Raw genomic sequence first — 44300 nt, 5'->3', positions numbered from 1 at the left:
CGTAACGCTTTGCCATGCGGGCCTCCAGCCAATCATGGCGGCAATCTACCCGCACCGACTTTTCGTACAAAACCTAGCGCCGATATCGCCGAGTACAAGAAGATGCTACAGAACATTCAATAAGTCCTGAGCCACGCAGCGCAATGAACCGCATTGCGCAATGCTTGCCGCAGGATTCGACGACTTCATGTTTCCGCGAAATTTCCAAACCCCTTAAATACGGGCGCTTTTCTATTAGCAATAATTCGTACAAGAAACGTCTTACAACCTCAGACCACTTTTCCTTTTTGACCTTCTTTTGAAGGACGCATAGTCTTCATCCGTGCACGCAGCCCTGACTAATAACAGCTGTTAGCGCACACGCATCAGACAACTCACTCAATCATTAAAGGACTAATGATTATGTCTCTTACTTCTCGCAGTATTGCGAATGATGCCGCCCGTGATCCGGCGTTGCTGTTCAGTTCATCGGTCGGAGAAGATACTCCCAACACCCGCGACACTGGCTTGGTATTGACCAAAGACCAGATAAAAAATCTCAAACGCTACGAAGTTGCCGGCCTGGCATTACCCACTCAACTCAACGACGTCGTCGCCTATCTGGGCTATCGAACTGGCGCGGGTCGAGGGCTGGAAGCCGCCGATTTTCAAAAGACATTCAGCCTTATTCACGACCATGCCAGCCTGTGGAACCCGCTGCGCACTGATCTGCTGACCGTCGGCGACAAGCTGGTCGTGTTCGCCGGCGCCATGCAGGTGTACGGCGCCAGCATGCAGGAAGTGTTCGATGACATGCGTAGCCTCGGGCTGATCGACAGGTATGACATCCAAACCCTCGAGGACCTGCGTCGGGTCGAGAAGGAATTGGGGATCAAGTTTCCCAGCATCGAAAAAGCAGATCGCGACGACCTGGGCTATTACCTGGACCAACTGCGCGAAAAGGTCCTGGAGCAGGAAGCCGAAGCCCAAAGCATCAAAACGCGTCTGGATGAGTTCGGCAAACAGCTCGCCAACCGCGTTCTGCCAGAGGTCAAGCAAAAGGCGGCGCTCATCAATAACAACACCGTGAGCGACGAGATCAAAGTTATTCAGGCCAGAATCGATCAGCGCGCTCTGGAGATCGAAGAAAAGAACAAAGAATATAAAGAGCTGGTTAAACAGGCAATCACTGGTATTACCGTCAACCTGATTCTGGTCATTTATTCCAGCGTTCAGGCCGAAAACATCCGCAAGGAACGCAACAAATTACGCGACGCGCAAGAAGCTGATATCAGGCGGATGAATCAGAAGAACCGTATTCTGGCTTCATTGGCCCGTGTTCGCACCGATCTTCAGGATCTCGACCTCATCGTCGTAGACGCCGACCTGGCAACACAGAATCTCAGGACCGTGTGGAACAAGTTAAAGACGTTCATTTCCGAGTCCAGTGCTGAAGTCAAAAAAATCAATGATGCACTTTCCATGCGTCGTCTTCGCACGCAAATAAATCTGGTCGTCGAGCCCTGGAAAACCATTGAAGTCGATGCTTATAAATTACTGAACGTATTTGCCGAGGCCGATCGCGAATACAGAGAAGAGTACGGAGTTTAATATGAATAACATTGCCCACTTTCCCGGTTTCGTCGATTACCCGAAACTTGATGTCACTGCACTGCGCCAGGCGGCCAGCGGCGCAAGTAACGCCACGATAGAACTCAAAAATCTGTTCATTCAAACCCAGTATTTGCCGACACTGTACAATCGTGTGATCGATGTAGACAGCGCTATTCGCAGTGCTCACTACAAAATGCGCGATGTTATCCAGACATTGGATATTTCCATAGGTATAAAACTGAACGTGTTGAGGCAATATCAGGCAGAGCTTGAAAGTGCCCACCGTTCAGAAGTGGAGGAGATCCTGGAAGACATCAACGTTAAAGTCGCAGAAATCATCGACGCTGTGAACAAAAACAATGCGGTACTCAATCGGATGTTGGCGCCCATGAAACAAGCCGTGGACCGCGCCTCTACCGAGGGTTTTCTGGCGCAGTTGTCAGCCGATCAGGAACGCCTGCCCCTGGAGATCGACGCGATCAAGGAGCGGCAGCAAACCCTGGAACAAAAACGCAAGGCCCTGACCGAAGCAATGGCGTTGATTGAGAACAAGGGCTTCGCCCAATTGGGCAAGGACACCATTCTCAGTGCCCAGGAACTGGCGAAACTGGGGATCGCAGGCCCAGAAGTGGCAATAGTCGAAAAAGGTATTGAACTGGCGCATGAGGCCCTGGAAAAGCTCGAAAACGCGACCAATTACTTCAATTTAATAGAGGCGCGAAACAAGATTCGCAAACAGATCAATGACTTGATCACGCTTGTGAACGACAAGAATTCCGAGCTGCGCCTGAGCCAATTGCGCAGTCGCCTGATCCAGGCCTGCCATCAGTTCGATGAACACCGCGAGGCTTACATCGGTGAGTTCATGAAACTGATCCTCGGCAAGCAGTCTTTTCTGGACGTTTATCGCGCCGTCGATGTTCAAGATCAAGACTCCGTGCGCCAGTTCGCAGTAGACGCATTGGCACTGATCGGATACTTGAAGGCCGCTGTCTGATCGCCCCTCTCTGGCCTGACGTCGCAGCGCTGCTGCGGCGTCAGGTTTTACCATTGAGGAAACAGGCATACATCAGATGAACACGCTCCTTATTACTCAATCCCAATTCAACGAAATCGACGACTGCATGCGCTATATGGAAAACGCCTTCGCGGATGTCGGACGCTTCACTGAGGCGCTCGGCATACATCGGCAATCCGGCATCGTGCTGCCCGTAGCAGCAACTCAAGCAGGCGCCGCGCAAGCCAGAATATGGCGCTCAAAGATCAACCCGCACCTATCAATCGATATTCGCGCCCAACTTGAGGAAACAGCGGCCTTCTGCAACGAGATGGTTCGTCGACTTTCGGCATTATCGCGGGCTGAGAAGAAAGGCCCTGTATCCGACTTGAGCAACGTAGCCGTACCACCCGGCCCGCCGCCGCGGTACGCGACTTCGCCCATCACCAACTGCCAGCAGTTATTGAGGTATCACCAGCAATGGGTGTGGCCGTGGGTCGAAGTGCTCAAGACTTCTCAATCCGGATCCGACGATCGCCAGGCCATTCATGACTCCCTGCCCCGCGTGATGGACTTCATGTCGTCCCATCTGCTTGTCGCAACCACCAGAAGGCCACGGCCGGCAGGCTTGAGAAGCGCACGCAAACAGCACGAAACGGTAGGCCGACACTACACGCGGGGCCTGGGGGGAACGGCGAACTTCCTGGCCCAGCATCGACGGATCATGGCGTTACTTGGCCAAGCCAGCCACCACTACAGCCAGCTTGAAAAGGCGCAATCAATGGCCAGGTTCGAAACCGAAATGACGTTAGTGGCCAACGATCTGAACCGAGGTTTGAGCGTCTGGCAGCAGTTTCTGGCGCTTGGCGCGCGCAAATGAACCGGTTTCGCCAACACCAATAAAAAAGCCCGCGATCACGCGCGGGCTTTTTCATCACAGCAACGTTTAGATGTAGAACGATTTCAGCGGCGGAAAGCCATTGAACTCTACTGCGCTATAGCTGGTGGTGTATGCGCCGGTGGACAGCCAGTACAAGCGGTCACCGATGGCCAGGTTCAGCGGCAGGCCGTACTTGTAGTTCTCGTACATGATGTCGGCGCTGTCGCAGGTCGGACCGGCGATCACGACCTCTTCGACCTCACCTTTCTTCTCGGTCCAGATCGGGAACTTGATCGCTTCGTCCATGGTTTCGATCAGGCCGGAGAACTTGCCCACGTCGGTGTAGACCCAACGCTCGACAGCGGTACGGGATTTGCGCGCCACCAACACCACTTCGCTGACCAGAATGCCGGCGTTGGCGATCAGAGAACGGCCCGGCTCCAGAATGATTTCCGGCAGGTCATCGCCAAAGTCTTCCTTGAGGAAGCGGATGATTTCTTCGGCGTAGGTTTCCAGGCTGTTGGTGCGGGTGATGTAGTTGGCCGGGAAGCCACCGCCCATGTTGATCAGCTTGAGTTCGATGCCGTCTTCTTCTTTCAGGCGCTCGAAAATCACCTTCACTTTGGCGATCGCCGCATCCCACACGCTGATGTCACGCTGTTGCGAGCCGACGTGGAAGGAAATGCCGTAAGGCACCAGACCCAGGTCACGAGCCAGGATCAGAAGGTCCATGGCCATGTCTGTCTGGCAGCCGAACTTGCGCGACAGAGGCCAGTCGGCCGTGGTCGAGCCTTCGGTGAGGATACGCACGTAGACTTTCGAACCCGGTGCGGCCTTGGCGATGTTGCGCAGGTCGGCTTCGGAATCGGTCGCGTACAGACGCACGCCCTTCTCGTAGAAGTAGCGAATGTCCCTGGATTTCTTGATGGTGTTGCCGTAGCTGATGCGATCCGGGCCAACGCCCTGATTCATCACTTTGTCCAGTTCATAGATAGAGGCGATGTCGAAGTTCGAGCCTTTATCCTTGAGCAGGTCAATGATTTCGACAGCCGGATTGGCCTTGACGGCGTAGTACACCTTGGCGAATTCGAAACCGCTGCGCAGGTCGTCATAGGCTTTGCTGATCATCGCGGTGTCGATGAGTACGAACGGGGTTTCTTGCTTGTCTGCAAACGCCTTCATCTTATCGAAGGTGCTGCGCTCGAAATAGTCTTCGACCTGGATCGACATGCGGGGACTCCTGTTGGCAAACGGTAAAGATCAATGGGTGCGAGCCTCTGAGCTCATGAACGTCCTCCGTATCCCCACTTTGGTTCGCCTACTTCCCAAGGCTGTTCGCCGAAAGCAAAAAGGCCATGGGAGGTGGGTTCCCTTGGCCTTGCTGTCTCGTCGTCAGTACTTGAGCCGGATGGATCGTTTCCAGCATGGACGTTCGGCGCGAACTGTAGGACCTGAGGGGCTCGAGATCAACAAAAAATGTCGCGTTTTCGCCCGTTTTTGCCAGACGGGCAGGTGCGCTCGTTCAATCACCCTGTAGTAACCGACCGATGTGACAGCGCGATGTTCCCCCACAGTGAGTGATGTGCTGCTTCTGCACGAAGGGTGAGGGCCTTGGCGTGCCAGCGATCTGCCCGGATCACGCCCGACCGAAGCGACAGGAGAAATACGACGTATCTGACATAACCACGCCGCATGATTTTACTGTCGCTTCGCGCCAGATCGCCTGCAAGCAAGGCTCCTACGGCCTTCGGCCAGAATCACAAGCCTCAGCCAGCCGCCTGCTCCGCCACCTCAGCCGGTGAAACAATGCTGGTCTTCTTTCCACGCGACTGCCCCGAACTCAGGTACGCGGCAATCGACTCCTGAGTCACCTCACCCAGGAACACGTTCTCGGCATCGAGCACCGGCAACCAGGCGCGGTTGAACTCATACATGCGCGACAGCAGGATGCGCAGGTGTTCGTCGTAGGCCGCGGTGGCGTTGAATGGTCTCAGATATTGCTCGCAGGTGCCGCTCTGACGGTGCAGGTCGCGGCGGCGGACGTAACCCATGGCCTTGTTGTCGCCGTCTGTGACGACGACGTAGCGACGGTCGTTTTCATCCATGATTTCCAGCGCGTCGGCCACCGGGGTTTCCGGGCTGACGGACGGCGCGTTGTCAGCGGCGTCTTCGGCCTTGACCAGCAGCAGGCGCTTGAGCGTGCTGTCCTGGCCAACAAAGTTGCTGACGAAGTCGTCTGCCGGGTGCGCCAACAGTGTGTCCGGGTGATCGATCTGCAGCAGTTTGCCAGCGCGGAAAATGGCGATCTTGTCGCCCAGTTTGATGGCTTCGTCGATGTCGTGGCTGACCATGATCACGGTCTTGTTCAACGCGCGCTGCATTTCGAAAAACTCGTTCTGGATCATCTCGCGGTTGATCGGGTCCACTGCGCCGAATGGTTCGTCCATCAGCAGCAACGGGGCGTCAGCCGCCAGTGCGCGGATCACGCCGATGCGCTGTTGCTGACCACCGGACAATTCACGCGGATAGCGATGCAGGTATTGCTTGGGCTCAAGCTTGATCATGCTCATCAGCTCGCGGGCGCGGTCGTGGCATTTCTGTTTGTCCCAGCCGAGCAGCTTGGGCACGACGACGATGTTTTCCTCGATGGTCATGTTGGGGAACAGGCCGATCTGCTGGATCACATAGCCGATGTTACGGCGCAAGGTCACTTCATCCAGGCTGGTGGTGTCTTCGCCATTGATCAGCACCTTTCCGGAGGTCGGCATGATCAGGCGGTTGATCATTTTCAGCGTGGTGCTTTTGCCGCAGCCGGACGGGCCGAGAAATACGCAGATCTCACCCTCGTTAACGGTCAGGCTCACTGAATCGACGGCCTTCACTTCTTTGCCGTTGCTTTGGAAAGTCTTGGTGAGGTTTTGAAGTTCGATCATTTGAGCAATCCTTTTGGAGTCAGCGAGCGTTGCAGCCATTGCAGAAGCAGGTCGGCGAAGATGGCCAGAATGCTGACCAGTACGGCACCGACGATTAGCATCGACATGTCGCTGCGGCTGATGGAAGCGAGGATGAGTACGCCGAGGCCGCCGGCGCCGATGGTGGCGGCGATGGTCATGACGCCGATGTTCATGACCACGGCCGTGCGCACGCCGGCGAGGATCACTGGCACGGCAATCGGCAGTTCGACCATGCGCAAGCGCTGGCCGAAGGTCATGCCGATGCCTTTGGCGGCTTCGCGAATGCCGGGTTCGACGCCGGTCAGTGCGAGGTAGGTGTTGCGCATGATCGGCAGCAGCGAATAAAGGAACACGGCGGTGATCGCCGGCATCGGCCCAAGGCCTTGGCCGAACTTGGAGTAGAACGGCAGCAGCAGGCCGAACAAGGCGATCGAAGGGATGGTCAGCAACACGGTCGCGCTGGCTTGCAAGGGGCCGGCGAGGGCCGGAAAGCGAGTCATGAACACACCCAGCGGCACGCCCACCAGAATTGCCAGCGAAACCGCGATGCCGACCAGCGTGATGTGTTGCAGGGTCAGGTGAAACACCTGATTCCAGTCCAGATGGGAGAAAGCGCTCCAGAAGCTCATAGTTTCTCCTCTTGTTTTTCTACCGGCGTCTGCTTGATCGGTACGCTTTCGGCCGAAGGATTGATCGGATGGGTGCGCAGGAAATCTGCCGCCACCACGGTAGGACTTTCGTGATCGACGTCGACTCGCGCGTTCAGCGTGATCATCGTCTGATCATCCAGCAGCGCGGCCAGCGGCTTGAGTTGCTCGGCCAGTTGCGGATGCTTGTCCAGGTACTCTTTGCGGACCACGGGCGCTGCGGTGTAGTCCGGGAAGTAGTGCTTGTCGTCGGCCAGCACTTTGAGTTTGAAAGCGTTCAGACGGCCATCGGTGGTGTAGACCAATCCCGCGAAGACCTGTCCGTTGTGCAGTGCGGTGTAGACCAGGCCCGCGTCCATCTGACGAGTGTTTTCACGGCTCAGGTTCATGTCGTAGTGCTTGACCATGCCCACCAGCCCGTCGGAACGGTTGGCGAACTCGGTATCGAGCGCGACGATATGACCCTCCTTGGCCTCATCCTTGAGCAAGGTTGTCAGTTCGGAGACGTTGTTGATCTGCGGGTACTGCTGCGCGATCTTATCGGGCAACGCCAGGGCGTAGGTGTTGTTGAACTTCGATGGCGAGAGCCAGACCAGGCCCTTTTTCGCATCCAGTTCCTTGACCCGCTGATACGTCTGCTCGCTGTCGAGTTTTTCGTCGACGTGGTTGTAGGCCACCAACGAAACGCCGGTGTATTCCCAGAGCATGTCCAGCTGGCCGGATTCCTGCGCACTGCGCGCCAGGTTACTGCCCAGGCCGCCGGTGATCTGGACCTGATAGCCCTTGTCGCGCAGGTATTGGGCGGTCAGTTCGGCGAGGACGGTCTGTTCGGTGAAGACCCGCGCGCCAATGCGCAAGACAGGCATTTCGGCCGCCTGGACGAGTCCTGCCAGCAGCAGGCCAGCGCCCACTATTAATGTGCATAACTTCTTCATTCGTATTCCTTTCATCAGCGCGGCGCTTTATCGAGCAAGGCCACGTTCCAGCCAGATACGACTCGCCAGGGTCACGGCGCCATCGAGCAACAGGGCCAGCAATGCCGTACACGCGGCACCCAGCACCAGTTGCGGCTGATTGTTCAGGGCGATGCCGGGGAAGATCAGGCTGCCAAGGCTGTTGGCACCGATCAGGAAAGCCAGCGGCGCGGTGCCGACGTTGATCGCCAGCGCTACCCGCACACCGCCGATGATGATCGGCACGGCATTGGGCAGCTCGACGCGCCACAACACCTGACGCGGTGTCATGCCGATGCCGGTGGCAGCTTCCTTGAGTGAGCCCTGAACGTTTTTCAGGCCTTCATAGGTGTTGCGCACGATGGGCAGCAACGAGGCGAGGAACAGCGCGAAGATGGCAGGTCCGCTGCCGATACCCAGGACGCCCAGGGCAATGGCCAGAACTGCAAGAGGAGGAACGGTGTTACCGATGTTGAAGATCTGCATGAAGCGTTCGGCGCGGCCAACCATGCTCGGTCGGCTAAGCACAATGCCAGTCGGGATTCCGACCACCAGTGCCGCCAGCATCGATGCCAGCACAAGCAGCACATGCGCTTGCAGGTAAAACAGCAGATCGTCCTGATACTGCCTGAGTGTGTCGATGCCGATCCAATGGACCAGCAGGGCCAGAAGTGCGATGACAATCACACCTCCCAATAGCCCCTTGCCATAGCGATTAGCCACGGGCGGACTCCTTATTTCAGTCGGCGAACGCCTCGCTGTGACTGGCCTTTTCAGGCAGCCAGCGAACGTGCGCGAAGAGCAGCGGGTGGGTCGCCGGAAAGGGTGAAACCTCGGCGAAAACACGAGCCATGAGCGCAGCTTCGTCAAGCTAACTTGCTGATTTTGCGACCCTTGGCTTGTTGAGTAGCTTCTTGTGCAGCCAGGGAATGGACGTCTCCATAACCGCAAAGGTTCCCACGTGAGATGCTATTTGGCCACCCCTGATCGACTGAACGGTTCGGATATTGCGTTCGTTTGGGCTATAATCGCCGCCCTTTTTTTGAATCACCTCTCGGGCGATTTCCCATGACCAGACAGGCCGCCGAAGTCGCGAAACGCCGCACTTTCGCCATTATTTCTCACCCCGATGCCGGTAAGACCACCATCACCGAAAAGCTTCTGCTGATGGGCAAGGCAATTGCGGTCGCCGGTACGGTGAAATCCCGCAAGTCCGATCGCCATGCCACCTCCGACTGGATGGAGATGGAAAAGCAGCGGGGTATTTCCATCACCACGTCGGTCATGCAGTTCCCGTATCGCGAACACATGATCAACCTGCTCGACACCCCGGGCCACGAAGACTTCTCCGAAGACACCTACCGCACCCTGACGGCAGTGGACTCGGCGCTGATGGTGCTCGACGGCGGTAAGGGCGTAGAACCACGCACCATCGCCCTGATGGACGTCTGCCGTCTGCGCGATACGCCGATCGTCAGCTTCATCAACAAGCTGGACCGCGACATTCGCGACCCGATCGAGCTGCTGGACGAGATCGAAGCGGTGCTGAAGATCAAGGCGGCGCCGATCACCTGGCCGATCGGTTGCTACCGCGACTTCAAGGGCGTGTACCACCTGGCCGACGACTACATCATCGTCTACACCGCCGGTCACGGTCATGAACGCACCGAGACCAAGATCATCGAGAAGTTGGACTCCGACGAAGCCCGCGCGCATCTGGGCGACGAGTACGGGCGTTTCATCGAGCAGCTGGAACTGGTGCAGGGCGCCTGCCACACCTTCGATCAGCAGGAATTCCTCGACGGTCAGTTGACCCCGGTGTTTTTCGGTACGGCGCTGGGCAACTTCGGTGTCGATCACGTGCTCGATGCGGTGGTGGACTGGGCGCCGAAGCCGTTGGCGCGCGTGGCCAACGAGCGCACGGTCGAGCCGGTCGAAGAGAAGTTCAGCGGCTTTGTGTTCAAGATTCAAGCGAACATGGACCCCAAGCACCGCGACCGCATCGCCTTCATGCGTATCTGTTCGGGCAAGTACGACAAGGGCATGAAAATGCGCCACGTACGTACCGGCAAGGACGTGCGTATCGGCGACGCGCTGACGTTCTTCTCCAGCGAACGTGAGCAGCTGGAAGAAGCCTACGCCGGCGACATCATTGGTTTGCACAACCACGGTACGATCCAGATCGGTGACACCTTCAGCGAAGGTGAGGCCCTGGGCTTCACCGGTATCCCACACTTCGCCCCGGAGCTGTTCCGCCGCGTGCGCTTGCGCGATCCGCTGAAATCCAAGCAGTTACGTCAGGGTTTGCAGCAGTTGGCCGAAGAAGGCGCCACCCAGGTGTTCTTCCCGGTGCGCAGCAACGACATCATCCTCGGCGCCGTCGGTGTCTTGCAGTTCGATGTCGTGGCCAGCCGCCTGAAGGAAGAATACAAAGTGGAATGCTCCTACGAGCCGATCACCGTATGGTCTGCGCGCTGGATCGACTCGGGTGACAAGAAGAAACTCGAGGAATTCGAGAACAAGGCCGTGGAACACCTGGCGCTGGACGGCGGCGGTCACCTGACCTACCTGGCGCCAACGCGAGTGAACCTGGCATTGATGGAAGAGCGCTGGCCGGATGTGAAATTCCGAGCAACGCGTGAGCACCATTAAAAGCAGTTAACCTTGGGCTTTGGCCCGACGCACGCGAAACCTGTAGGAGCGCGCTTGCCCGCAAAGGTGTCTGTATAGACGGATAAATGCCGACTGACACACCGCAATCGCGGGCAAGCGCGCTTCTGCAGAGGTTCGCGCTCGATCCGAATTACTTCACCACCCTCCCCACTCCCCGCCCACGCGGGTCGGATGCGGTTTCGACTTTCGTGCCATCGATCCTGATCGCCTGCACGTTGCCCATCGACCAGCCCTGATCCTTGAGCGTGTAGCCCATGGCTTTCAGTTCATCGGCCACCGGTGCTGGCAATGGCGCAAATTTCTCGGTGTAGATCGTGTCTTTCGGCAGCAACTGGTGATGAACCCGCTGCGCGGCGACGGCGTCCTTGAGCGGCATATGGAAGTCGTAGAGGTTGTTCAGCACTTGAAACACGGTGGTGAAAATCCGCGAGCCACCCGGCGTACCCAATACCAGCGTCACCGCACCATCACGCGTCACCAGGCTCGGGCTCATCGACGACAACATGCGCTTGCCCGGCTCGATGGCGTTGGCGTCGCCGCCCACCACGCCAAAGGCATTGGCCACCCCCGGCTTGGCGCTGAAATCATCCATCTCGTCGTTCATCAAAAAGCCTGCACCCTTGACCACCACACCGCTGCCGTAATCCCAGTTCAGGGTGTAGGTGTTGCTCACCGCATTGCCCTTGGAATCGACGATGGAGAAGTGCGTCGTCTGATGAGACTCAAGCCCGGCCTTCACATTTTCTGTCGGCGAAATCGCAGTGGGATTGATCTCATGGGCGCGTCCGGCGAGATAGACGTGATCGGTCAGTTGATTCACCGGCGCCTGCGAGAAATCCGGATCGCCCAGATAATTCGCGCGGTCGGCGAACACGCGTTTTTCGATCTCCGCCAACAGATGGATGTAACGCGCCGAGTTCAGCGGCACGCCTTTGAAGTCATCCCCCAGTTGCTGCTTGATGCCGATCAGCTGCGCCAGCGCGACGCCGCCAGAGCTTGGCAACGGCGCGGTGTACAGGGTGTTGCCATTGAAATTGATGTGCAGCGGCTTGCGCCATACCGCCTTGTAATCGGCGAGGTCCTGTTTGGTAATCAGGCCGTTATCGTGCTGCATCTGCGCCACCAACAGGTCGGCTGTCTGGCCCTGGTAGAACTCGTTGGCGCCTTTGTCGGCGATGCGCTCCAGCGTCTTGGCCAGCTCCGGCTGGCGGAAGGTCTCGCCGGTTTTCATGTCGCCGAAATAGTCGCCGAAGTTGGTCTTGCCGTTCAGTTGCTTGATCGCTTCGGCGCCATACATGTACTGCTTGTCAGCCACCTTGAAACCGTTTCGCGCATAGCCAATGGCTGGGGTCAGCAGCTCGGCCCACGGCAATCTGCCGAATTTCTGATGCGCTTCCCACAGGCCCATGACCGTGCCAGGCACCCCGGATGCACGGGCGCCAACCAGGCTCATACCGGGGATCACTTCGCCCTTTTCGTCCAGATACATGTTGCGGCTGGCGGCCTTGGGTGCAGTCTCGCGGTAGTCGAGGAAGTAAGGCTTGCCGCGCATGAACAGGGTCATGAAACCACCACCTCCGATGTTGCCCGCCTCGGGATAGGTCACAGCCAGGGTGAATGCGGTGGCGACAGCGGCGTCGACGGCATTGCCGCCCTTTTTCAGGATCTGCGCCGCGACTTCGGCGCCATACTGGTCGGGGGCTGCAACGGCGCCGGCATCGAGCGCGACGGCATACACCGGGGAACTGGCGGCGAACATCACCGCCAGGGCGACGGTCTTGAGGGTCACGACTCGCATAAGGCTTCCTTTGTAGGCTAACGCGACAGCTTGTTACCGACTGGCTGTCTGAATGCTGACGAGACTAACGGTCCGGGCGTTCATTAATGATGAAAAATGCCCGTCAACGCAAACAGTCACCCGAAAGTAGCCGTTATGGGTAGAGCCTCTGGAAGCGCAATGTCGCGATAAACAGGCCCGGTCTGATCGCCAATCGATCAGATGCTCAGGCATCGCCTTTGCTAAGGTAGTGACAGCGCAAGGCCGCGCGCCGAGAGTGCAAGGAGCAACACCATGAAGGTGACTTATGCATTGATGGCTACCGTGCTGGTAGCCGTGATCGTGTTGTATCTGACCGTTTTCCAACGCGAGCCATTCATCCAGACAACGCCTGATACTGCTCAGGTGGACGCCGCGTTTACCGCCACACTCAACAGAATGCGCGCCTTTCCCGCAGCCTTGCAGGTGCAGGAAGTCAGCGTCGACCCGCACGCGATCACCCAGGATCAGAAGACCCTGAAGTTCACCTTGATCGACCATCTCATCAGCGCCACGAAAGTTCGCAGCGAGGAAGTGACCAACCCTGACGGCACGAAAAGCATCATCTGGTATGGCAATATCGAAGGCCACGTGAACGTCGTGCCTGAAATACCGCAATGGCAGGACCCGCTGAACTCCATCACGTTGGTTAAACACGCCCAGACCGTCACCGGGACGATCCGTCAGGGTCAGCAGCTGTATGAGTTGCGTCCGGTGGGCAATGATCGGCATGTGGTGATTGTGCTGGACGGTACGAAGATGCCGCCGGAAAGAGACGACGTTGGTCTCACCAAGCGCAGTGCCGCGACCCCCGCTACGCCGCGCACGGTGTCTGCGAAGTCCCCCGCGCAGACCACGATCGATGTCATGACCGTCGTGCCGCAAAAGACCGTCTCTGAATACCAGGGCGACATGCTGGGCCTGGCGCAATTGGCAGTGGCGCTGGCCAATCAAAGTTATATCAACAGCATGATCGGCATCACATTGCGACTGGTGGCGTACCAAGTGACCGACTACGTGCCGAATGCCGCACTTCCCGGCCTCGACCTGATCCGGCTGAGGACTCCGAACGACGGGTTCATGGACGACTCGCTCACTGTCCGCGATGAAACGCGCGCTGACGTCGTCATCTATCTCTTTGGCTCGGCGCCTGCCGAGGATGGCTCGCAGTACTGCGGTCAGGCGTCGCAAAACGGCTCGACGGCGGACACCGCATTCGCCATGGTCGCCTATGAGTGCATCGTCAACTTCACCTTCGCCCATGAAATCGGCCACCTGCAGTCTGCTCGCCATGAGATCGCCAACGACCCTTCGATGACGCCTTATCCCTTCGCCCATGCCTATCGATTTAACGCGGGCGGCAACACCTGGCACACGATTGTCGGCACCCAACCCAACCCGCCAACGTCCCAGCGTCTGAACCTGTGGTCCAACCCCGACATTCGCTACGAGGGCGTGCCCATCGGTGACGCTGAAACCGCCGACAATCATCGCGTGCTGGAGGTGACCAAGGAGGCCATTTCCGGCTACCGGTAACTCAATCCTCAGGCGCCCTTCAGCGTCTTGAGACCTACTTGCTCGCGTCTGAGGTTCAGCGCCAGGACGCTGCTCAGCACCACCACCGAACCCACGATCACCCACTGCGAGGGCATTTCCCCAAGCAGTGCCGAGGCGATGGCGATGGCCATGGGAGGCGTGAGGTAAAGGCTCATCGAGGCGCGACTGACATCCATGTGTTTGAGCACGTAGGCCCAGGCCAGATACGCCAGCGCGCTGGGGAAGAAACCCAGGACGCCCACAGCGATGTTGACCCGCAGTGGCGCGTTGACGATTTCGCCCATCAGGCCCGGCAAGTAAATCAGCAGGAAAAACGTCCCGGCCCAGATGGTGTAGCAGACCATGGTCAGCCCGTCGTAACGGTGGCTGTAGCGCTTTTGCAAGGAGAAATACACGCTCCAGGAAAACGCCGCGAGCAGGACCAGCAGCCCGCGTGCGTCGATGTGGCCAAAACCGCGATCGCCGGTGATGACGATCGCCACGCCGATCAGACCCCACGCGACGCAGGTCCAGCGCCAGGCGCTGACGCGTTCCTTGAACACGAAATGCGCGAGCAACGCGGTGAACAGCGGCATCGACTGAATCAGTACGCTGGACGCCCCGGCGCTGACCCCGGCCTGGCCGAAGTTCAGCGCAATGTGGTGCAGGCTGACGGCGAAGAAACCGAGCACCGCCAGCAATGGCAGATCCTTGAGTCGCGGGAGTGAAATACGCATCGAAGACGCGATAAGCGCCATGAACGCCGAAGCAATGAGAAAACGCAGCAACGCCAGATGAGTCGGGTCGTAGCCTTGCAGCCCGATGCGAATGCCGGTCGGCGAAAAGCCCCAGCAGGCGATCACGAAAAAGGTCGCCAGCGCGACTTTCACGCCTTGCCAGCGCAGTTTCGAATATTCCACTTCAGCGCCCATCCGGGCCGGGTCGTCTACCACGCTCATTTCGATACTCCTGCTGGCAGGCCTTTGCCTGCGCCTTGGCCATGAGTATCGAAACAACTTATGCTCACCACAACCGAACAATAATGACTCAACCATTCACTTTTGGTGATGCATGGAATTAGCCCAGATTCGAATGTTCAAGACCGTCGCCGACACCGGCAGCATCGCCCGCGCGGCCGAGGTGCTGCATTGCGTGCCATCGAACATCACCGCGCGGATCAAGGCCCTGGAGGCCGAGTTGGGCGTCGATCTGTTCTTCCGCCACGGGCGTGGGTTAAGGATCAGTCCGGCGGGGGAAATCCTCCTGACGTACGCAGGACGCATGCTCAGCCTGGCCGACGAAGCCAGGCGCGCGGTGCATCCCGATGCCGCCCCTTCCGGCCCGTTGCGCATTGGCGCCATCGAGTCATCGGCTACCTCACGCTTGCCTCGGCTGCTCGCTCGTTTTCACGCCCGTTACCCGGACGTATCGCTGGAGCTGACCACCGGCACTGGCCCGCAGTTGCTCGACGCGACGCTCAATCACAAGCTCGACGGCGCGATTGTCGCCATCGACGTCAAGCGCCCGAAACTCAAACGAACCTCGATGTATCGCGAAGACCTGGTGTTGATCGCCGCCGAGTCACTGGGGCCTGTTCGCAGCGCGGCGGACCTGCAGGGCAAATCGATTTTCATGTGGCCCGAAGGCTGTCCCTACCGCGCGGCGCTGGAACGCTGGCTGCTGAACAACGGCCAGAGCCAGCCGATCATCAGCATTGCCAGTTACGGCACCATCGTCGGCTGCGTCAGCGCCGGCGCCGGGGTGGCGCTGGTGCCCAAGGGCGTGTTCGAGCAGTACCACAAAGGCTCGGGCTGGGTGGGTTATGAGTTCCCGGAACTGACGTCTATCGACAACTTGTTTTACTGGCACGAAAACGCCGAACACCACCCGGCGCGCGAGGCATTCGTGGAGATGTTGAGGGCGGAGTTCAGTGGGGTTCGCACATCCTGAACAGGATCCCCAGTGCCGCAATCGTCCTGCAGGAGTGAGCTTGCTCACGAAGGGGACCAGTACAGACATACAAGATGTCGGGTCTGGAAGTCAGCCTTCGTGAGCAAGCTCGCTCCCACAGGTATCGTGCCCATCCTTCGATGTTCTGGTGGGCCTTACGCCGCGTAACTCGCCAACTTCTGCTGAATGAAATCCAGAAAACACTGAATCCTCAGCGCCAGCTGCGAGTTGCGGTAGTACACCGCGTGAATCGGCTGGCGATAGCCGCTGTTGGCTTCGGGGAGGATGACGCTCAGGCGACCGAGGCGAATGTCTTCGTGGGTCATAAAATGCGACAGGCAGACGATGCCCTCTCCCGCCAGCGCCAACTGACGCAGAGTCTCGCCGCTGGAGGCGGAAACGGTGGGATGAATGAACAGACGATCACCCTCGGCATGGCGCAACGGCCAGCGGTTCAACGTTTCGGTCTGGGTGAAGCCCAGCAATGAATGCCCGCTCAACGCTTCGACGGTCTTGGGCGTGCCGTGTTTCTTCAGGTAATCGGGGCTGGCGAGGATGTTCAGCGGACTGGAGCCCAGCGACCGCGCGTGCAGGGTCGAGTCTGCCAGTACCCCGATGCGGATTGCCACGTCCGTGCTCTGCTCCAGCAGATCGATAATCAGATCGTTGCTGTTCAACTCCAGCTGGACATCGGGATACAACGACCGAAACTCAGCCACATACGGCACGATGGAATGCAGCATGAAGGGTGACGCGGCGTTGATGCGCAGGCGTCCGGACGGCGTCTGCTGGCGCAGCGACATGCGCTCCTCCAGCTCCTCCATCTGCCCGAGAATCTGCTTGGTCCGCTCCAGGAAGAACTTGCCCTCCTCGGTCAGGTCCATGCGTCGCGTGGTGCGGTTGAGCAAGGTAGTGCCGAGCTTGGCCTCCAGCCGCGACAACGTGCGGCTGATGGCCGAGGGCGTTTGGCCGATCTGCTCGGCGGCGGCTGATATCGAGCCGCTTTCAATCACCGAAACGAACACCTGCAACTCATCTGATCGGGCTTTCACTGTTGTCCTCCGCTCAAAACAGACTGGATATTAGTCCGGTTTGTCGCAAAGAACAGGTCAGACATTAGATGCCGAACACTGTGGCCAAATGCGCTTCATAGCGTTTCACGTCGGCTTCGATGTTCGGCATTTTCATCACGTCCACCGCCAGGAAGGTCGGCAGGCCGGTCATGCCCAGGAACTGGTTGGCCTTGTGGAACGGAAAATACACCGCGTCCACGCCTTTGGCTTCGAAGAAGTCCGACGCATCATCGAACGCTTGTTGCGGCGCGTTCCAGGTGGCCGAAATCATGTATTGCCTGCCCTGCAACAGGCCACCGCTGCCGTACTTCTGCGAAGCATCGGAACGGGTGCGACCGTCGTTGGCGTACAGGCTGCCGTGGCCTTCGGTGAACACTTCGTCGATGTACTTCTTCACCGTCCACGGCGCGCCCATCCACCACCCCGGCATCTGCCAGACGATCACGTCAGCCCAGAGGAATTTCTGCACCTCTTGAGCGACCTCGTAACCGCCGTCGATGAAGGTTTGTTTCACGTCAAAACCAGCGCGGTCCATGAAGGTAAGCGCAGCGTCGTGCAGGGTGGCGTTGTAGCGGCCATCGGAGTGAGCGAATTGTTTGCCGCCGTTGATGAACAGAACTTTTTTCATTGAAAGCCTCGTCGTGACTCAACCACCGGCCGTCTCGTGAGGGACCAGGTATCGAGCCGTCAATAATTGGGTGTGAACTGCAATGGACGGCAGATTATCGATTTGGCGACGCGTGAGTAAGCAGTGCCCAAGCAAAACGCTTTTGCTGCACAGGCACGAATATGCGTGGGATTGTTGACTTAGAATTTGGCTTCTTTCATTTCAAGGAGGCGCTCATGAGCGATCTGCACGGTTTCATCCTTCACGCCCAGACCAAGCCGGACAAAGCCGCGGAGTTCGAGGCGCTGTTCAATGGCTACGTCACAGCCAGCCGCAGCGAAGAGGGTTGCATCGAGTACCACATGCTGCGCGATCAGCAGGACCCGACGCTGTTCATCTTCTACGAAATCTGGCAATCGACAGCCCATCTGAACGTTCACTCTGCCCTGCCGCATATGGCGAGCTTCTTTGAAAAACGCATGGATTACCTGGTCCGAGATTTCGATATCCGTCGCGTCGACATGATCAGTCCGTCTTCGGCTGTACGCTGAATCCGTGGCCTTCAACCCGCGATCAGCAGATGCAGGCCCAGCATCGCCATGCCGATAAAGAACACGCGCTTGAACAGCAAGGCGCTGATGCGCTGCCGTAGCCACTGGCCGAGCATCATGCCGAGCAACGCCGGAATGACCGCCAGCAATGAGGCGCTCATTTCGGCGCTGCCCAACGCGCCATTCCAGAACAAACCGGCCCCCAGAGCCAGGCTGGAAACGGTGAACGACAGCCCCAGCGCTTGCACCAGTTGGTTGCGATCCAGACCCAGGCCCTGGATATACGGCACCGCCGGAATCACGAACACGCCGGTGGCCGATGTGATCAGCCCGGTGATCAAACCGCACAACGGCCCCAGCCAGAACTCTGCGCGGGGCGGCACCTGGAGCGTCGGCAGAAACCGCCCACACAGCGCATAGACAAACAGCGCCCCGCCCAATGCCCCGCCCATGCTGTGCGCGCCGCCCATGCCGAGCACATAGGAACCCAGCCCGGTGCCGACGACGATCATCGTCAGCAGTGGCCAAAGTCGTTTGCATGAACTGCGCAGATGCCCGCCCGCCGCCAGTTGCCAGAGATTGGTGAAGGTCGATGGAATCAACAGCAATGCCGCAGCCTGCGCCGGCAACATAGCCACACCGAGCAACCCCATGGCAACGGTAGGCAATCCCATGCCGATCACACCCTTGACCGTGCCGGCCAGCAGAAAGGCCAGCAGGACCAAGGCTGACAGGCTCCAGCCAATGTTTTGATAAAGCGCGAGGAAGGTATTCATAGGGCTATCGTGAGCCCGGGCGCGACTTTTTTGAATCTGCGATATATTGAGCCAGCCTTCGTTCAGGGCATAGCCTACGTTCATAATGCGCTGAACATGCGCTGTACCTGGGGGAACGAGCTTGCTCGCGAAGACGTTATATCAATCGTCATCACAAGTGCCTGAAAGACGCCTTCGCGAGCAAGCTCGCTCCCACAATGGTTCATCATCCGGTATAACGCGAGCAGCCATGCACTTCGACCTGATCGACCTGAAGCTTTTCCTCAACGTGACCAAGGCCGGCAACATCACCGCCGGTGCCGCGCTCAGTCACTTGTCGCTCGCCTCAGCCAGTGCGCGGATTCGCGGGCTGGAGTCGGCCTTGGGTATCGCCCTGTACGAGCGCGGTCGACGCGGCGTCACGCCGACCGCCGCAGGCAAGGCACTGGCGCAACACGCACGGCTGATTCTGCAACAAGTCGAGCGCCTGCAAGCGGACCTCACCGATTACGCTCAAGGCTTCAAAGGTCAGATTCGCCTGCTGTGCAACACCTCGGCCCTGAGCGAGTACCTGCCGGAGCGTCTGGCGGAGTTTCTCGCCTGTCATCCGAACATCGACATTCATCTGGAAGAGCACCCCAGCCTGCGCATCCTCCACGCTGTGCGCCACGGCACAGCGGACATCGGTATCATCTCCAACGCGGTGGACGCCAGCGATCTGCAGACCTTGCCATTCTGTGCCGATCCGCTGACGCTGATCATGCCGATCGACCACCCATTGGCCGGGCACCCCAGCCTGCGCTTCAGCCAGGCGCTGAATCACGAATTCGTAGGGCTTGGGGTAAACAGCGCAATGGCCATTTACCTTGAGGAACAGGCGTTGCATCTGGGCCATCGAATCAAGACCCGCATCCGCGCCGAAAGCTACGACGGCGTACTGCGCATGGTGTTGCGCGGCGCCGGTCTGGGGGTTGTGCCCGTGGCAGCGCTCCAGCGTTTTCAGCAGGCCGACTTGCTGAAAAGCGTGCCCCTGAGCGACAGCTGGGCCGATCGCACGCTGCTGTTATGCGCGCCCGACTTCGACGCTCTCCCCGAATACGCCAAGGCGCTGGTGCGTCATCTGCGTGGGGAAACTGCGTTTCTGGGCACCCCGATGTCGAGCCCAGACAACTGACCCCGGCCAGACGCCCCTAAGGTGTGCGAGCGCAACTTTCGCCACCTTTTCTGGAGCTGTCATGAGCAACCCGATCACCGTTCTTCGCGACACCACGCCACTGCCCGTCATCGACGCCTGCAAATGGGAACGCATTGGCGGCGACCCGCACACCGTCAACCTCAACGCCTACACCAGCGCCGACGGACAGAAGATCATGGGCACCTGGATCTGCACGCCGGGGAAATGGTTCGTCGAATACGTGAAGTGGGAGTACTGCGACTTTCAGGAAGGCTACTGCATCATCACCCCTGAGGGTCAGCAGCCGATTCACTTGAAGGCGGGCGACAAGTTCATCGTAGAGCCGGGCATGAAAGGCACGTGGGAAGTGGTGGAGACCGTGCGCAAGTATTTCGTGTTTGCCTGACCGCGCTCACCCCTCGCCGACATGGCGTCCTTTGCAAGGTCGATTGTCAGCGCATCACCGTGTCCAGATGCTCCGACGTCAATGCACGTGGCATGAAATCCATCCCGGTCGGCTCATCAAGCTCGGCCAGGATGGTCTGGATCTGCTTGTAAGCTGCGCGGAACAGTGCGCTCCCCAGGCTTACCCGTTGAACCCCGGCGATCACCAGCTTATCGAGCGTCATTCCCGGCACCGGCAATACGCTGACCGGTTTGCACAATTGGGCCTGCACCGTTGCCAGATCTGCCATGGTTTTCAACCCCGGCGCGAACAGGCAATCGGCGCCTGCGCGCTCAAACGCAACCAGACGTTCGATGACCTTGTTCAGTGAATATTCGTGCGGCCCGAGCAGATAATCAGTCCGGGCAGTCACGACAAACTCAGGGTCTCTGGCCTTCACAGTCTCGCAAGCGCTGCGCACGCGTTCGCAGGCCTCGGCCAGATCGAAAAACACTAAAGAGTGGGGATCGCTGTAATCGGCAATGTCTTCCAGCGAGGCGCCAGCACAGCCTGCTTGCCAAGCGCGCAGGAAGTTGTTGGCCACACCCTCCGGCGTGCTGGCAAGGCCGTTCTCCAGATCAGCGCTCACCGGGACGCGAACTGCGTGAACGATGCGCGTCAGGCTTTCGAACCGCATTTCATTGTCCATGGCAGGGGAGGAATCGCGGTATCCCCTGGCATACGCGATACCTGCGCTCGTGGTGCCCAGACTTGGGTAGCCCAATTGCTCGATCAAACGGGCGCTGCCCTCACACCACGCGTTGGGCATGACGAACATGGGACTGCCTTTGCGATGCAACTCGCTGAATGTTTTCGTCGCGCTCATCGTCATTCCTCCAAAACGCGAGCTTAGCGAGTGTGCCGGATTTGCCCCATTCAAAAAAATTGAAGGCCCTTCAAAAAACCTGAACAGACAGCCTGTGCGAAAAATGAAACACTGCGCCGCACTGAATTTCAGGGACGACTGGACATGAAATTTACAGCCACTGCATTATTCTTTCACTCACTGGGCGCACTGACTCAAGCTGCCCAGGCTCAAACGTCAAACAGCTCTTATGTGAGCAACGTCGGCGGTGTGGAAGTACACACGGTCCTATACAGCATGCGGCCAGTGGATTGATCTCAACCGCAAGATGAGTCGAGCCAAGGAAAGGAAGCCATGTCCCGAATCTTCGATGTCGATACCAATCTGTGGCGCACCTTCAAATCCGTGAGCGAAACCCGAAGCATCACCCGCTCTTCGGTGGTGCTGTGCAAAACCCCACCCGCCGTCAGCATGCAGATCAAGAAACTTGAAGAACTGCTGGAGCTGCAACTGTTTCAACGCGGTGATCAGGGTTTCAAACTCACGCCTATCGGTGAAGAAGTGCTGCTGACGGCCGAAAAGATACTGGCGATGAACGACAACCTGTTCAGCCTCAAAGAGAAAGCACGCAGCTACGAACTTCGCCTGGGGCTGCCCGATGATTATTCGTTGTTCTTTCTTCACGACATCATCAAGTCCGTCAAACAGTTGCCAACCGCTGTCCACATTAGCGTGACCTGCAAGACCTCCAAACTGCTGATCAAGGATATGGAGCAGGGGTTGCTGGACCTTGCGATCATCGCAACCCGGGAAGGCGAGCACATCGAGAACGCCGACCCTATCCGTTTCGAAGAATTGTGCTGGATCGGTGACGAAACACTGGTCAACCCCGGGCAACCGATTCCACTGGTGCATTTTCCCGCCGGCTGCGTGTGCCGGGAGATTTCGATCAACGCCTTGAAAGACGCCAATATCGAAGCCCATGTAGGGTTTACGTCCGACTCGAACTTCTCGGTATTCAACGCCATCAATGCCGGTGCGGGTATTGGCCTGAGCGAGCGCTCGTTCGTACCCCAGGCCATCCCTGTCATTCACAGCTCGCTGTTGCCTCCATTGCCTCGTATCGAGATCAGCACCGTGGTCAACACCCAGCGAATTCCAAAGCCAGTGCTGGACCAGATAGCCTTGAGCATTCAGACCTGTGTGAACAATGCGTGCGAGGATTATCGGGCCAGGAGCGAACGCAGTGGTCACCCGTCGAACCCCAACATGACCGCATGCTCGGTGATTTGAGCTAAAACATCGTCGGTGATGCCTGAGCAGGTTTCCATTTCTGCCAAGTGCACTTGCCATTTGTAACATTCCCCCCACTCCGGGTATTTCCTAGCATCCCCAGACGTCGTCGACGCCTGGTTCGCCAGCAATCCACGTATTTGAGGGAAATGGCTAATGTCTGATGCTACTGAGCGCCTGTGGGGGGCGCGGTTCAAATCCGGTCCGGCCCCGGCAATGGCCAACCTGTCGCGCTCGCCCAGCGTGTATTTCCGCATGACGCCCTATGACGTCGCCGGCTCCAAGGCTCACGCCCACGAGCTTGAACGCGCCGGCCTGCTGGACGCGGACGAAACTCGACGCATCATCGCCACCCTCGAGTCGATCAACGACGACTTCGCCGCAGGCAAAATCCAGCCCATCGCGGCCGACGAAGACGTGCACACCTTCATCGAACGACTGCTGACTGAACGCCTCGGCGCGCTGGGTGGCAAGCTGCGCGCCGGTCGCTCGCGCAATGACCAGACAGCCAACGACATGCGGCTGTTTCTGCGCGATCAAATTCGCCAACTGACGTTGTCGATTCTCGACCTGCAAAACGCCCTGGTCAGTCAGGCCGAGCAACACATCAACACCATCGCGCCGGGCTTCACCCATCTACAGCAGGCGCAGCCGATCGTATTCGCCCATCATCTGATGGCTCACGCCCAGGCGATTCATCGTGACATCCAGCGCCTGCAGGATTGGGACAAGCGCTTCAACCTTTCACCTCTCGGCGCGGCGGCAATGGCGGGCTCGGCAATCGCCCGCGACCTGCAAAGCTCGGCAGCGGAACTGGGTTATGCCGGCCCGTGTGAGAACTCGATCGATGCCGTCGCCAGTCGCGATCACGTGGCCGAGTTCCTGTTCAGCGCCAGCATGCTGGGCATCAACATTTCGCGCATGGCCGAGGAGTTTTGCATCTGGACCTCACGGCAGTTTCGCTGGGTCGATCTAGACGACGCTTACGCTACGGGCAGCTCGATCATGCCGCAGAAGAAGAACCCGGATATCGCCGAACTGGCGCGGGGCAAATCCGGGCGTCTGATCGGTTCGCTGACGGCGATTCTGTCGGTGCTCAAGGCGCAGCCGCTGTCTTACAACCGCGATTTGAGCGAGGACAAGCACGCGATCTTCGATGCAGTGGACACGCTGAATCTGGTGCTGCCAGCGTTTGCCGGGATGGTGCGGACCATGACCGTGCGCAAGGAGCAATTGCTGCGTCAGGCGCCGTTAGGGTTCACCCTCGCCACCGAAGTCGCCGACTGGTTGGCGGTGCGCGGTGTGCCCTTCAAGGAGGCTCACGAAATTACGGGGCAACTGGTGCAGCTGTGTGAAGCGCAGGACATTGGCCTGCAAGAGCTGACGGCCGAGATGCTTGCCGACACCGATGCACGCCTGACGCCCGACGTGTTGCAGAGTCTGACGCTGGAAGCTGCCCTCGCCGCGCGCAGTGGCTGGGGTGGAACCTCGCCGGTGCGGGTGGCCGAGCAAATCGCGCGATTCAAGCAGCACCTGGTGGCGCAGGAGAAGTGGGCCAAGGATTACGACGGACCACGAGGTTGAAGCCGAACTCAGAGCTGCTGACTTTAAGTGATATTTGTGGGCGTTTCCGGTAGTGACGACGGTGGCGAATGCGGTGTGTCAGACATGCCACCTTCGCCGCCGTCGTAAGCTCCCCAAGCGCCCACAGGACGACGAGTGCTCTGGATTCAGCGCAGAACGATCAACATCTACTTCTTCAAATACCCCTCAATCACCGCCGAGAAATCCTTCCCGCCATCCCCACGCAAGCTCATCGCCTGATACAGCTGCTGAGCCACTGCCCCGAGCACTACCGGCTGATGCGCAACCTTCGCCGCTTCGGTCGCCAGCCCCAGGTCCTTGAGCATCAGTTCGGCGCCAAATCCGCCGGTGTAGCCCCGCGAAGCAGGCGCGGTTTCGACGACACCCGGCCATGGGTTGTAGATCTCCGAACTCCAGCACCGCCCGGTCGAGCTGTTGATGATGTTGGCCAGAATGCCGGTGTCGATGCCCAGGGAATTGCCCAGCGCCATGGCTTCGGCGACGCCGATCATGGAAATCCCCAGCAGCATGTTGTTGCAGATCTTGGCGATCTGGCCGGTGCCGACGTCGCCGCAGTGCACGATGTTGCGGCCCATCTGCGCGAGGATCGGCTTGAGCACGGTGAAGTGTTCCAGACTGGCACCCACCATGAAGGTCAAGGTCCCGGCCTGCGCGCCGCCCGTTCCACCAGACACCGGTGCATCGCCGACCACCACGCCCCGCTTGGCCGCCACCGCCGCCACATCGCGAATAGTCTGCGGATCGATGGTGCTGCAATCCACCACGGGCACGCCTGCGGAGATCCCCGCCAGCACGCCGTCTTCATTCAGGTACACCGCGCGCACGTGAGCGGCGGCAGGCAGCATGGTGATGACCAGTTCTGCGCCCTGTGCTGCGTGTTTGGGTGACTCGCTGATGCGGCTGCCCAACTCGGCAAGTTCAGCCAGCACTTGCTGATTGAGGTCGAACAGGTGCAGTTGATGCCCGGCCCGGATGAGGTTCCGCGCCATCGGCGCCCCCATATTGCCCAGACCGATAAATGCGATTTTCATTGTTGTTCTCCTTTTCAGATTCAGATCCGATGACCCATCCAACACTTATCAACGGTGGGAGCGAACTTGCTCGCGAAGACATTCATACAAAGCAGCTCTATCGCCTGATATGGCCATTCGCGAGCAAGCTCGCTTCCATCATTGAGTTCGACGCGCTGGGTTGAATCAACGCAAATTGATCGTCGTGTTCACCCCGTCATTCACGCTGTCGTCATCGAACCAGCGGCTGGTGACGGTCTTGGTCTGAGTGTAGAACTGCACCACCTGTTTGCCGTACGGCCCCAGATCGCCGAGTTTGGAGCCGCGCGAACCAGTGAAGCTGAAGAACGGCACCGGCACTGGAATCGGGATATTGATACCCACCTGGCCGACATCGATCTCGTTCTGGAATTTGCGCGCCGCCGCGCCACTCTGGGTGAACAGGCCGACGCCATTGCCGAACGGGTTGGCGTTGACCAGTTCGATGGCCTGATCCAGCGTGTCGACCTCCAGCACCACCAGCACCGGGCCGAAGATTTCCTGAGTGTAGATCTGCATCTGGGTGGTCACGCCGGTGAACAGGGTCGGTCCGACGAAGTTGCCGTCCTCGTAACGGGCGACCTTGATGTCACGGCCGTCCAGTTCAAGCGTCGCGCCTTCCTTCACGCCGCTTTCGATCAGTTCGAGAATCCGCTGTTTCGCACGTTTGGAAATCACCGGCCCAACGTCGGTGCCCGGCTCGCTGCCCGCATTGACCTTGAGTTTCTGCGCCAACGCTTTCAGGTCGGCAATCCACTTCTTCGATGCGCCGACCAGCACGACTACCGACGTCGCCATGCAACGTTGCCCGGCCGCACCGAACCCTGCGCCGACCAAGGCATTGAGGGTCTGTTCGCGATTGGCATCCGGCAGGACGACTGCGTGGTTTTTCGCGCCCATCATCGACTGCACGCGCTTGCCGTGTTTGCCCGCCAGATCGTAGACATGGGTGCCGACCGCTGTCGAACCCACGAACGACACCGCCTTGATGTCCTTGTGGGTGCAGATCGCGTCGACCACTTCCTTGCCGCCGTGCACGACGTTGAGCACGCCCGCCGGCACCCCCGCTTCAACCGCCAGTTCGACCAGCAGCATGGTCGACATCGGGTCCTGCTCGGACGGTTTGAGCACAAAGGTGTTGCCGCAGACGATGGCCATCGGAAACATCCACAGCGGGATCATCGCCGGGAAGTTGAACGGCGTGATGCCTGCGCAGACGCCGATTGGCTGACGCAGCGTGTAGGTATCGACGCCGCCTGCCACGTTCTCGGCAAACTCGCCCATTTGTAACGTGCCGATGGAGCACGCGTGCTCGACCACTTCCAGGCCACGGAAAATATCGCCCTCGGCATCGGCGATGGTCTTGCCCTGTTCGGCGCTGAGCACCGTGGCAATGCGCTTGGAGTGTTCGCGAATCAATGCCTGAAGCTTGAGCATGATGCGCATGCGCGCGCCGATGGGGGTGTGACGCCAGGTCTTGAACGCTTTCTGCGCGGCAGCGACGGCAGCGGCGACTTCAGCGGTAGTGGCGAACGGTACTTTGGCCAGCACTTGCTGAGTGGCGGGGTTGACCACGTCCAGCCATTCGCTGGTCTGCGAATCGACCCACTGGCCGTCGATCAGCAGTTTTACGTGGGCCACTGTGGTGGTGTTCTGCTGTTGTGAAATGTTGCTGAGTGAAACATTCATTGCAAGTTTCTCCATTCGATGCGGCACCGCCCAGGCAGTGTCGATAAGGCAAATTCAACTGCGAAGCAGGCGTTTTGAAACCACACATACGGCCAGCCATCCGGCTTGCCGGCGGCAGCGCATCACCTCCGCCATCGCCAGCATCGGAGCGCCGCCAGGCCGTGCGGCTACAGAAGCGGGTTTCGTGGCGGGTCGCGCTTCATCAGCGCCGTACAAACCAGTGCAATCAGCGCCATTGCGATCAGGTACACGATCACGTAATGCGGATTGCCACCGCCCATGGCCAACAACTGCGTGGCAATCATCGGCGCGAACCCACCGCCCAGAACGCCTGCCAACTGGACGGAAACCGAGATGCCGCTATAGCGGATTTCAGCGGGGAACTGACGGGCGAACAGCAGCGATTCGGGCGCGTACAGAATCGGAAACACCACGCCCACCGCCAGCACCATCGCCCACCAGACCAGGACCGGATCGCGGGTGCCGAGCATGGCGAAGAAGGGGTAGATGAAAGCGCAGAGCAGCAACAGCCCTGCGAAGTACAGGCGCTTCTGGCCGACCCTGTCGGAAATGTGCCCACACAACGGCATGGTCACCAGCGACAGCGCGGCCCCTGCGGTAATGGCGCCCAACACATCGGCGCGGGGGATCTGCAACTGATTGGCGGCATAGGCCAGGGCGAAGGTCACCGACATGTAGAACCAGGCGTTTTCGGCGGTGCGCGCGCCGATGATGGTCAGGGTTTCTCGGGGGTGATCGCGGAACACTTTGAACAACGGAACCCTGACCGCGATGTTGTCCTTTTTGAGTTTCTCGAAATCAGGAGATTCGGGGACTTTCAGGCGAATCAGCCAACCCACGCCCAGCAACACGACGCTGGCAAGAAACGGGATGCGCCAGCCCCAACTGAGCATGTCGGCTTCGGACAATTTCGCGACCATTGCCATCGCCAGCGAGGCCAGGACCAGCCCTGCGCCAACACCGGTCTGCGGCAGGCTGCCATAGAAGCCTTTCTTGCCTTCCGGCGCGTGCTCGACGGCCATCAATACTGCGCCTCCCCATTCGCCGCCCACTGCCATGCCTTGCAGAAAACGCATGGCTACGAGGATCACCGCTGCCCAGTAGCCGATCTGCTGATACGTCGGAATCAGGCCGATGACGATGGTCGGAATCCCCATCAGCATCAGAGTGAACAGCAGCATGGATTTGCGACCGATCTTGTCGCCGAAGTGCCCGAATACGATCCCGCCCAAGGGCCGCCCGAGAAAGCCCACGGCATAGGTGGCGAACGCCGCCAGCACACCGATGATCGGGTCCAGTGCAGGAAAGAATATTTTGTTGAAGATCAGCGCGGCAGCCGTGCCGTAGAGGAAAAAGTCGTACCACTCGATGGTGGTGCCAGCCATGCTGGCTGCCCCGGCTAGCCGGTAGGATCGAGTCTTGTTCTTTGCGGTGCTGGCATCGAGTGCGCTTGCGTCCGCCGGTATAGCGTTCTTCATAAACTCCTCCGCTTATTATTGTTGTGCAGGGTGTTATGGCATGTGGGTGGGGCGGTTTTGAGTAAAGCGTATCTCTCTGAATTTCCAATGGTCCATATAGGAACGCGCTTGCTTACGATGGAGGTGTGTCATTCAGCGCCGCTTTACAGAATCCTCGCCTTCGCGGGCAAGCGCGCTCCTATCAGGATTTGTGTGCGGTTCAATATCCGTGTCGAACGTACGACCTTGGTCTGGCCCGTAGTTCGGAGTATAGATATGCAAACTTCTAATAAGAACGCACATAAAAGCAGGTTCGACATGCAAAAAAACATCACCTCCCTGAGCGCTTTGAACTGGGATGACTTGAAGTTTTTTCTCGAAGTGGCGCGCACGCGCAAGGCCAGTTCAGCGGCCAAGCGCCTGGCGGTGGACTACACCACCGTGTCCCGGCGCATCAGTTCGTTGGAGACATCGCTGGGCACGCTGCTATTCGAAAAGTCGCGCACCAACGGCTTCGTCCTCACTGCCGAAGGCCAGCGCCTGCTGGGTTCGGCCGAATCCATCGAAAGCACCCTGCACATCGCTTGCGAGCAGGTGTCCGGTTCCGGCGTCGCGCTGTCCGGTCACGTGCGCATGGGCTGTACCGAAGGCTTTGGCAGTTTCTTTATCACCCCGCAGTTGAGCCACTTCACCAATACCTACCCGGCCATCTCGGTGGACATCCTGCCGCTGCCGCATTTCATCAGCCTGTCCAAGCGCGAGGCCGACATCGTCATCGCTCTGGAGCGACCGGAACATGGGCCTTACGTCTGCTGCAAGCTGTGCGACTACAACCTGAGGCTCTACGCGACGCAGGAATACCTGGACCGCAACGCGCCGATCAACAAGGTCGAAGACCTGGCCGGGCACCCTTTCATCAGCTACGTCGACGACCTGGCGTTCAGCCCAGAACTGCTCTACCTAAACAACCTGCTTCCCGATGTCCACGCCCATCTGCGCAGCACCAGCGTCATCGCCCAATACGTCGCCGCGTTGCAGGGCCGGGCACTGGCAATCCTCCCGTGCTTTCTCGCGGCGCAGGATTCACGGTTGCTGCCAGTACTGGAAACCGAGGTGAACATCACGCGGCAGTTCTGGATGTATTGCCGGGAGGATTTGAGGAAGTTGAAGCGGATCACGTTGTTATGGGATTACATCCGCCAGACCACCGAGCGCAATCAGGCGTTTCTGGTGGGGGAATCCAAGATCATGACCTTCGTGGATTGAACGTCTAATCTGGCGGCTGGAATCCCTTTCCGGCACAACACAATCCTGTGGGAGTAAGCTTGCTCACGGATAGGCCGCTACATCCACACGCTGTTGCGCGAATGAAATACCGCATTCGTGAGCAAGCTCACTCCCACAGGTTATCCGAGGTACCAGCATCCGCGTCTAGATCGCCCCTCGCCACCATAGTTTAGAAATCTCTGAACTATGCATTTGAGCTTTCCTATTCTTTCCGTTCATCGGCCGAACCTAAGATCGGCCCCAATAAAGGAGCCCGTCCAGTAGAGACACGGCCCAAAGATTGCCTTTTCTGATGTGACTGCCGCTGTAACCCGTTTCGGCCCCTGTGCCGTGGCGAAGCTATGTCATGTGTCACGCAATCTTTGAGGACGTTCGATGAAACTGGAAATCTTCCGCACGATGTGGGGCTACGCCGCCAGCAAGGCTCAAGCGCTCGATGAGCTGCTGGAGGCCGGGTTCGATGGCATGGAAGCGCGCCTGCCGCTGACGCCGGCTGAACGGGCCGAGTTCGGCGCCTTTCTGCGGGCCAACCACTTGCCCTACATCGCCACGGTGTTCACCGCCTACGACGTCCTGCCTGAACAATCGGCGACCACCGCCGAGCACTTGACCGATCTGGAACAGAAACTCGCCTGGTCTTCCGAACTCACCCCGCGTTTCGTCAACGTCCTGGCCGGCAACGATCGTTGGCAGCTGCCGCAGCAGGTCGACTTCTTCGGCCAGGCGCTGGAACTGGCAAGCAAGCAGGGCCAGATGGTCACGTTCGAAACCCATCGCGCGCGCTCGCTGTTTAATCCATGGGTGACTCTGGAGCTGATTCGCCAGCTGCCGGATCTGCGATTCACCAGCGACATCAGCCACTGGATCGTCACTTGCGAGCGGCTGCTCAACGATCCGGAAGACGACCTCAGCGCGTTCGTCGAACGCGTCCATCACATTCAGGCTCGGGTCGGCTATGACCAGGGCCCGCAAGTCCCACACCCTGCCGCACCGGAGCGTGCCGCCGAACTGGCTTTCCATCAGCAGCACTGGGAAGCGGTGTGGAGATCCCAGCAGGCGCGCGGTTACCAGGTCACCACGCTAACCCCGGAGTTCGGCGCCGACGGTTACCTGCATCACCTGCCTTTTACCAATGTCCCGGTGGCTGATCTGTGGTCGCTGAACGTGTGGATGGGCAAGACCGAACGTGAACACTTTGAGCGCCTGACCCATACAACAAGCCGATAAGGAGCGTTTCGCCATGTCTGATCAGTCTCAAGCGGCTGCACCGAAAGTCGCCAACTTCAACAGCATTCCGGTGGTCGACATTGCCGGTCTGTTCAGCGCCGACATCGTCCAGCGTCAGGCCGTCGCCGATCAACTGGGCAAGGCTGCGCGCGAAGTGGGGTTTCTGTACGTCAAGAACCACGGCATCGAGCAATCGCTGATCGATGGCCTGCGCCGGGCGGCCAAGGATCTGTTTGCTCAGACCCTGGACTACAAGATGCAGCACTACATCGGCACTTCGCGCAGTCACAAGGGCTTCGTGCCGGAAGGCGAAGAGGTGTACGCCAAGGGCAAGCCGGATCACAAGGAAGCCTTCGACATTGGCTTCGAGGTCGGCGATGAAGACCCGCTGGTGATCGCCAGAACCCCGCTGATCGGCGCCAACGAATGGCCCGACCTGCCGGGGTTTCGTCCAGCTGTCGAAGCCTATTACGCCGCTGTGTTCGCCTTGGGCCGTCGCCTGTTCGATGGCTTCGCCCTGGCGTTGGGCCTTGAGGAAGGTTATTTCGAGGCGATGGTCACGCGCCCGCCGTCCAAGCTTCGCCTGATTCACTACCCGTTCGACGACGCTGCGCAGGATGCGCCCGGTATTGGTGCACACACCGATTACGAGTGCTTCACCATGCTGCTGGCCGACAAGCCGGGCCTGGAAGTGATGAACGATCTGGGGCAGTGGATCGACGCACCTCCGGTCGAGGGCGCATTCGTGGTCAATATCGGCGACATGCTGGAGGTCATGACGGCTGGTACGTTCGTTGCTACGGCTCATCGGGTACGCACCGTCAGCGAGGAGCGCTACTCGTTCCCGCTGTTCTTCGCCTGCGACTTCCACACTCAGATCAAGCCGTTGCCCCAATTTGCCAGCGGCAATACCGATTACGAAGAAATCACCATCGGCGAACACATGTTCGGCCAAGCCTTGCAGACCTATCAGTACTTGCGCCGCAAGGTCGAGCGCGGCGAGCTGAAACTGTACGAAAAGGCGCGCAAGCCTTCGAGCTTCGGCCACTTGAAGAACCAGGCACAGGACGCGTCCTGATGCTGCAGAAGATATCCAAACACACCGTGCCTTACCTTCCTGACGTGGAGTCACCGACGATGCGCAACACTTTGAACACTGCTGTCCGCTTGACCGTTCTTGCCGCCGCCGTGATGGGCGCCACTGCTTTCGGCACAGCAGCCCAGGCCGCCACCACCGTAACGCCCGGCCAGTTCAAGGTCGGCATGGAAATCACCTATCCGCCGTTCGAATCGTATGACGAGAAGAAAAACGTCGTCGGTTCCGATCCGGATTTGTCGCGCCTGTTGGCCAAGCACATGGACCTTGCGGCCGAGTTCGTCGACACCAAGTTCTCAAGCCTGATCCTGAGCCTCAATGCCGGTCACTACGACGCGATCATTTCGGGGATGTACATCACCCCTGAACGTCAGACCCAGGCGCAAACCATCGCCTATGCCAAGACTGGCGCGGCGATCATGGTCCTCAAAGACAGCACAGTTAAACCCAAGGTGCCGGAAGACCTCTGTGGCCTGAAAGTCGGTCTGGAAAAAGGCACGACCTGGGTGGCCCAGTTCAACAAGCTCTCGACCGATTACTGCGTGCCGAACAACAAGGGCGCGATCTCGGTCAGCGAATTCCCGTCCGCTCCTGAGGTGACCCAGGCGCTGCTGTCCGGCAACGTTCAGGCACAGGTGGAAATCGACGGCGCCGCCGGCATGATCGCCGAACGCACCAAAGGCCGCGTGGTGGTCAGCACCGAGCATTCGATCTACCAGCAGACCCTGGGCATCTACGTGAAGAAGGGCAACGACGAGCTGTATCAGGCGCTGTTGAAAGCCTTCGACGAGACCAAGAAATCCGGTGAGTACGCAGCGCTGCTGAAGAAGTACAACCTGGAAGAGCCGAGTAATTAAAGGCTGACGCTTCACCCCTGCGGGAGTGGGCTTGCTCACGAAGAGGTCCGTCGATCCAGCGCATTTGTCATGGCCGGAAGTCTGCCTTCGCGAGCAAGCTCACTTCCACAGGGAATCGTGTTTGACAAGGTATCCCCCGCAGGGACCTGCCCCCGCTGAGGTGTGTGTATGCAATTCGAATGGTCCTACTTTTTTTCGCTGTTCTCGGTCTCGGACTTCTGGGAATCCTGCATCACGGTGATCGAACTCAGTGCCCTGGGCTGGTTCATCGGCATGCTGCTGGGGTTTCTGCTGGCCTCGGCCAAGCTCTCGACCACACGCTGGATCAGCGTGCCGGCGTCGATTTATATCTGGTTCTTCCGCAGCGTCCCGCTGTTGGTGCTGGTGGTGTTTACCTACAACCTGCCGCAAATGTTTCCGATCACCCGCGAAGTGCTGTCCAACCCCTTCTATTCCGGATTGTTGGCGCTGGTCGTCACGGAAGCGGCGTACATGGCAGAGATTCACCGCGGCGGTCTGATTTCGGTCGCCAAAGGCCAGAAGGAAGCTGGGCGCGCGTTGGGCGTAGGCCTGATCGGCATGCAGCGTCTGATCGTGATACCCCAGGCTTTCCGCATTTCCCTGCCGACGCTGATTAACGAATACATCACCGTGGTGAAACTGACCTCGCTGGTGTCAGTGATTTCCCTGACCGAACTGCTGACCGTCGGCCAGCGCCTGTATGCGCAAAACTTTCTGGTAATGGAAACCCTCTCGGCGGTGGCGGTGTATTACGTGATGATCGTCACGGTGTTCGGCTGGCTGTTCCACTGGCTCGAACAGCATCTGGAACTGAACAACCGCAAGCCACAAACCCTCGACGATAGCGCGGTCAGCCGTTTGCGCTCAACGCTGGTCGCGCAGGCTGTAAAACCCCGCCAGCCTGATGCAGGTCCGGGCTCGGCGCCTGCATTGCAGTTGGTCGATATCCACAAAAGCTACGGCCATCACGAAGTGCTCAAGGGCATCAACCTGGAGGTCGGCATCGGCCAGGTGATCTCGATCATCGGGCCTTCCGGTTCCGGCAAAACCTCATTGATCCGCACCGTGAACAGCCTGGAGACCATCGACAAGGGCGAGATCATTCTTTTCGGCGAAGGCTTCATCCATGCCGGCGACAGCACCAACGCGCCGCAGATTCGTCGCGGCGTGCAGCGCATCGGCATGGTGTTCCAGAACTTCAACCTGTTCCCCCACCGTACCATCCTCGACAACGTGACCCTGGCGCCGCGCTATCACGGTCGCGACAAGGCCATCAGCGAGCAACGGGCCTATGCGTTGCTCGACAAGGTCGGCCTGTTGGCCCATGCGCATAAATATCCCCATCAGCTTTCGGGTGGCCAGCAGCAGCGCGTGGCGATTGCCCGCGCGCTGGCGATGGACCCACAGATCATGCTGTTCGACGAACCCACTTCCGCGCTCGACCCTGAATTGGTGGGCGATGTGCTCAAAGTCATCGGCGACTTGGCAAAAGAAGGCATGACCATGCTCATCGTCACTCACGAAATGGACTTCGCCCTGTCGATTTCCGACCGGGTGATCTTCATGGAAAACGGCGTGGTTCAGGTCGATGCCTCACCCCAGGCCATCCTCGCCGACCAGTGCGGCGAACGGGTGCGCAAATTCATGGGGCTGGACGGCGGGGTCGGGCAGCAGGAGCTGGTGCGTAAGGAGGCTTGAGCCCAGTCGGATTCGATGTCCAACAACCCCTGTAGGAGCGAGCTTGCTCACGAAGGCTGATGTTCAGACACTGCATCTGTTGCGGATGTACTGACCCTGCGTGAGCAAGCTCACTCCCGCAGGTTGCAGTACATCCCCAAAGGTCACACCCCCAACATCAGCCCGCTCAAGCGCTTGACCTTACGCCGCAGCGCTTCTTCGAAAACGCCCTGGCGCGGTTCGATCAGGCTGAACCAGTTCTTCGCCCGGGTGATGCCGGTGTAGATCAGCTCCTTGGTCAGCACCGGATTCAATGCCTCCGGCAGGATCAGCGCGGTGTGCGCGAACTCGGAGCCCTGGGATTTGTGCACCGTCATGGCGTACACCGTTTCCACGTCGTTCAACCGGCTCGGCAGCACGAAGCGCACCCCGCCGCTGCCGTCGTTGCGCGGGAAGGCCACGCGCAGCGCCTGGCGATTTTCTTCTACCGGCCCCTCCGGCAAACGCAGTGCAATGCCGATGTCGCCGTTCATCAGCCCCAGGCCGTAATCGTTGCGCGTCATCAGCACCGGGCGCCCTTCGTACCACTGCTGATCACTCTCGATCATCTGCGCCGCGAACAGCGTCTGCGTGATGCGCTGGTTCAAACCTTCAACGCCCCATGGTCCCTTGCGCACGGCGCAGAGCAGTTGGAACTCGTCGAACGCATTCAAGACGTTTCGCGCCCACTCGATGCCACGCGGGTCTTCGATCGAGGTTAAGTTCTCTGGTCGCTGCGCGCGCATCACGCCCAGATAGTGCCGGTAACCGTGCGGGCCATTGCCGTGACCGTCCAGCAACAGGCGCGACAGGGCGCGATCCTGCTCGCCCTTGAGTGCCAGGGAAAACAGATCCGCATGGGTGCGCCCCGCGAGCAGCGCACGGGCATCCTGATCCTGCTGCTGGTTGACCAGCTTTGCCAACTGCCCAATCCCGCTGCCCGCCACAAATCGCCGGGAGTGACGCAGCATCACCACCTGCTGGGCCAAGGCATGTCGTTGATCATCGCCCTGTTGCAGTCCGCTCTTGCTCAAATCCTCGCCACTCACCGACTCCAGCCATGCCTGAGTCTTTGGGCTGTACATGCCGGCTTCGGCATCGCGGCACAGGTCGCCGAGCACCGCCCCGGCTTCCACCGAAGCGAGCTGATCCTTGTCGCCAAGCAGCACCATGCGCGCGTGAGGCGGCAGCGCGTCGAGCAAATTGGCCATCATTTCCAGGTCGATCATCGAGGCTTCGTCGACGACCAACACATCCAGCGGCAGCGGGTTGCCTGCATGGTGGCGGAAGTGCCGGGTGCCCGGACGGCTGCCGAGCAAGCGATGCACAGTGGTGACGTCGCTGGGGATTTTCTGTCGCACGTCTTCCGGCACCTGCAGCGACCGCACCTGATGACTGATGGACTCGGTCAGCCGCGCCGCCGCCTTGCCGGTCGGCGCCGCCAGACGAATACGCAGCGGCTTGCCATGCTCCACCGCGGGCGATTGCAGCAGCGCCAGCAGCCGCACAACCGTGGTGGTCTTGCCGGTACCGGGGCCACCGGTGATGATGCTGAACGCCCCGCGCGTCGCCAGCGCACAGGCCAGTTTTTGCCAGTCGATCAGCGCGTCGAACGCAGGATCGGCCGGCCCGAACAGCGCCTCCAGACGCTTTGCCAAGTCGCTCGGCGCAGGCTCGCTCTGCGCCAGCCGACGATGCAGCGCCGCATCGATCCGGCGCTCGTAGGTCCAATAGCGGCGCAGGTACAAACGCCTGTCTGACAACACCAGAGGTTTCTGCGCTGCCGTTGCGCTGTCATCGCCAGCCTTGGCCACCAGCAGACTCTCGGCCAGCGCCTGACACCAGGTCGCACCGTCCAGCGCCCTGAGCAGCGTGGAGGGCAGCAACATCGGGGTCGACAACACGTCCCCCTCGGGCGGCAGCGACAAGGCGAAATCAGGCTCTTTCAGCGTTTCGTAAAGGTCCAGACAAACATGCCCATGCCCCAGTTGATGGCTGGTCAGCGCCGCTGCCAGCAACACCAATGAATCAGCGGCCGGATCGAGATCCGCCAGAAACGCCACGAAGGCTTTGTCCAGCGCACGCAACCAGCCGCGCTCGACCCAGCGCTCCAGCAACAGCAACAAGTCGTCGACGTGGCTCAGGGGCTTGAGCGCAGCGAGGCTTTCGGCGTCCAGCGGAGTCGGGAGCAAGTGGGCGAAAGTACGGTTCATGCGAGGTCTCCTGACAACACTGTTTCATCGAGCAGGGGGCGCCCCTGAAACAACAGATCCAGACTTTCGATCAGCTCCCGAGGTGGCCGGGTAAACCACGCACCCTGACTCGCCGCCCGACTGCCACGCACGAACAGATACACCGCGCCGCCCATGTGCAGGTCGTAGTCGTAATCGGCCAGGCGCGCCTTGAGCTGACGATGCAGAGCCAGCAGATAGAGCACGTATTGCAGGTCATAACGACTGTCCAGAATCGCGTTTTCCATCGCAGCGATGGTGTAGGCATCATCGTCGACACCCAGCCAGTTGGATTTGTAATCGGCCACGTAATAGCGGCCCTGATGCTCGAACGTCAGGTCGATGAAGCCCTTGAACATGCCATTGAGCGAGACGGTTTCCGCCGCCGCACGAGGCGCGCCGTTGTGGGTATGACGACGCACCAGCGCGTCCATCTGCGCCACATCGACTTTCGAGCAGGCGAACCAGAACTCCATCTCCACGCGGTACTGATTCGGCTGATCCAGCTCGCTCAACGCGACTGGCTGCACATCGGCTCCCAGACGCAAAGGCAGGCTCAACAGATGCGCGAGCCAGTCGGTCAGGGTATTGATCCAGCCCTTCCAGTCGCGTCGATTGCAGCGTTGCGCGACGACTTTTTCCAGCGCTGCCGGATCATCAGCGGCAGCCGCGAAGCCCTTCTCCCCTGCCCACTCCAGCAAGCCGTGAAGGAAGGTGCCGGGGTTGGGCCCGCGCGGGAATCGGTGGATGTCGCCGCCACTGGCCAGGGTCTCGCGGGGCAAATCCGGGTCCAGGCGCTCGTCGTCGAACAGCTTTTGCGCTTGTGGGCTGTCGGGGGACTGATCGCCGCTGTCAGTGATGGTGTCGCCAATGCGCAAGGCGCTGTAGGAGGCAATCCACCAATTCTCCCGGGCGCTGCGCCGAGGCACGCGCGGTTTGCTCAAGGCGACTTCGCTGCGGGGCGCGCTGAAGGTCCCGGCGGTTGGCGCAGGCACGGCTTCGACATGCAGCGTCGGCTGGTCGTCGGCCAGCGATTGCAACCACTGGGTGAGCCCTGTCGAGTCAGCCAGAGCCTCGCCTGCGCCGAGCAGATAGCCCAGCGCCGAACGATGCAGAATCGAGCCATTGGTGTTGCCGCGCTTGATGTCGGCGACGCCCAGCCAGCAAGCGTGCTGCGCGCGAGTGAGGGCCACATACAGCAGGCGCAGATCCTCGGCGAGACGCTCGTCGTCGGCCTGTTCAATCAATGCCGCAGTTGGCTTGAGGCTGATTTGTGCATGCCCCTCGGGGTCATGAAAATGCAGCGGCAGTCGGCTGCCATCCACCGGTTTGGTCGAGCAGACGAAGGGCAGAAACACCAGTGGGTATTCCAGGCCTTTGGACTTGTGAATGGTCACGACCTTGACCAGTTGCTCGTCGCTTTCCAGGCGCAGAATCTGCTCTTCACCCGCTTGCCCGGACAGCGCCAGATGCTCGCCCAGATGGCGGATCAGCGCTTGCTCGCCATCGAGTTCGGCCGCAGCCTGTTGCATTAATTCAGAAAGGTGCAGCAGGTTGGTCAAGACCCGTTCGCCATCGGTGCGCTGGATCAACGCCTGAGGCAGTTTGAAGTCGTGCAGCAGGCGACGCAGCATCGGCAGCACGCCCTGGGTGCGCCAGATACGGCGGTAGTCGCGGAACTGCATGACGCGGTTTTCCCACGCCAGTTCATCCTGGTTCAGCAGCTCAAGCTCAGCTAGCGGCAAGTTGAGAGTGATGCAGGCCAACGCGGCACGAAGGGTACGCTCGGCGTCCGGCTCGGCACAGGCCTTTAGCCAGGCCAACAGGTCGTGGGCCTCCTGCGCGGCGAACACCGAATCCTTGTCGGAGAGGTAAACACTGCGCACGCCACGGGCCGACAGCTCGGCGCGCACCGCTTGGGCTTCCTTGCCATCACGCACGAGAATCGCGATGTCGGCGGGTCGCAGGGCCTTCAGCGGTTCACCGATTTTGGCAAAACCGGCGCGACCTTGTTGCCCGGCGTTGAGCAAGCGAACGATCTCACTCGCGCAACTGGCGGCCATTTGCTGACGATACACAGCGCCCGAGACCGGCTGATCGCTTTGGAGCTGCCAGATGTTCAGCGCTGCGCCGACATTGCCGTCGAGCTGAAAGCTTTCCTTGCGCCCCTGCGAACCTACTGCGAGGAATGGCACCGGATTGTCGCCGTCGGTGCGAAACAGAAACGCGCCGCGCCCGGCCGGGCTCTTTTCAGCGCGCACGAACACATGGTTCACCGCCTCGACCATCGCGTGGCTTGAGCGGAAGTTGGTGCCCAGCGTGTGCAGGCGCCCCGTGGTCGCGGAACGCGCGCGTAGGTAGGTGTAGATGTCGGCGCCGCGGAAGGCATAAATCGCCTGTTTGGGGTCGCCGATCAGGAACAGACCGGTGCTTTCATCGTTGTCGTGCAGGCGATAAATACTGTCGAATATCCGGTACTGCACAGGGTCGGTGTCCTGGAATTCGTCGATCAGCGCGACGGGAAACTGCTCGCGGATCAAGGTCGCCAAACGCTCGCCGCCGGCGCCACGCAGCGCAGCATCCAGACGCAACAGCATGTCATCGAAGCCCATCTCGGCACGACGGCGCTTCTCCTCTTCGAAGCGTGCGCCGACCCATTGCGCGGCATGTTCAAGCACCGCGGCGTCGGGGGTTGGCAGCGTGTCGAGGGCGACTTTCAGCTCGACCATCGCCTCGAAAGCCGGGTGCGACGGCGGGTTGTTTTTCCAGGCCTCGGCGATGCCATCAGGGGTCAGGCGCGAGAAACCGGTGCCGAGATCCAACTGCTCCTGTTCGTCATCGTTGGCCCAGGCAATCAGCTTGTCGAACCAGGGCCTGAAATAGCGCTCCTGCATCTTGCGGCCATCGACGACCTTGCACGCCACGCCGTCCAGGCAAATGGCGTGCAGCTCGGCCGCCCAATTGGCCCAGGGGGATTTCAGGATTCTCAGCGTTTCGCGCCGCTCTTGAATCGATGCTTCGATCAGTTGCGTCGGGGATTGAGTGACGGTCGCACGATCGCTGCCAAACAATGCCCGAACCTTTGGCAATAAAGCCGCTGGACCGCCCCAATTGTCACGCACCCAATTGAGCGCATCGCCGGTCATGGGGTAGCAGAACTTGCGCCAGTAATCGCGCAGCACTTCGCTCAACAAATCGCTGTGGTCGGTTTCCAGGCTCTGGGTAAACAGGCTGCCGCTGTCGAAAGCATGCTCGCGCAGCATGCGCTGACACCAGCTGTGGATAGTCGACACCGCCGCTTCGTCCATCCACTGCGCGGCGATGTCCAGACGACTCGCGCAGCCGGCCCATTGTCCCTGCTCGAAGTCGTCGCGCAGGTCGGCAATCAGGGCGTCGGGGGCTTCGATTTCCTGACGGAAGAAGCGCGCTGCTTCGGCCAGCCGCGTGCGAATACGGTCGCGCAGTTCCTTGGTCGCCGCATCGGTGAAGGTCACCACCAAAATTTGCGGGGGCAGCAATTCTCGACTGAAACCCGAAGCTTCGCTGCCGTGCCCGAGCACCAGACGCAGGTACAGCGCCGAGATCGTGAAGGTCTTGCCGGTGCCGGCGCTGGCCTCGATCAGTTGGCTGCCCCTGAGCGGAAAGCGTAACGGCAAAGGCTTTTGGACGTCACTCATGCGCCGACCTCCTCGCTGGACAGGGATTGCCAGGGCGCTTCGAAAATCGGTTTGTACAGCGACTCACACCAGCCGACGAACTCTTCGCTGCCCTGCAGCGCATCGAAATCCGGGAACTGGCGGGACAGCGCAGTGCTTTGCGCTCGCTCGCCATTGCTGTTCTGGCCGTCGCCTTCATAAGCCTTGCGCGCAGCGGCTTCGGCCTTGACTTCATCGCTCTGGCCCAACCACGCGAAAGCGGTTTTCACAGCGACCGGCAAGGGCCGTTGCATGCCCTGTTGCCAGGCCAGCAGCAGGTCGTTGAGGGTTCTGGTTGCAATGTGTTTGTCCAAGGGCGGCAACAGCAGGGTTTCGTCGCTGGCGACCAGCGCGGTGGTCAGCGGCAGATCGCAGGCGCTGGCCACTAGATGGTTGACCCAAGGCTTGGTCAGGCGATGCCACTTGCGGGATTTCTTGCCGCCAATGGCGTTCGGGATGGCGGTGACGGCCAAGAGTTGGTTTTGGGCATTTTGATAAAGGCCGTCCAACCAACCGTCGAGTTCGACGCGCTGATGCGCATAGGTCACTGGCAGCGCGCTGTGCAGACGCTCGGGCCATTTGAGTAATAGTTCATGATAACGCTGAACCAGATTCGGCAACGGCTCGATCAACTCGTCTTGCAGCAGGGAGCCGAATCCTGCCATTGGCAGCAGACCACTGGCTTGTAGGCGGATCGCCTGCGCCTTGAAGGAATCGCCCGGATTCTCCGGAGCAGACAGCGCGGCTTGCAGCAGGCTGTCACTCAGACCGTAACGCTCAAGGGCATCGAGCACGAATGGTTCCTCCTCGGCCAAAGGCGCTTCGGCCACCTCGAAGAAGATTTTCAGACGCTGACTGAAGAAGTGTTTGACCGGGTTGCGCAGGAAGTCCTGCAACTGCATCAAGCTCAGCGGCTCCTCCTGCTCGTGCCTTTCCAGCGTCTTGATTTCTCCCGCTTCGGCGACAGCCTCATGCAGCACCTGCCATTCGCGTGCAAAACTGAAGAACTCCAGACTTTCTTGAAAATACTTGGCGTTGAAAGGCTGCAGCGGATGTTCGAGGGTCAGCTTGTGCAACAGTTGCTGGCCGGGATCTCGCTTGTTGTCGTCCTCAGGTTCGACCGCATTGGCCAGTCGCCAACCGCTGGCCAGGTGATCGCGCAATTGGCCGATGAGTACCGACGCGGGGCGCTCGGAGTTGTCGCGGATGCTGCGCCCTACCCAGCTGACATACAGCTGATCGCGCGCCGATAGCAGTGCTTCGAGCAACAGATAGCGGTCGTCTTCACGGCGTGAACGGTCGCCTGGGCGGTAATCGCTGCCCATCAGATCGAAATCCAGCGGCGGTTGCGCACGGGGGTAATCGCCGTCGTTCATGCCCAGCAGACAGACGATCTTGAAGGGGATCGCACGCATCGGCATCAAGGTGCAGAAATTGACGGAGCCCGCGAGGAAACGCTGGGACAGGCGCCCTTGATCGAGCCCGGCCAGCCAGGCTTCGCGTGCCACCGTGAGCGGTAGTTCTTCTAGCAGGCCCACGGTTTCGCACGTTTCCAGCCAGGTCTCGCGCAGGGTTTCGAGCTGGCCGAGCAGGTAGTCATCGTGCTCGCTGTCGGCGCTGAAAAACAGCTGCATGAGGGCTTGCAGACGCGCGCCCCAGACGGGAGGAGTGGCGGCTCGCGACAGCTCGGCGTGGGCGACTTGCAGCGCATCGATCAGTGCAACCAACGGGCCGATGAGTGCCGCGTCCAGTCCGCCGATCTCGTCGTAGGGTTCGATATCGTCATAGGCGACGCCCGCTCCGACGGCGTACCCCAGCAGCATACGGCGCAGGCCGAAATGCCAGCTGTTTTGCTCCAGGGCTTCGGGCAGGCCAAGACCTTCACGCTGACTGGCGTTGAGTCCCCAACGTACGCCTGCGCCTTCGATCCAGCGATGCAGGGTCGACAAGTCACGCTCATCAATTCCGAAACGTGCTCTTAAGGCGGGGACGTCGAGCAGATCAAGAATTTCGCTGACCGGGAAGCGGCTGTCGGGGATCTTAAGCAAGTGCTCGACCGCGATCAGCAAAGGGTCGCGGCCGCGTTGGCCCTGGTCGGCCAGGGTGAAGGGAATAAAGCGACGGTCATCACGATCCAGTTGACCGAACACGGCGCGGATGTGCGGTGCGTAGCTGTCGATGTCCGGCACCATCACGATCACATCGCGAGGTCGCAGGTTCGGGTCTGCGCTGAAACGGGCGAGTAACTGATCGTGCAGCACTTCTACTTCACGTTGAGCGCTGTGGGCCACATGAAAGCGGATGGATCGGTCTGTTTTCAGGTCAACCGCGGGCCACAGCTCGCGGGTTTCGCTCAATGGGCGAAGCTCCAGGATGTCGTCCTGCAACTGGTTGAGAAGGGTCTTGGGTTCGCTTTCGCTGAACAGGTCGATGCGGCCGTCGCGGAAAATCGAGCGATAGCTGTTGGGGTCGTCATGACTGTCCAGCAGGTTGATGTAATCGCGCCCCTGCTTACCCCACGCAGCAAGCAGCGGATGGGCATGCTGATGCAATGCATCGGGGTTGAGCACCACGGGCATGCCAGCCTTGCGCACCTGACGCTTGTATTCGTGGCGCAGCAAATCCTTGTCGGCCACGATGTCTGCCCAGTGGTGACGACAGGGATTGTGCACGCACAACAACACCTGACTGAAACGGGCCAGACCGGCCAGGGCTTCCAGCGCCTGCGCGGGCAGTGAGGAGATGCCGAACACGATGACTCGCGCGGGTAATTCGACGGGCGCTTCAGTCATGGCGTTGATGCGTTCGATATAACGCTGATGCACGCCGGCACGACTCTGGGCCATGCCCTCGGCCCCGACATCGTGGAGCAGCGCACGCCACAGCTCAGCCTGCCAGCAGTTCTCGGGTTTGAGCGGCGTAATCTCCCCTCTTACGTTTTTCAGCTGATGGCGACCCGCGGCCCAGTCTTCTAGCCAGTCGGCGCGATACACCTGGTATTGGTCAAACAGATCGGCAAGCCGCTCCGACAGTTGATAGCGCTTGCGAAGATCAGTGTCGGCCGTTAGAAAACGTTGCAGCGGCTCGAAATGAGGTTGATCGATCAGCGCCGGCAGCAGCCGCATCAGGCGCCAGGTCAGAGGGGCTTTGTCGAGCAGCGAGGTTTCAGGAATTTCACCCTTGCCCAGCACAGCGCGGTACAGCTGCCACATGAAGCTGCCGGGCAGCTGAACATCGATTGCCGCTGCGATGCCGCATCCACCTTGATCGTCATCCTGCGCATCCTCCGCCAAAGCAAGCTTCAACCATTGGGCGATGCCGTTGCTTTGCACCAATGCGACCTCGTTCTCCAGAGGCGTCAGCGGATAACGCCGCATCCACGACACCACAAGGCTGCGCAGTTCATCCAGGCGATTGCCATGAACCACCATGAACCCGGGGTTTAGGTTGGATGTCACCGGCATAACTGCTTCCTTGGCGCTTGGAGAGGGGCAAAGACTAACAGAGGGGGCGCAGGTGTAGCACCCGCGAGTGGTCGCTGTGGTTTTCCGCGCGCAAAAACAAAACCCCATCTGCTTTCGCAAACGGGGTTCTGCAATTCAATCTTGACGATGACCTACTCTCACATGGGGAAACCCCACACTACC

At 59.6% G+C, this 44300-nt stretch carries 33 protein-coding genes; 16 read left to right on the top strand and 17 right to left on the bottom strand.

Annotation, left to right across the window (positions count from 1 at the left end; translation table 11 throughout):
• Positions 1-396 precede the first annotated feature (396 nt).
• The 3 genes from CE491_RS04425 to CE491_RS04415 all read left to right on the top strand — a co-directional run bounded on the left by CE491_RS04425 (position 397) and on the right by CE491_RS04415 (position 3470).
• A complete protein-coding gene (locus CE491_RS04425) occupies positions 397-1590 on the top strand; it encodes an alpha-xenorhabdolysin family binary toxin subunit A (RefSeq protein WP_199884990.1) in 1194 nt (397 codons plus the stop codon).
• Entirely contained in the window at positions 1547-2590 is a 1044-nt protein-coding gene (locus tag CE491_RS04420) for an alpha-xenorhabdolysin family binary toxin subunit B (protein WP_199884989.1), read from the top strand. Before CE491_RS04425 ends, CE491_RS04420 begins: the two co-directional genes overlap by 44 nt.
• 76 nt (positions 2591-2666) lie before the next feature.
• On the top strand, positions 2667-3470 hold the full coding sequence (locus tag CE491_RS04415; protein WP_110947144.1) for a hypothetical protein: 804 nt from the start codon (positions 2667-2669) through the stop codon (positions 3468-3470).
• A gap of 66 nt (positions 3471-3536) precedes the next feature.
• Here the strand turns inward: CE491_RS04415 and CE491_RS04410 are convergent, their stop codons facing one another.
• The 5 genes from CE491_RS04410 to CE491_RS04390 form a co-directional block, all read right to left on the bottom strand.
• On the bottom strand, positions 3537-4700 hold the full coding sequence (locus CE491_RS04410; protein ID WP_110947143.1) for a type III PLP-dependent enzyme: 1164 nt from the start codon (positions 4698-4700) through the stop codon (positions 3537-3539).
• A gap of 536 nt (positions 4701-5236) precedes the next feature.
• Entirely contained in the window at positions 5237-6403 is a 1167-nt protein-coding gene (locus tag CE491_RS04405; protein ID WP_110947142.1) for an osmoprotectant ABC transporter ATP-binding protein OsmV, read from the bottom strand.
• The gene (locus CE491_RS04400; RefSeq protein ID WP_110947141.1) at positions 6400-7053 is read right to left on the bottom strand and encodes an ABC transporter permease; all 654 of its coding nucleotides are present in this window, start codon (positions 7051-7053) and stop codon (positions 6400-6402) included. Before CE491_RS04400 ends, CE491_RS04405 begins: the two co-directional genes overlap by 4 nt.
• The gene (locus CE491_RS04395) at positions 7050-8006 is read right to left on the bottom strand and encodes a glycine betaine ABC transporter substrate-binding protein (protein ID WP_110947140.1); all 957 of its coding nucleotides are present in this window, start codon (positions 8004-8006) and stop codon (positions 7050-7052) included. Before CE491_RS04395 ends, CE491_RS04400 begins: the two co-directional genes overlap by 4 nt.
• A 27-nt stretch (positions 8007-8033) precedes the next feature.
• On the bottom strand, positions 8034-8747 hold the full coding sequence (locus CE491_RS04390; RefSeq protein ID WP_110947139.1) for an ABC transporter permease: 714 nt from the start codon (positions 8745-8747) through the stop codon (positions 8034-8036).
• A 345-nt stretch (positions 8748-9092) separates the two neighbouring features.
• Between CE491_RS04390 and CE491_RS04380 the strand changes: the two genes are divergently transcribed.
• Positions 9093-10676, top strand: a complete 1584-nt coding sequence (locus CE491_RS04380) for a peptide chain release factor 3 (RefSeq protein WP_110947138.1) — start codon at positions 9093-9095, stop codon at positions 10674-10676.
• A gap of 151 nt (positions 10677-10827) precedes the next feature.
• On the opposite strand, the gene ggt is transcribed toward CE491_RS04380, so the two are convergent.
• On the bottom strand, positions 10828-12495 hold the full coding sequence (ggt, locus tag CE491_RS04375) for a gamma-glutamyltransferase (protein WP_110947137.1): 1668 nt from the start codon (positions 12493-12495) through the stop codon (positions 10828-10830).
• 273 nt (positions 12496-12768) lie between these two features.
• Here ggt and CE491_RS04370 point away from each other — a divergent pair, with 273 nt between their 5' ends.
• Positions 12769-14049 carry a zinc-dependent metalloprotease family protein gene (locus CE491_RS04370; protein WP_110947136.1) on the top strand — a complete coding sequence of 427 codons (1281 nt, stop codon included), beginning with the start codon at positions 12769-12771 and terminating at the stop codon, positions 14047-14049.
• Positions 14050-14057: 8 nt separating this feature from the next.
• Here the strand turns inward: CE491_RS04370 and CE491_RS04365 are convergent, their stop codons facing one another.
• Positions 14058-14981: a DMT family transporter gene (locus tag CE491_RS04365; protein ID WP_110947147.1), complete on the bottom strand. Its 924-nt coding sequence runs from the start codon at positions 14979-14981 to the stop codon at positions 14058-14060.
• Positions 14982-15120: 139 nt separating this feature from the next.
• Between CE491_RS04365 and CE491_RS04360 the strand changes: the two genes are divergently transcribed.
• Positions 15121-15999: a LysR family transcriptional regulator gene (locus CE491_RS04360; protein ID WP_110947135.1), complete on the top strand. Its 879-nt coding sequence runs from the start codon at positions 15121-15123 to the stop codon at positions 15997-15999.
• A 155-nt stretch (positions 16000-16154) separates the two neighbouring features.
• On the opposite strand, the gene CE491_RS04355 is transcribed toward CE491_RS04360, so the two are convergent.
• Both CE491_RS04355 and CE491_RS04350 read right to left on the bottom strand, forming a co-directional pair.
• Positions 16155-17051: a LysR family transcriptional regulator gene (locus CE491_RS04355; RefSeq protein WP_110947134.1), complete on the bottom strand. Its 897-nt coding sequence runs from the start codon at positions 17049-17051 to the stop codon at positions 16155-16157.
• Between the two features lie 64 nt (positions 17052-17115).
• Positions 17116-17700, bottom strand: coding sequence for an NAD(P)H-dependent oxidoreductase (locus CE491_RS04350; protein WP_110947133.1), 585 nt, complete (start codon positions 17698-17700; stop codon positions 17116-17118).
• Positions 17701-17915: 215 nt separating this feature from the next.
• Between CE491_RS04350 and CE491_RS04345 the strand changes: the two genes are divergently transcribed.
• On the top strand, positions 17916-18230 hold the full coding sequence (locus CE491_RS04345; protein WP_110947132.1) for a putative quinol monooxygenase: 315 nt from the start codon (positions 17916-17918) through the stop codon (positions 18228-18230).
• Positions 18231-18241: 11 nt separating this feature from the next.
• Here the strand turns inward: CE491_RS04345 and CE491_RS04340 are convergent, their stop codons facing one another.
• The gene (locus CE491_RS04340; protein ID WP_110947131.1) at positions 18242-19006 is read right to left on the bottom strand and encodes a sulfite exporter TauE/SafE family protein; all 765 of its coding nucleotides are present in this window, start codon (positions 19004-19006) and stop codon (positions 18242-18244) included.
• Positions 19007-19235: 229 nt separating this feature from the next.
• On the opposite strand from CE491_RS04340, the gene CE491_RS04335 reads away from it, so the two are divergent.
• Complete coding sequence (locus CE491_RS04335) at positions 19236-20159, top strand: LysR substrate-binding domain-containing protein (RefSeq protein ID WP_110947130.1); 924 nt, start codon at positions 19236-19238, stop codon at positions 20157-20159.
• 61 nt (positions 20160-20220) lie between these two features.
• Positions 20221-20565, top strand: a complete 345-nt coding sequence (locus CE491_RS04330; RefSeq protein ID WP_110947129.1) for a cupin domain-containing protein — start codon at positions 20221-20223, stop codon at positions 20563-20565.
• A gap of 46 nt (positions 20566-20611) precedes the next feature.
• On the opposite strand, the gene CE491_RS04325 is transcribed toward CE491_RS04330, so the two are convergent.
• Positions 20612-21430: an isocitrate lyase/PEP mutase family protein gene (locus CE491_RS04325; protein WP_110947128.1), complete on the bottom strand. Its 819-nt coding sequence runs from the start codon at positions 21428-21430 to the stop codon at positions 20612-20614.
• 333 nt (positions 21431-21763) lie between these two features.
• Between CE491_RS04325 and CE491_RS04320 the strand changes: the two genes are divergently transcribed.
• Together CE491_RS04320 and argH are read left to right on the top strand one after the other, a co-directional pair.
• Positions 21764-22702 (top strand): LysR family transcriptional regulator, encoded by a 939-nt coding sequence (locus tag CE491_RS04320; RefSeq protein WP_110947127.1) that lies wholly within the window; start codon positions 21764-21766, stop codon positions 22700-22702.
• A 156-nt stretch (positions 22703-22858) separates the two neighbouring features.
• A complete protein-coding gene (gene argH / locus CE491_RS04315) occupies positions 22859-24286 on the top strand; it encodes an argininosuccinate lyase (protein WP_110947126.1) in 1428 nt (475 codons plus the stop codon).
• Positions 24287-24453: 167 nt separating this feature from the next.
• Here argH and mmsB read toward each other — a convergent pair whose 3' ends face one another.
• The 3 genes from mmsB to CE491_RS04300 form a co-directional block, all read right to left on the bottom strand.
• Positions 24454-25338, bottom strand: coding sequence for a 3-hydroxyisobutyrate dehydrogenase (gene mmsB, locus CE491_RS04310; RefSeq protein WP_110947125.1), 885 nt, complete (start codon positions 25336-25338; stop codon positions 24454-24456).
• A gap of 165 nt (positions 25339-25503) precedes the next feature.
• Positions 25504-27045 carry a CoA-acylating methylmalonate-semialdehyde dehydrogenase gene (locus CE491_RS04305; RefSeq protein WP_110947124.1) on the bottom strand — a complete coding sequence of 514 codons (1542 nt, stop codon included), beginning with the start codon at positions 27043-27045 and terminating at the stop codon, positions 25504-25506.
• A 167-nt stretch (positions 27046-27212) separates the two neighbouring features.
• Complete coding sequence (locus CE491_RS04300; protein ID WP_110947123.1) at positions 27213-28544, bottom strand: MFS transporter; 1332 nt, start codon at positions 28542-28544, stop codon at positions 27213-27215.
• 297 nt (positions 28545-28841) lie between these two features.
• Here CE491_RS04300 and CE491_RS04295 point away from each other — a divergent pair, with 297 nt between their 5' ends.
• From CE491_RS04295 to CE491_RS31025, 5 genes are all read left to right on the top strand, one after another.
• Positions 28842-29789: a LysR family transcriptional regulator gene (locus CE491_RS04295; protein WP_199884988.1), complete on the top strand. Its 948-nt coding sequence runs from the start codon at positions 28842-28844 to the stop codon at positions 29787-29789.
• 396 nt (positions 29790-30185) lie between these two features.
• Positions 30186-31037 (top strand): sugar phosphate isomerase/epimerase family protein, encoded by an 852-nt coding sequence (locus CE491_RS04290; protein WP_110947121.1) that lies wholly within the window; start codon positions 30186-30188, stop codon positions 31035-31037.
• A 13-nt stretch (positions 31038-31050) separates the two neighbouring features.
• The gene (locus CE491_RS04285) at positions 31051-32115 is read left to right on the top strand and encodes an isopenicillin N synthase family dioxygenase (RefSeq protein WP_110947120.1); all 1065 of its coding nucleotides are present in this window, start codon (positions 31051-31053) and stop codon (positions 32113-32115) included.
• Between the two features lie 59 nt (positions 32116-32174).
• Positions 32175-32990 (top strand): ABC transporter substrate-binding protein, encoded by an 816-nt coding sequence (locus tag CE491_RS04280; RefSeq protein ID WP_110947146.1) that lies wholly within the window; start codon positions 32175-32177, stop codon positions 32988-32990.
• A gap of 168 nt (positions 32991-33158) precedes the next feature.
• Positions 33159-34709, top strand: a complete 1551-nt coding sequence (locus CE491_RS31025) for an amino acid ABC transporter permease/ATP-binding protein (protein WP_110947119.1) — start codon at positions 33159-33161, stop codon at positions 34707-34709.
• Between the two features lie 143 nt (positions 34710-34852).
• Here CE491_RS31025 and recD read toward each other — a convergent pair whose 3' ends face one another.
• Genes recD through recC form a run of 3 tightly spaced genes read right to left on the bottom strand, consistent with a single transcriptional unit; the run spans position 34853 to position 44117 of the window.
• On the bottom strand, positions 34853-36940 hold the full coding sequence (recD, locus tag CE491_RS04270; protein WP_110947118.1) for an exodeoxyribonuclease V subunit alpha: 2088 nt from the start codon (positions 36938-36940) through the stop codon (positions 34853-34855).
• Complete coding sequence (gene recB, locus CE491_RS04265) at positions 36937-40635, bottom strand: exodeoxyribonuclease V subunit beta (RefSeq protein ID WP_110947117.1); 3699 nt, start codon at positions 40633-40635, stop codon at positions 36937-36939. The genes recD and recB overlap by 4 nt, the downstream gene beginning before the upstream one ends.
• Positions 40632-44117: an exodeoxyribonuclease V subunit gamma gene (gene recC / locus CE491_RS04260; protein WP_110947116.1), complete on the bottom strand. Its 3486-nt coding sequence runs from the start codon at positions 44115-44117 to the stop codon at positions 40632-40634. Before recC ends, recB begins: the two co-directional genes overlap by 4 nt.
• Positions 44118-44300 lie beyond the last annotated feature (183 nt).

It is taken from the genome of Pseudomonas bohemica (genome assembly GCF_002934685.1).
GTDB classification, from domain to species: domain Bacteria; phylum Pseudomonadota; class Gammaproteobacteria; order Pseudomonadales; family Pseudomonadaceae; genus Aquipseudomonas; species Aquipseudomonas bohemica.
The sequence above is the reverse complement of the archived record's forward strand: the minus strand, read 5'-3'. Positions and strand labels throughout refer to the sequence as shown.

Coding starts and splice junctions, on each gene's coding strand:
- CE491_RS04425 (WP_199884990.1), top strand. CDS start 397: ATGATTATGTCTCTTACTTCTCGCAGTATTGCGAATGATGCCGCCCGT.
- CE491_RS04415 (WP_110947144.1), top strand. CDS start 2,667: ATGAACACGCTCCTTATTACTCAATCCCAATTCAACGAAATCGACGAC.
- CE491_RS04410 (WP_110947143.1), bottom strand. CDS start 4,700: ATGTCGATCCAGGTCGAAGACTATTTCGAGCGCAGCACCTTCGATAAG.
- CE491_RS04405 (WP_110947142.1), bottom strand. CDS start 6,403: ATGATCGAACTTCAAAACCTCACCAAGACTTTCCAAAGCAACGGCAAA.
- CE491_RS04400 (WP_110947141.1), bottom strand. CDS start 7,053: ATGAGCTTCTGGAGCGCTTTCTCCCATCTGGACTGGAATCAGGTGTTT.
- CE491_RS04395 (WP_110947140.1), bottom strand. CDS start 8,006: ATGAAGAAGTTATGCACATTAATAGTGGGCGCTGGCCTGCTGCTGGCA.
- CE491_RS04380 (WP_110947138.1), top strand. CDS start 9,093: ATGACCAGACAGGCCGCCGAAGTCGCGAAACGCCGCACTTTCGCCATT.
- ggt (WP_110947137.1), bottom strand. CDS start 12,495: ATGCGAGTCGTGACCCTCAAGACCGTCGCCCTGGCGGTGATGTTCGCC.
- CE491_RS04370 (WP_110947136.1), top strand. CDS start 12,769: ATGAAGGTGACTTATGCATTGATGGCTACCGTGCTGGTAGCCGTGATC.
- CE491_RS04365 (WP_110947147.1), bottom strand. CDS start 14,981: ATGGGCGCTGAAGTGGAATATTCGAAACTGCGCTGGCAAGGCGTGAAA.
- CE491_RS04360 (WP_110947135.1), top strand. CDS start 15,121: ATGGAATTAGCCCAGATTCGAATGTTCAAGACCGTCGCCGACACCGGC.
- CE491_RS04350 (WP_110947133.1), bottom strand. CDS start 17,700: ATGAAAAAAGTTCTGTTCATCAACGGCGGCAAACAATTCGCTCACTCC.
- CE491_RS04345 (WP_110947132.1), top strand. CDS start 17,916: ATGAGCGATCTGCACGGTTTCATCCTTCACGCCCAGACCAAGCCGGAC.
- CE491_RS04340 (WP_110947131.1), bottom strand. CDS start 19,006: ATGAATACCTTCCTCGCGCTTTATCAAAACATTGGCTGGAGCCTGTCA.
- CE491_RS04335 (WP_110947130.1), top strand. CDS start 19,236: ATGCACTTCGACCTGATCGACCTGAAGCTTTTCCTCAACGTGACCAAG.
- CE491_RS04330 (WP_110947129.1), top strand. CDS start 20,221: ATGAGCAACCCGATCACCGTTCTTCGCGACACCACGCCACTGCCCGTC.
- CE491_RS04325 (WP_110947128.1), bottom strand. CDS start 21,430: ATGAGCGCGACGAAAACATTCAGCGAGTTGCATCGCAAAGGCAGTCCC.
- CE491_RS04320 (WP_110947127.1), top strand. CDS start 21,764: ATGTCCCGAATCTTCGATGTCGATACCAATCTGTGGCGCACCTTCAAA.
- argH (WP_110947126.1), top strand. CDS start 22,859: ATGTCTGATGCTACTGAGCGCCTGTGGGGGGCGCGGTTCAAATCCGGT.
- mmsB (WP_110947125.1), bottom strand. CDS start 25,338: ATGAAAATCGCATTTATCGGTCTGGGCAATATGGGGGCGCCGATGGCG.
- CE491_RS04305 (WP_110947124.1), bottom strand. CDS start 27,045: ATGAATGTTTCACTCAGCAACATTTCACAACAGCAGAACACCACCACA.
- CE491_RS04300 (WP_110947123.1), bottom strand. CDS start 28,544: ATGAAGAACGCTATACCGGCGGACGCAAGCGCACTCGATGCCAGCACC.
- CE491_RS04295 (WP_199884988.1), top strand. CDS start 28,842: ATGCAAAAAAACATCACCTCCCTGAGCGCTTTGAACTGGGATGACTTG.
- CE491_RS04290 (WP_110947121.1), top strand. CDS start 30,186: ATGAAACTGGAAATCTTCCGCACGATGTGGGGCTACGCCGCCAGCAAG.
- CE491_RS04285 (WP_110947120.1), top strand. CDS start 31,051: ATGTCTGATCAGTCTCAAGCGGCTGCACCGAAAGTCGCCAACTTCAAC.
- CE491_RS04280 (WP_110947146.1), top strand. CDS start 32,175: ATGCGCAACACTTTGAACACTGCTGTCCGCTTGACCGTTCTTGCCGCC.
- CE491_RS31025 (WP_110947119.1), top strand. CDS start 33,159: ATGCAATTCGAATGGTCCTACTTTTTTTCGCTGTTCTCGGTCTCGGAC.
- recD (WP_110947118.1), bottom strand. CDS start 36,940: ATGAACCGTACTTTCGCCCACTTGCTCCCGACTCCGCTGGACGCCGAA.
- recB (WP_110947117.1), bottom strand. CDS start 40,635: ATGAGTGACGTCCAAAAGCCTTTGCCGTTACGCTTTCCGCTCAGGGGC.
- recC (WP_110947116.1), bottom strand. CDS start 44,117: ATGCCGGTGACATCCAACCTAAACCCCGGGTTCATGGTGGTTCATGGC.